The sequence below is a fragment of the Actinopolymorpha sp. B17G11 genome (assembly GCF_040196095.1).
Classification (GTDB): domain Bacteria; phylum Actinomycetota; class Actinomycetes; order Propionibacteriales; family Actinopolymorphaceae; genus Thermasporomyces.
This window is the reverse complement of sequence record NZ_JBEFTW010000025.1, coordinates 1-57,671: the sequence shown is the minus strand read 5'-3', so window position 1 is coordinate 57,671 and position 57,671 is coordinate 1. Positions and strand designations below refer to the sequence as shown.

Annotated in this window: 43 protein-coding genes (1 of these 43 running past the window's edge); 21 read left to right on the top strand and 22 right to left on the bottom strand. The window is 69.6% G+C overall.

The genetic code is table 11. The annotated features are described in order from the left end of the window. The 4 genes from ABN028_RS23225 to ABN028_RS23210 form a co-directional block, all read left to right on the top strand. Positions 1-713: the 3' portion of an Nramp family divalent metal transporter gene (locus ABN028_RS23225; protein WP_349330402.1), read on the top strand. The gene continues 685 nt to the left of window position 1, outside the view; the window shows 713 of its 1,398 coding nt (coding positions 686-1,398); its start codon lies beyond the left edge, outside the window; its stop codon occupies positions 711-713. 413 nt (positions 714-1,126) lie between these two features. Then, positions 1,127-3,529, top strand: a complete 2,403-nt coding sequence (locus tag ABN028_RS23220; RefSeq protein WP_349698087.1) for an anthranilate synthase component I — start codon at positions 1,127-1,129, stop codon at positions 3,527-3,529. Positions 3,530-3,795: 266 nt separating this feature from the next. After that, positions 3,796-6,822: an FAD-binding and (Fe-S)-binding domain-containing protein gene (locus tag ABN028_RS23215; protein ID WP_349698086.1), complete on the top strand. Its 3,027-nt coding sequence runs from the start codon at positions 3,796-3,798 to the stop codon at positions 6,820-6,822. Further along, positions 6,815-7,522 carry a carbon-nitrogen hydrolase family protein gene (locus ABN028_RS23210; RefSeq protein WP_349698085.1) on the top strand — a complete coding sequence of 236 codons (708 nt, stop codon included), beginning with the start codon at positions 6,815-6,817 and terminating at the stop codon, positions 7,520-7,522. The genes ABN028_RS23215 and ABN028_RS23210 overlap by 8 nt, the downstream gene beginning before the upstream one ends. Positions 7,523-7,549: 27 nt before the next feature. Here the strand turns inward: ABN028_RS23210 and ABN028_RS23205 are convergent, their stop codons facing one another. Beyond that, positions 7,550-10,909: a S41 family peptidase gene (locus tag ABN028_RS23205; RefSeq protein ID WP_349698084.1), complete on the bottom strand. Its 3,360-nt coding sequence runs from the start codon at positions 10,907-10,909 to the stop codon at positions 7,550-7,552. 136 nt (positions 10,910-11,045) lie between these two features. Here ABN028_RS23205 and ABN028_RS23200 point away from each other — a divergent pair, with 136 nt between their 5' ends. The 3 genes from ABN028_RS23200 to ABN028_RS23190 are packed head-to-tail and all read left to right on the top strand — an operon-like array spanning position 11,046 to position 14,696. Next, on the top strand, positions 11,046-11,567 hold the full coding sequence (locus tag ABN028_RS23200; protein WP_349698083.1) for a 2Fe-2S iron-sulfur cluster-binding protein: 522 nt from the start codon (positions 11,046-11,048) through the stop codon (positions 11,565-11,567). Beyond that, positions 11,564-12,556 carry an FAD binding domain-containing protein gene (locus ABN028_RS23195; protein WP_349698082.1) on the top strand — a complete coding sequence of 331 codons (993 nt, stop codon included), beginning with the start codon at positions 11,564-11,566 and terminating at the stop codon, positions 12,554-12,556. The genes ABN028_RS23200 and ABN028_RS23195 overlap by 4 nt, the downstream gene beginning before the upstream one ends. 55 nt (positions 12,557-12,611) lie before the next feature. After that, positions 12,612-14,696, top strand: a complete 2,085-nt coding sequence (locus ABN028_RS23190; protein WP_349698081.1) for a molybdopterin cofactor-binding domain-containing protein — start codon at positions 12,612-12,614, stop codon at positions 14,694-14,696. A 22-nt stretch (positions 14,697-14,718) separates the two neighbouring features. Here ABN028_RS23190 and ABN028_RS23185 read toward each other — a convergent pair whose 3' ends face one another. Beyond that, the gene (locus tag ABN028_RS23185; protein ID WP_349698080.1) at positions 14,719-15,525 is read right to left on the bottom strand and encodes a class I SAM-dependent methyltransferase; all 807 of its coding nucleotides are present in this window, start codon (positions 15,523-15,525) and stop codon (positions 14,719-14,721) included. Positions 15,526-15,781: 256 nt separating this feature from the next. On the opposite strand from ABN028_RS23185, the gene add reads away from it, so the two are divergent. Then, positions 15,782-16,759 carry an adenosine deaminase gene (gene add / locus ABN028_RS23180; protein WP_349698079.1) on the top strand — a complete coding sequence of 326 codons (978 nt, stop codon included), beginning with the start codon at positions 15,782-15,784 and terminating at the stop codon, positions 16,757-16,759. Between the two features lie 96 nt (positions 16,760-16,855). On the opposite strand, the gene ABN028_RS23175 is transcribed toward add, so the two are convergent. The 5 genes from ABN028_RS23175 to ABN028_RS23155 form a co-directional block, all read right to left on the bottom strand. Continuing rightward, positions 16,856-17,971 (bottom strand): dienelactone hydrolase family protein, encoded by a 1,116-nt coding sequence (locus ABN028_RS23175; protein ID WP_349698078.1) that lies wholly within the window; start codon positions 17,969-17,971, stop codon positions 16,856-16,858. Positions 17,972-18,019: 48 nt separating this feature from the next. Further along, positions 18,020-18,838, bottom strand: coding sequence for a GntR family transcriptional regulator (locus tag ABN028_RS23170; protein ID WP_349330391.1), 819 nt, complete (start codon positions 18,836-18,838; stop codon positions 18,020-18,022). 53 nt (positions 18,839-18,891) lie between these two features. After that, positions 18,892-19,905, bottom strand: coding sequence for a BadF/BadG/BcrA/BcrD ATPase family protein (locus tag ABN028_RS23165; protein WP_349698077.1), 1,014 nt, complete (start codon positions 19,903-19,905; stop codon positions 18,892-18,894). Between the two features lie 53 nt (positions 19,906-19,958). Beyond that, complete coding sequence (locus ABN028_RS23160; RefSeq protein WP_349698076.1) at positions 19,959-21,260, bottom strand: family 4 glycosyl hydrolase; 1,302 nt, start codon at positions 21,258-21,260, stop codon at positions 19,959-19,961. Between the two features lie 116 nt (positions 21,261-21,376). Continuing rightward, on the bottom strand, positions 21,377-22,195 hold the full coding sequence (locus ABN028_RS23155; protein WP_349698075.1) for a 6-phosphogluconolactonase: 819 nt from the start codon (positions 22,193-22,195) through the stop codon (positions 21,377-21,379). Between the two features lie 148 nt (positions 22,196-22,343). On the opposite strand from ABN028_RS23155, the gene ABN028_RS23150 reads away from it, so the two are divergent. Continuing rightward, complete coding sequence (locus ABN028_RS23150; RefSeq protein WP_349330387.1) at positions 22,344-22,742, top strand: YccF domain-containing protein; 399 nt, start codon at positions 22,344-22,346, stop codon at positions 22,740-22,742. Between the two features lie 443 nt (positions 22,743-23,185). On the opposite strand, the gene ABN028_RS23145 is transcribed toward ABN028_RS23150, so the two are convergent. Next, a complete protein-coding gene (locus ABN028_RS23145; RefSeq protein WP_349698074.1) occupies positions 23,186-24,166 on the bottom strand; it encodes a GNAT family N-acetyltransferase in 981 nt (326 codons plus the stop codon). 73 nt (positions 24,167-24,239) lie between these two features. Here ABN028_RS23145 and ABN028_RS23140 point away from each other — a divergent pair, with 73 nt between their 5' ends. After that, complete coding sequence (locus ABN028_RS23140) at positions 24,240-24,854, top strand: DUF6886 family protein (RefSeq protein ID WP_349330385.1); 615 nt, start codon at positions 24,240-24,242, stop codon at positions 24,852-24,854. Between the two features lie 141 nt (positions 24,855-24,995). After that, a complete protein-coding gene (locus ABN028_RS23135; protein WP_349330384.1) occupies positions 24,996-25,367 on the top strand; it encodes a VOC family protein in 372 nt (123 codons plus the stop codon). 21 nt (positions 25,368-25,388) lie between these two features. On the opposite strand, the gene ABN028_RS23130 is transcribed toward ABN028_RS23135, so the two are convergent. Further along, the gene (locus tag ABN028_RS23130) at positions 25,389-27,986 is read right to left on the bottom strand and encodes a replicative DNA helicase (RefSeq protein WP_502879206.1); all 2,598 of its coding nucleotides are present in this window, start codon (positions 27,984-27,986) and stop codon (positions 25,389-25,391) included. A gap of 568 nt (positions 27,987-28,554) precedes the next feature. Here ABN028_RS23130 and ABN028_RS23125 point away from each other — a divergent pair. Beyond that, a complete protein-coding gene (locus tag ABN028_RS23125) occupies positions 28,555-29,922 on the top strand; it encodes an MATE family efflux transporter (protein WP_349698072.1) in 1,368 nt (455 codons plus the stop codon). Positions 29,923-30,077: 155 nt separating this feature from the next. Here ABN028_RS23125 and ABN028_RS23120 read toward each other — a convergent pair whose 3' ends face one another. The 3 genes from ABN028_RS23120 to ABN028_RS23110 form a co-directional block, all read right to left on the bottom strand. Further along, positions 30,078-31,490 carry a serine hydrolase gene (locus ABN028_RS23120; protein ID WP_349330381.1) on the bottom strand — a complete coding sequence of 471 codons (1,413 nt, stop codon included), beginning with the start codon at positions 31,488-31,490 and terminating at the stop codon, positions 30,078-30,080. Positions 31,491-31,553: 63 nt separating this feature from the next. Further along, positions 31,554-33,137, bottom strand: coding sequence for a M1 family metallopeptidase (locus ABN028_RS23115; protein WP_349698071.1), 1,584 nt, complete (start codon positions 33,135-33,137; stop codon positions 31,554-31,556). Between the two features lie 454 nt (positions 33,138-33,591). Further along, on the bottom strand, positions 33,592-35,076 hold the full coding sequence (locus ABN028_RS23110; RefSeq protein WP_349698070.1) for a serine hydrolase: 1,485 nt from the start codon (positions 35,074-35,076) through the stop codon (positions 33,592-33,594). A gap of 298 nt (positions 35,077-35,374) precedes the next feature. Here ABN028_RS23110 and ABN028_RS23105 point away from each other — a divergent pair, with 298 nt between their 5' ends. Then, positions 35,375-36,217 (top strand): ion transporter, encoded by an 843-nt coding sequence (locus ABN028_RS23105; protein ID WP_349698069.1) that lies wholly within the window; start codon positions 35,375-35,377, stop codon positions 36,215-36,217. A 121-nt stretch (positions 36,218-36,338) separates the two neighbouring features. Further along, positions 36,339-36,938, top strand: a complete 600-nt coding sequence (locus ABN028_RS23100) for a sulfotransferase family protein (protein WP_349698068.1) — start codon at positions 36,339-36,341, stop codon at positions 36,936-36,938. A gap of 27 nt (positions 36,939-36,965) precedes the next feature. On the opposite strand, the gene rplI is transcribed toward ABN028_RS23100, so the two are convergent. From rplI to ABN028_RS23075, 5 genes are all read right to left on the bottom strand, one after another. Continuing rightward, positions 36,966-37,415: a 50S ribosomal protein L9 gene (rplI, locus tag ABN028_RS23095; protein ID WP_349330376.1), complete on the bottom strand. Its 450-nt coding sequence runs from the start codon at positions 37,413-37,415 to the stop codon at positions 36,966-36,968. Between the two features lie 14 nt (positions 37,416-37,429). Continuing rightward, entirely contained in the window at positions 37,430-37,666 is a 237-nt protein-coding gene (gene rpsR / locus ABN028_RS23090) for a 30S ribosomal protein S18 (protein ID WP_349330375.1), read from the bottom strand. Between the two features lie 142 nt (positions 37,667-37,808). After that, a complete protein-coding gene (locus tag ABN028_RS23085) occupies positions 37,809-38,351 on the bottom strand; it encodes a single-stranded DNA-binding protein (RefSeq protein ID WP_349330374.1) in 543 nt (180 codons plus the stop codon). A 12-nt stretch (positions 38,352-38,363) separates the two neighbouring features. Then, positions 38,364-38,654 (bottom strand): 30S ribosomal protein S6, encoded by a 291-nt coding sequence (rpsF, locus tag ABN028_RS23080; RefSeq protein ID WP_349330373.1) that lies wholly within the window; start codon positions 38,652-38,654, stop codon positions 38,364-38,366. 257 nt (positions 38,655-38,911) lie between these two features. Beyond that, positions 38,912-39,907: a hypothetical protein gene (locus ABN028_RS23075; RefSeq protein ID WP_349698067.1), complete on the bottom strand. Its 996-nt coding sequence runs from the start codon at positions 39,905-39,907 to the stop codon at positions 38,912-38,914. Between the two features lie 273 nt (positions 39,908-40,180). Between ABN028_RS23075 and ABN028_RS23070 the strand changes: the two genes are divergently transcribed. The 3 genes from ABN028_RS23070 to ABN028_RS23060 all read left to right on the top strand — a co-directional run bounded on the left by ABN028_RS23070 (position 40,181) and on the right by ABN028_RS23060 (position 43,577). Next, positions 40,181-40,987 (top strand): deoxyribonuclease IV, encoded by an 807-nt coding sequence (locus tag ABN028_RS23070; protein WP_349330371.1) that lies wholly within the window; start codon positions 40,181-40,183, stop codon positions 40,985-40,987. A 294-nt stretch (positions 40,988-41,281) separates the two neighbouring features. Next, positions 41,282-42,412, top strand: a complete 1,131-nt coding sequence (locus tag ABN028_RS23065) for a lipid II:glycine glycyltransferase FemX (protein WP_349698066.1) — start codon at positions 41,282-41,284, stop codon at positions 42,410-42,412. 37 nt (positions 42,413-42,449) lie between these two features. Further along, positions 42,450-43,577: an alanine racemase gene (locus ABN028_RS23060; RefSeq protein ID WP_349698065.1), complete on the top strand. Its 1,128-nt coding sequence runs from the start codon at positions 42,450-42,452 to the stop codon at positions 43,575-43,577. Between the two features lie 46 nt (positions 43,578-43,623). Here the strand turns inward: ABN028_RS23060 and ABN028_RS23055 are convergent, their stop codons facing one another. From ABN028_RS23055 to ABN028_RS23040, 4 genes are all read right to left on the bottom strand, one after another. Further along, complete coding sequence (locus ABN028_RS23055) at positions 43,624-46,107, bottom strand: mannosyltransferase family protein (RefSeq protein WP_349698064.1); 2,484 nt, start codon at positions 46,105-46,107, stop codon at positions 43,624-43,626. Then, positions 46,104-47,519: a glycosyltransferase family 87 protein gene (locus ABN028_RS23050; protein WP_349698063.1), complete on the bottom strand. Its 1,416-nt coding sequence runs from the start codon at positions 47,517-47,519 to the stop codon at positions 46,104-46,106. Before ABN028_RS23050 ends, ABN028_RS23055 begins: the two co-directional genes overlap by 4 nt. A 204-nt stretch (positions 47,520-47,723) precedes the next feature. Continuing rightward, positions 47,724-50,279 (bottom strand): transglycosylase domain-containing protein, encoded by a 2,556-nt coding sequence (locus ABN028_RS23045; RefSeq protein ID WP_349330366.1) that lies wholly within the window; start codon positions 50,277-50,279, stop codon positions 47,724-47,726. Positions 50,280-50,346: 67 nt separating this feature from the next. Then, a complete protein-coding gene (locus ABN028_RS23040) occupies positions 50,347-50,763 on the bottom strand; it encodes a DUF5318 family protein (RefSeq protein ID WP_349330365.1) in 417 nt (138 codons plus the stop codon). A gap of 300 nt (positions 50,764-51,063) precedes the next feature. Here ABN028_RS23040 and ABN028_RS23035 point away from each other — a divergent pair, with 300 nt between their 5' ends. From ABN028_RS23035 to ABN028_RS23025, 3 genes are all read left to right on the top strand, one after another. Continuing rightward, a complete protein-coding gene (locus ABN028_RS23035) occupies positions 51,064-51,624 on the top strand; it encodes a PadR family transcriptional regulator (protein WP_349330364.1) in 561 nt (186 codons plus the stop codon). A gap of 125 nt (positions 51,625-51,749) precedes the next feature. Next, positions 51,750-52,838 (top strand): inositol-3-phosphate synthase, encoded by a 1,089-nt coding sequence (locus ABN028_RS23030; RefSeq protein ID WP_349330363.1) that lies wholly within the window; start codon positions 51,750-51,752, stop codon positions 52,836-52,838. Positions 52,839-52,946: 108 nt separating this feature from the next. Next, on the top strand, positions 52,947-54,272 hold the full coding sequence (locus tag ABN028_RS23025) for an MFS transporter (protein ID WP_349698062.1): 1,326 nt from the start codon (positions 52,947-52,949) through the stop codon (positions 54,270-54,272). 222 nt (positions 54,273-54,494) lie between these two features. Here the strand turns inward: ABN028_RS23025 and ABN028_RS23020 are convergent, their stop codons facing one another. Then, positions 54,495-55,958 (bottom strand): CCA tRNA nucleotidyltransferase, encoded by a 1,464-nt coding sequence (locus ABN028_RS23020; protein ID WP_349698061.1) that lies wholly within the window; start codon positions 55,956-55,958, stop codon positions 54,495-54,497. 106 nt (positions 55,959-56,064) lie between these two features. Between ABN028_RS23020 and ABN028_RS23015 the strand changes: the two genes are divergently transcribed. Continuing rightward, positions 56,065-57,671: DUF6049 family protein (locus ABN028_RS23015; RefSeq protein WP_349698060.1), on the top strand; the 1,607-nt coding region annotated here is incomplete at its 3' end.

Genomic DNA, 57,671 nt, shown 5'->3' with positions numbered 1-57,671 from the left:
TCACCGGCGTCGGCGCGGACGAGATCACCTTCTACACGTACTGGTGTGTGGAGAAGGGGTACGCCCGCTGGGTTGGCCCCAACGACGGCAGCGAGGCGTGGGTACGCCGGGCCAACGGCTGGATCAAGGTGATGTACAAGGATGCCCTTGTCTCGTGGGTGGTCTACACCTTCTCGACGCTGGCGTTCTTCATCATGGGGGCGGCTGTTCTGCATCCGCAGGGGCTCTCACCCGAGGGCAACGACATGTTGACAACCCTCTCCCGGATGTACACCGACACCCTCGGCGAATGGGCCACCATCGCATTCCTCATCGGCGCGATCGCCGTGCTCGGCTCGACCCTGTGGGCGGCCGTGCCGAGTTGGGCCCGGATGTACACCAACGTCCTCGCGACTCTCGGCGCCCTCGACTGGCGCGAGCCGTTCGCGCGGCAGCGGTGGATCCGGCTGTTCATCGTGGTGCTGCCCATCGTGTGGGGTGCCGCGTACCTTCTGATCAGCTCGCCGGTGATCATGGTGCAGATCGGCGGCGTCATGACCGGCGTCTTCCTGCTCGGCGTGGTCGTCGCGGTGTGGTACCTGCGGAAGGTCGATGTGGACCCACGGCTGTACGGCGGCCGGGCGTTCCACGTGGTCCTGGTCGTCAGCAGCGCCGCGATCGGGCTGCTCGGGCTCTACACGCTGGTCAGCGTGTTCGGCTTCACGATCGAGTAGCTCCGCCGATCGGCCCCAGCTCCCCCGGCGCGGGTGGCGACGGGTTCCCCATTGGATGAGGGGCCCCTGATCCAATGGCGGTTCGCATGAGGGTGCCCCTGATCCAATAGGTTCGTGTGAAGGGTCCCCTCACCCAGGCCAGGCCCGTCGCAAGGGTCCCCTCATCCAAGCGGTGCACCCTCGACGGGGTTCCCTCGTACCAACGAGATGTCCCTCGCCCCGTGCTAAGGTGCGGCCCATGCGCAGACGGAACGCACTCCAGCTTCAGTGGTGGCGCCGCCTCTAGGCGGCAGCCCTCGTTCCGTAACGCAACTGACGATCGAACGATGCGACCGCCCTCACCGGCGGTCGCTTTCTTGTGTCCTACCCAGGAACAACCCACCGGTGCGGGCCCACCTGAAAGGGCGACCACCGTGGACGACACGACCTGCTACCGCACCGCCGGCGGGATCGCCGTGACGCGCACCACCAGCCGCGCCGACCGTATGGACCTGGTCGACCGCGCCGACCCCAACCACCCCGTCGACCCCACCGACCGCGCCGGCCGCGTCGACCGGCCCGACCGGACCGACTACGCCGAGCGCGGCATCCGCGACCAGCTCGAGGAGTTCGCCTCCGGTGTCGAGACGCGGCGGGGCGGGATCCTCAGCTCCGGCATCGACTATCCAGGCCGCTACAGCCGCTGGCATCTTGGTTACGTCGACCCGCCGCTGGAGATCGCGGCGCGCGGTCGCAGGGTCACCGCGACGGCGCTCAACGCGCGGGGTGAGGTCCTGCTGTCCGCTGTCGCGGCCGTGATGAGTCGCACCGGCGAGGTCGTGGCGACGGCGGCGGATCACCTCGAGGTCGAGGTCCCGGCTGCGGCCGGTGACGGGTTCGCTGAGGAGGAGCGCGGCCGGCAACCGACCGTGTTCACGACCCTGCGGGCGATCGTGGCGCTCTTCTCCTACGACGGCGACCACCAGCTCGGGCTCTACGGTGCGTACGGCTACGACCTCGCCCACCAGTTCGAGCCGCTGCGCCTGGTGCACGATCGCGGGGCCGCCGCCCATCGCGACCTGGTGCTGCACCTCCCGGACGAGATCCTCGTCGTCGACCGGAAGCGCGAGACTTCCGTGCGATATGCGTACGACTTCATCGTCGACGGCGTGAGCACGGCCGGCCTGCCCCGGCACACCGAACCGACGCCAGTGGTACGCAGCCAGGAGGTGCCGCCCGCTCCCGTTCCCGGCAGGTACGCGCAGATCGTCCGCGACGCGAAGGAGCGGTTCTTCCGGGGCGACCTGTTCGAGGTGACGCCCAGCCATGTCGTCCACGGACCGTGCGCGTCGCCGGCGGCTTTCTACTCGCGGCTGCGGGAACGGAATCCGGCGCCGTACGAGTTCTTCTTCAACCTGGGCGAGGGTGAGTACCTCGTCGGCGCGTCGCCGGAGATGTACGTCCGCGTGACCGGCTCCCGGGTCGAGACCTGTCCGATCGCGGGGACGATCCGCCGTGGTGCCGACCCGCTGGAGGACGCCGAGCAGATTCGTACGCTGCTCAACTCCACCAAGGACGAGGCCGAGCTCACCATGTGTACCGACGTCGACCGCAACGACAAGTCCCGCGTCTGCGTACCCGGCAGCGTCCGGGTCATCGGCCGTCGCCAGATCGAGCTCTACAGCAGACTGATCCACACGGTCGACCACATCGAGGGGACACTGCGGCCCGGGCTCGATGCGTTCGACGCGTTCCTCACCCACATGTGGGCGGTGACGGTGACGGGCGCGCCGAAGCAGTGGGCGATGCAGTTCATCGAGGACCGCGAGGACGCGCCGCGCCGGTGGTACGGCGGAGCGATCGGCGTCGCCGGCTTCGACGGATCGATGAACACCGGGCTCATGCTGCGGACGGCACACATCTCCAGCGGTGTCGCGTCGGTGCGGGTGGGGGCGACGCTGTTGTACGACTCGGATCCGGAGGAGGAGGAGCGCGAGACCCACCTCAAGGCGCAAGCGCTTCTTGACGCCCTCGCGACGCCGGGTGACGTCGACCGTGGCGCGGCGGAAGCGCCGTCTGGTGGCGCAGGATCTGGTGCCGCAGGATCTGGTGGCGCAGGATCGGGTAGCGCTGGTTCCGGGGGTGTCGCCCCCGCGGCGGTCGAATTCCTTCCTGGTAACGGGATGCGGGTCCTGGTCGTCGATCACCAGGACTCGTTCGTCCACACGCTCGGCGACTACTTCCGGCAGCAGGGTGCCGGCGTGACGACGCTGCGGTACGGGTTCGCCGAGGCGACGCTGGACGAACTCGCGCCGGATCTCGTCGTGCTCTCCCCCGGTCCGGGACGCCCGACCGACTTCGACTGTGCGTCGCTGCTGCGGGCACTGGACGCACGCGGCCTGCCGGCGTTCGGGGTGTGCCTGGGGCTGCAGGCGATGGTGGAGTACGACGGCGGTGCGCTCGACCTGCTGCCCTATCCCGCGCACGGCAAGCCGGCCGAGGTCCACGTGCTGGGTGGCAAACTGCTGGCCGGCATGGGCGCGAGCTTCACGGCCGGGCGGTACCACTCGCTGTTCGCCACACCCGACCAGGTTCGCGCCACGACCGTACGAGGCGGCGCTGGCGGTGGGTTCGCGGTGACGGCGACGACCGCGAACCAGACTGGTTCGGGTGAGACAGCGGCCGTCGCGATGGCGATCGAGGATCCGGTCCGCCGTCGCTGGGCGGTGCAGTTCCACCCGGAGTCGATCCTGACGGCGACCGGCCGCGCGGGTCACCAGGTGGTCGGCAACGTGCTCACGATGTGCCGGAGTCGCGCGACGATCACTGTGATCTGAATGGGGTGCCTTCCCATGATCATGTATGGGGGCCTTCCCATGATCATGCGTTAGAAACTGGGCTGATGAGCCGCACAATGGCCCCGTCTATCCACGCATGATCATGGTCCAGGGGGACGCCGGCGACTGGTGTGCGCGGGCTGGCGTCCCCGGTCCTGTCGCCGCGCCCCCGCCGTCCTGTCGCCGCGCCCCCGCCGGACCCCGCCGTACTGTCGCGCCCTGGGGTGGTGGGCGCTGAACAGAGCCGGCGTGGAAGGCTCGATGCTGTGCCGCCTGACCCGCGTACGTCCCACCCTCAAGGCCACCCGACCGGTAGCGACCACCCGTCCGGCAGCGACGTACCGGCCGAAGCCGTCCATGCCGCGCTCGCGAAGGTTGTCCGAGGAGCGGTGCGCTTCGACGCGGGCAGCCGGGCGATGTGGTCCGCCGATGCGTCCAACTACCGGCACGTGCCGATCGGTGTGGTCCAGCCGTACGACTCCGACGACGTCCTCGCCACCCTCGACGTCTGCCACCGCCTCCGCATCCCCGTACTCCCCCGCGGCGCCGGCACCAGCATCGGCGGGCAGGCGGTCAACACGGCCGTGGTGCTGGACTTCAGCCGGCACCTGAACGCCATAGTCGACATCGACCCCGACACCCGAAAGGCACGCGTCCAGCCCGGCGTCGTCCTCGACGACCTGCGGGCCGCCGCGCGGCCGCATGGGCTGACGTTCGGGCCCGACCCGTCGACGCACAGCCGGTGCACGCTCGGCGGCATGATCGGCAACAACGCCTGCGGGGCCCACTCGGTGGCGTGGGGCAAGACCGTCGACAACGTGGCCACGCTGCGGGTCGCCCTGCTCGACGGTACGCAGCTCACCGTCGGCCCGACCTCGGACGCCGACCTCGCCCGCCTCACCTCTGCCGACGGACGGATCGGGCGGCTCTACCGCGATCTCGTCGCCATCCGCGACCGCCATGGCACCCGGATCGACCAGCTGTACGGAGTAAACCCGGCCGGCCGGCCTCCCAGCCCGACGACACCGACACCGACACCGGCGCTCACTCGGAGGGTGTCCGGGTACAACCTCGACCAACTCCTGCCCGCACACGGATTCGACCTCGCCAAGGCGCTGGTCGGCACCGAGGGTACCTGCGCCACCCTGCTCGATGCCGAGGTCGCGCTCGTGGAGGCACCGCCGGCACGCGCCCTTGCGGTGTTGGGTTTTCCGGACCAGTTCGTGGCCGCCGACAACGTCCTACCACTCCTCGATCTCGCTCCCCTCACGATCGAGAGCGTCGACGCGGCGATCGTCGAGATCGTCCGCAGCCGCAACCCCGCCAACCCGGTGCTCGACACCCTGCCCGCCGGCGGCGCCTGGCTGTACGTCGAGACCGGCGGCGAAACACCCGCACACGCCCGCCAGCAAGCAGAGGCCGTCGCCCGCGTGATGGCAGGCGTCGGCGCGACGAACCTCGTCGTGTCCGATCCCGCGCACATGCGGGCGCTGTGGCGAATCCGGGAAGAGGGCGCCGGAAGCACCACCCGGCTCACCGACGGCGGCGAGGCCTGGCCCGGATGGGAGGACGCGGCGGTGCCGCCGCACCGGCTCGGCAGTTACCTGCGCGGATTCGACGCGTTGATGCGTACGCACGGCAGGCGCGGTATCTACTACGGGCACTTCGGCGACGGGTGCATCCACGTCCGGATCGACTTCGACCTGTTGAGCAAACCCGGCGTCGCGGGGTTCCGGAGGTTCATGGAGGAGGCCGCCGACCTCGTCGTGGAGCACGGCGGGTCGTTGTCGGGCGAACACGGTGACGGCCAGGCGCGCGCCGAACTCCTCGACCGGATGTACCCCGACGACATCCGTACGGCATTCGGAGAGTTCAAGGCCGCATGGGATCCCGACGGACTGATGAACCCGCACCGCATCGTCGATCCTGCGAAGCTCGACGACGATCTGCGGGTCTTCGTGGCGCCGCCGACGGTGCGACCCGCCGAGACGACACTCGCCTTCACCCACGACATCGACGGCTTCTTCGGCGCGACGAGACGCTGCATGGGTGTCGGCAAGTGCCTCGCGTCGCAGGGTGGCGTGATGTGCCCGAGCTACCGGGTCACGCAGGAGGAGAAGCATTCGACCCGGGGCCGGGCGCGGCTGCTGTTCGAGATGGCGAACGGAGAGGTCGTCTCCGACGGTTGGCGATCCGCGGAGGTCCACGACGCGCTGGACCTGTGCCTGTCCTGCAAGGGATGCAAGACCGACTGTCCGGTCGGCGTCGACATGGCGAGCTACAAGGCGGAGTTCCTCTCCCAGCACTACGCTCGGCGCTTGCGTCCACTGTCCCATTACTCCATGGGGTTCCTGCCGCTGTGGCTGCGGATGGCCGCCCCGCTCGCGCGGGTCGCGAACGCGGCCGCCCGGGTGCGGGCACTTGCGGCCGTCGCCAAGAAGGTCGGCGGGATCACACCCGAGCGGGAGATACCGCCCCTCGCGGACAAGACGTTCGTCCGTACGTTCCGGAGGCATCGCGCGGCGGCCGGGGCCCTGCCGGTCGACGCGCCGCGGGTGGTGCTGTGGCCGGACACGTTCACCAATGCGTTCGATCCCCAGATCGGCATGGACGCGGTGGCGGTGCTGGAATCGCTCGGCTACCGCGTCGAGGTGCCGACGAAGCGGGTGTGCTGCGGCCTCACCTGGGTGTCGACCGGCCAACTCGGTGTCGCGAAGCGTGTCCTGCAACAGACGTTGGCGACCCTGCAACCCTGGCTTGACGACGGCGTTCCGGTGGTGGGGTTGGAGCCGAGCTGTACGGCGTTGTTCCGGGGTGAGCTGACCGACCTGCTGCCCGATGACGTGCGAGCGACGCAGTTGCGGCGGCAGACGATGACGTTCGCCGAGCTGCTCGCCCGCCACACCGACGATTTCGTCGTCCGCACGCCGGATCTACATGCGCTCGTCCAGGTGCACTGCCACCAGCATGCAGAACTCGGGTTCGCCGCCGACACCGCCGTGCTCGAAGCCCTGCGGGTGAAGGCGGACGTGCTCGACTCGGGATGCTGCGGACTCGCCGGCAACTTCGGGTTCGAGAAGGGCCACTACGACGTGTCGATGGCCTGTGCCGAACGCGTCCTGCTCCCGGCGGTCCGCAAGGCCGACACCGAGGTTGCCGTGCTGGCGGACGGGTTCAGTTGTCGTACGCAGGTACGCCAGGCCGGCGAACGCGAGCCCGTGCACCTGGCCCAGCTCGCCGCCCGCGCGCTCGGGGTGGGCTCCGCGTCCGGAGGTGAAGGTCAGCGTGCGTGAACCGTTGAGGATCGCGGTCGCCCAGCCGCTGCTGGTGTCGTACGACGTGGCGACGAACGCGGCGAGCCACGCCGCGACGATCCGCACGGCAAGCGCCCGGGTGGTGGCCTTTCCCGAACTCTCGCTGACCGGATACCAGCTGGACGCGCCGCCGATCACGGCCGAGGATGCACGCCTCGGCCCCCTCGTCCAAGGCTGCGCCGAGACCGGTTCGCTCGCCCTGGTTGGCGCCCCGGTGGCGGGCGAGGCTGGGCGGTCGTACCTCGCGATGCTGGCCGTCGACGGCACCGGCGCCTCAGTGGCGTACCGCAAGATGTGGCTGGGCCCAGCAGAAGAGCGCCGGTTCACCCCAGGCAGCAAACCCGCCACGCTCGACGTCGACGGATGGCGGCTCGGCCTCGCGATCTGTAAGGACACGGGCATACCGCAGCACGCGACCGACACCGCCGCCCTCGGAATCGATGCGTACGTCGCCGGCGTCCTGGAGTCGGCCGACCGCGCGGGCATCCTGGCCGAGCGGGCCCACCGGATCGCCCGCCAGCACAGGGTCTGGGTGGCGGTGGCGAGCTTCGCGGGTTCGACCGGTGAGGGCTACTCCCACGCCGCCGGGCGGTCAGGAATCTGGAACGCCGACGGCACGGTAGTCGCGCAGGCGGGCCCCGAACCCGGCGCGATCATCCGCGCCACCCTCACCTCGTGAGCCGTCGGCGCAGCCGACCGTTCTCGGTCAGCGCGGGCGGGGGGCTAGCGGCGGGGCGCCAAGACGCGGGCGTTCGTCGGACGTCGGTACGTGCGGCGGGCTGGCCGCCAACTCCTCCAGCGCCACCTCGATCGCCTTGTCCAGTTGCGGATCCTGGCCACGGGCGAAGTCCTGCGGCGTGATGTCGACCTCGATGTCGGGGTCGGTGCCGTAGTTCTCGACCCGCCAGCCCACGTCGTCGAACGAGAACGAGAACTCCGGCTGGGTCGTGATTGTGCCGTCGGCGAGCCGGTGCTGGGGTGAGATGCCGATCACGCCACCCCAGGTACGCCGGCCGATCAGCGGGCCGAGCTTCCGCAGCTTGAACGCATGGCAGAAGATGTCGCCGTCCGAGCCGGCCGCTTCGTTCGTGAGGGTGACCAGCGGCCCGCGCGGCGACTCGGGCGGATACGGCTCCGGCTCGCCCCAGCGCGGGAAGTCGTAGCCGATCCGGCGGCGGGCCAGCTTCTCCAGCAGCAACGGCGAGACGTGGCCGCCGCCATTGAACCGGACGTCGATCACCAACGCGTCCCGGTCGTACTCCCGCAGGAACGCACGGTGGAACTCCGCGAACCCGCGCGGCCCCATGTCGGGAATGTGGAGGTAGCCGACGCGACCGTCGGTGCGTTCACGGACATAGGAACGGTTGGCCTCCACCCAGTCGCGGTAGCGGCCGGCCTGTTCGGACTGGACCGCCCGCACGCTCACGGTCCGCGGGTCCAACGCACCACCCGCACCAGCCGAGTCAGGAGTAGCAGCCGAGTCAGCCGTCGCCGCATCGGCCGTCGCGGCCGAGCCGGCCCCTGACTCCGAAGCCGCACCGAGGACCGTCAGTTGCACCTCTTCGTCGGCCTGGTTGACCAACGGCTCGCCGGGCACGACGTGGCCCCCGTCCGGCGTACGACCGATCGGTTGGCCGTTGATGGCGAGCACAACATCACCCGCCGCGATGGACACACCTGGCCGGTTCAGCGGCGACGTCGCACCGGTGTTCCATTGGTCACCGCCGACGATCCGGTCGACCTGGTAGTGCCCCGTCTCGGGGTCGAACAGCCAGTCGACCCCGAGGAAACCCTGCTGGTAGTGGGGTCCTGGCCGGTACGCACCACCCAGCTCGTACGCATGGGAGGTCCCGAGCTCACCCTGCAGCTCCCAGATCAGGTCGGACAGCTCGGCCCTGGTGGCGACCCGATCGACGAGCGGCAGGTAGCGGGCGTAGACCTGGTCCCACGCCACACCCGACATGTCCTCGACCCAGAACTGGTCGCGCTGCAGGCGCCAGGTCTCCCGGAACATCTGCCGCCACTCGGCGCCCGGGCGCACCGACACCTTGACCCGTTCGAGGTCGATCCAGCCGGTGCTACGCCGGGCCTCGTCGGCGTCCTCGCCCGGTTTCTCGCCGGCCTTCAGCACCCGCAGCCGCTCGCCGGCGCGGTAGAGGAGGGTGCGCGCGCCCCGGTCGAGCCAGAAGTCGCTGATGCCGTCGACCAGGCGTTCCTTCTTCTGGGTCTCGAAGTCGTAGGAGTCCAGCACCGCCCTGGCCGCCGGGGCGAGGTTGTACCACGGCGCCTCCTGGCTGCCCTCGACCGGCAGGCTGGCGAAGAGGGCCTTGCCGTGGATGCCCGCGATCTTGGTGTAGTGCCCCTCCGGAACCGGAAAGGTCACCACCCGGTCGGGCAGGCCGTCGACGTCGATCTCGACCGGCGTCGGCCGGTCGCCCTCGGCCTCCTCGTCCTCCTTGCGTTCCTCCTCGGCCTTCTTCTGCTTGGCGGCGGCCTCGCTCACCAGCGGCTTCGGCTCGGGTACGAACGGCGAGCCGACATCGCGCCGCAGCGCCACCGCGTAGGGCCGGGTCCCGAGCGGGAACCCGAGCTCGAACTGCAGGGCGTCGTAGACCGGGTTGAAGTCGCGCTGCCCCAGGAAGTAGAGGTACTTGCCGTCGGGGTCGAAGCTCGGTGAGCGGTCGCGCAGCACGGGCCGCGTCGCCGGCCAGGTCTCCCCGGTCTCCACGCGGCACAGGGTGATCGCCTGCGTCTGCGGACTCTCCGGCTTGGCGTAGGCGAGCCACCGGCCGTCAGGAGCCCACGCCAGGTCACCGATCCGGCCGGACCGGCTCGCGTCGAGCCGCCGCGCGCTCGGATCGTCAGCCGCGAGGTCGACGACGAGCAGTTCGCAGCGGTGGTTGGCGACCGCCACCAGGTCGGCGTGCGGCGAGACGGTCATTTCGACGACCCGGCCGATGTCGACCGTGTCGAGCCACCGCGGCGGGGCGCTGCCGTCGGCGGTGAGGACGACCAGGCGTTCCTCCTCGCGGTCATCACTTCCCGCCGCGACCAGCCGCTTGTGGTCGCCGAGCCAGGTCAGCAGGCGGTACCGCACGCCGTCGGGCTCCCCGTGCTGGCGGACCGCACCCTCCCAGTGGGCGAACGAGAACGCCTTGCCGCGGGTGGTGACCGCCAGGTCGCTCCCGTCCGGACCGAGGGAGGCTGAGTCGAGATAGGTCCCGGCCGGAACGAACTGCCGGTTGCGCTGTGTGCGGGACGTCGCCAGCCGCACCGGGATCTGCCGCGGCTCGTCGTCGGCCGGGTCGAGCAGGTAGAGGTCACCCGCCCGGTGATAGACCAGCCGCGCGCCATCGCAGCTGAGGTTCCGCGCGTAGTAGTCGTCGTGATCGGAGTGCCGACGCACGTCCTCGCCGGCCGGAGTGCAGGAGTAGACGTTGCCGATGCCTTCGTGGTCGGACAGGAAGTAGATCCGCTCGCCCACCCAGCACGGGCTGGCCAGGTTGCCGTCCAGGGTGACCAGCCGGCGGAACTCCCCGCTGCCGTCGGCGTCGACCCACAACTCGCCGGCCGTGCCGCCGCGGTAGCGCTTCCAGCGGGCCGGGTCGGCGGTGTTGCGCCCGAGCACGACCCCACCGGTCGGGGCGGACGACATGGACTGGGCCCATCCGTACGGCAGTTCCTCCGACGGGCCGCCGTGCCGGCTCACCGCGCGCAGGCGGGCCTCGTTGACCGGGCGGGTCGCGGTGCTCGCGTAGGCGATCGTGTCGTCGTCGAGCCAGTCCGCCACCGCGCATCGCGGCGCGGCCTCGAACGTCAGCCGCCGCGCGGTGCCGCCGGCGGCAGGCATGACGTAGACCTCGCCGGGTCCTTCCTCCTGGCCGATGAACGCGAGCTGCGACCCGTCGGGTGACAGGCTCGGGCGGGACGCCTCCGCGACTCCGGCGGTCAGCCGCCACGCCCGGCCACCCTCGGCCGGCACGCTCCACAGATCATCGTCGCTGACGAACACCACGACGTCGCCGTTGATGCTCGGAAACCGCAGGTAGCCCGCGTCGTCGATCATGCCGTTCGTTCCCTCCCCAGGCGCGTGGACCTCGAGCCTATCCGCGATCACCGGCGCATCCCACACTCCGGAAGTGTCGCCGGTTGAGCCGCTGGGTACGTCGGAATGAGCGTGTGGCGCGTGCCGTGAGAGCCAGGTGAACATCAGCGTGGATGCCCAGATCACCCTCCGAGTCGATGGCGAGTCCCGGTCGCTGACCGTGGACACCAGGACGACGTTGTTGGACGCCCTCCGCGAACGGCTGGCGGTGACGTCGCCGAAGAAGGGCTGTGACCACGGCCAGTGTGGCGCGTGCACGGTCCTGCTGGACGGACGCAGGGCCCTCACCTGTCTCGCGCTGGCGATCGCCCACGACGGCGCGGAGATCACCACCGCGGCGGGCCTCGCGGACGGTGGCGAGCTGCACGAGATGCAGCAGGCGTTCGTCGACCACGACGGGTTCCAGTGCGGGTACTGCACACCGGGCCAGATCTGTTCGGCGATCGGGATGCTGGACGAGGTGAAGGCCGGTCATCCGAGTCACGTCACGAAATACCTCAACGGCGGCCACATGGAGCTGGTCGACGAGGAGATCCGGGAACGGATGAGCGGCAACCTGTGCCGGTGCGGTGCGTACGTCAACATCGTCGCCGCGATCCGAGAGGTGGCCGCGCAGTGAAGCCGTTCGACTACACGCGGGCGCTCGACGCACCCACCGCCGTCGCGATGGTGTCGGAACGACCCGGGGCGGCGTACCTGGGCGCCGGTACGAACCTCGTCGATCATCTGAAACTCGGCGTCGCCACCCCGAACCTGCTCGTCGATGTGAGCGGGCTCCCCTTCGACCGGATCGTGCCGCGGCCGGACGGCGGTGTCCGGGTGGGCGCGGCGGTGTCCAACACTGACCTGGCCGTGGACCCGATCGTCCGGGCCGGCTATCCGATGCTGTCGCGGGCGCTGCTCGCCGGCGCATCTGCGCAGCTGCGCAACGTGGCGACCACCGGCGGGAACCTGTTGCAACGCACCCGGTGTGTCTACTTCCAGGACGTCACCACTGCGTGTAACAAGCGCGAGCCCGGTACGGGCTGTTCGGCGATCGACGGGTTCCACCGCGACCTCGCCATCCTCGGCGCGTCCGAGCACTGCGTGGCGACGCACCCGTCGGACATGGCCGTCGCTCTGGCGGCACTGGACGCGTCCGTGGTCGTCCTCGGTGTGGACGGCGAACGCAGCATCCCGATGAGAGACTTCCACCGGCTGCCGGGTGACGAGCCGGAGCGGGACACGGTGCTCGCGCACGGCGATCTGATCACGGCCATCGACCTGCCGGACCTCCCGATGGCGGTCCGTTCGACCTACCGCAAGGTACGCGACCGGGCGTCGTACGCCTTCGCCCTGGTGTCCGTCGCGGCGGCGCTCGAAGTCACCGACGGCACTGTCTCCGACGCCCGGATCGCGCTGGGAGGGGTGGCGCACCAGCCGTGGCGTGCGACCCGTGCGGAACAGGCGCTGCAGGGCGCACCCGCTACCGAGGACAGTTTCCGGCAGGCGGCCGACGCCGAACTCGCCGCCGCGCGGCCGCTCCCCGGCAACGCCTTCAAGGTCCCGCTGGCGCGGAACACCATGGTCGCGGTGCTGCGGGACCTCGCGCGTGAGGACTGGGCTTGAGCCGCCCCCGCGGCCCGTGGCGGTCGTTGGCCGACGGACCGGCGAAGGAGACACCGTGACCGACCTGCTCCGGCCGCGCGAGATGGGCCAGCCGCACACCCGGGCCGACGGCGTCGCCAAGGTGACGGGCACCGCGGCCTATGCGTACGAACAGAAGGTCGACAACCCGCTCTACCTCTATCCCGTCCAGGCGACGATCGCCCGCGGCCGGCTCACCGGGATCGACACGGCGGCCGCCGAGGCCTGCGACGGGGTGGCATTCGTCCTCACCCACGAGAACGCGGCACGGCTCGCCTCGAACGACGACCTGGAGTACTGGGTGCTCCAGTCGGGGGACGTCGCCTACCGCGGCCAGTTCATCGGCGCGGTCGTGGCGGAGAGTTTCGAGACCGCACGACACGCGGCGACCCTGGTCCGCGTGGACTACGCCGCCGAGCCGCACGACGTCGTCCTCCGCGCGGACCGCGACGACCTCTACGCGCCCGATCATGTGAACCCGTGGTACCCCACCGACAGCGCCCAGGGTGATGTCGAGGAGGCGTTCGCGGACGCGGCCGTCACGGTCGACCAGACCTACACCACGCCCACCGAGCACCACAACCCGATGGAGCCGCACACGACCGTCGCGGTGTGGGACGACGACGGGCTGACGATGTACGACTCGTCCCAGGGTGTGCACTGGGTCAAGGCCACGATGGTGCCGGTGTTCGGCCTCGACGCCGACACCCTGCGGGTCGTCTCGCCGTACGTCGGCGGCGGCTTCGGGTCCAAGGGCATGCCGCACGCCCACAACGTGCTCGCCGGGCTGGCCGCCCGCATGGCCGCCGGCCGACCGGTGAAGTTCACGCTGACCCGGCAGCAGATGTTCGGTCCGGCCGGGCACCGTACGCCGACCATCCAGCACATCCGGCTCGGTGCCGGCGCCGACGGACGCCTCACCGCGATCGCCCACGAGGCGGTCGAGCATACGGCGAGGTTCAAGGAGTTCGCGGAGCAGACGGCCGTCGCGACCCGGCTGATGTACGCGGCGCCGAACCGGCGGACCACGCACCGGCTGGCGCGCCTCGACGTTCCGGTGCCGACCTGGATGCGGGCACCCGGCGAGACGCCCGGCATGTTCGCGCTCGAGGTGGCGATGGACGAGCTCGCGGTCGCCTGCGGCCTCGACCCGATCGAGCTGCGGGTCCGCAACGATCCCGAGCGCGACCCGGAGTCCGGGCTGCCCTGGTCGAGCCGTGGTCTGGTCGCCTGCCTGCGCGAGGGCGCCCGACGCTTCGGGTGGGAGTCGCGCGACCCCACACCGGGCGTACGCCTGCGCGACGGCTGGCTCGTCGGCACCGGCGTCGCCAGCTCCACCTACCCTGCCGGGCGCCTGCCCGGCTCGGCCGCCTCGATCCGTTCCGGCGGCGACGGGCGGTACGAGGTGTCGATCGGGGCCGCGGACATCGGTACCGGGACCTGGACGACCCTGGCGCAGATCGCCGCGGACGCTCTCGACGTACCCCTCTCCGCGATCGAGCTTCGCATCGGTGACACGGCCCTCCCCTCCGCCTCGGTCGCGGGCGGATCCACCGGGATGGCGAGCTGGGGTTCGACGGTCGTCGCGGCGGCACGTGCGTTCCGGGAACGACACGGGGTGGACGCGCCCGCCGGGGCGGAGGTCACCGCCGGCATGCCGGACAATCCGCATGAGGAGAACTTCGCGATGCATGCGTTCGGGGCGCAGTTCGCGGAGGTCCGCGTCAAAGCCGACACCGGCGAAGTCCGGGTGCCACGCATGCTCGGAGTCTTCGCCGCCGGCCGGATCATCAACCCCACCACCGCGAGGTCGCAGTTCATCGGCGGCATGACCATGGGCCTGTCCATGGCCCTGTTCGAAGAAGCCGTCGTAGACCCCCGCTTCGGCCACGTCGTCAACCACGACTTCGCCAGCTACCACATCGCCGCCCACGCCGACATCGCCGACATCGACGCCACCTGGATCGACGAGGACGACCCCTACGTCAATGTCCTGGGCTCCAAGGGCATCGGCGAGATCGGCATCGTCGGAGCGGCCGCCGCCATCGCCAACGCCACCCACCACGCCACCGGAACCCGGATCCGCGACCTGCCGATCACGCTCGACAAGCTGCTCAGGTGACGCGGCGTGCGCCACTCGGCGTTCAGTCCGTACGGATGAACTGGGCCATCTTCTGGCCTCGCCGGTGACTCCAGTCGCCGACGTAGACGAACGTCCAGGGGCCTACGCCGGCTACCCATTCCAAGTCCGCCTGGGTGTAGTGGAACGGGTCACGATGGGAATAGGTCCAGCCCTTCCGGTCCGGCCGGCGCTGCCGCTCGTCGAGCGGTAAGGCGTCAGCGGCCTCGAAGAACGTCGTGAAGTAGCTCGCGCCCGGCTTGGTCACCTTCGCCAGCTGGTGAAGACACAGCCGAAGGTGGTTCAGCGGCAGGTGGCTCCACACCGACACCGACAGCATGAAGTCGAAGGTGACGCCGAAGTCGTCGCAGGCGAACATGTCGGTCTGCCGCAGATTGGTCGCCGGCATCCGGTCGGTCAGTCCCGCCCTGGGGACCTCGTGTTCGATGCCTGCCTTGAGCAAACTCTGGTTGAGGTCGATGCCGTAGTAGTGCCCGGGTTCGAGGTAGCGGATGAAATGGAGACCGCCCCGCAGCGCGCCGCAACCGACGTCCAGCAACCGGTGATCGGGCCGCAACCCCTGGGAGACAAGGAAGTCGAACTGGAGCTTCCCGACCTCCTGCCAGTAGGCGCCGACGCGCTTGCGATGCAGGCCGGCCTCGATCTCGTCGTCGCTCAGCTGCTTCGCGTAGTTGTTGAACGACCTGACCCGGGACGCCGGCGAGCGGAGCTTCGGATACCACCGCCGGGGGTTGTTCTTGCCGGACCTGCTTTCCTTGTCCATCGACGCGCCACCCAGATTGGCCGACTTGTCCCACTTGTTCCAGAGCATGGTTCTCCAACGGAGCCGAGTCCCGTGGCAGGCACGTCGTCACGACGTCGAACACGGCACCGTAGGCTCCGCCCCAGAGAGTGTCAATGTGGCGATGGGCTCCCCTCACTGTCGTTCACTGTCGGCCGCACTGTCGTTCATTGTCGGCCGCACTGTCGGCCCTACTGACGGCCCTCATATCGGAGCGGCGCTCGGCTCGGTCCCGCGCTCCTGAGCGTGATCACGAAAGTTCTGCTCCGGATGCGATCATCGACCGATGCGAGACCTGAGCGCGCTGCCCAAGGCCCACCTGCACCTTCACCTCGACGGCGCCCTGCGGCTGTCGACCTACCGCGAGCTCGCGGCAGCGGCCGGGCTTCCTGCTCCACTGCCGACGTCGTACGGCAGCTTCGCCGATTTCGGCGAGACGATCATGGCCGCGGCCCGGTCGATGCGCACCCGGGACGAGGTGGGTCGGGTCGTCCGGGAGATCGTCGAGGACGCCGCAGCGGCCGGCGCCCGCTGGGTCGAGGTGTCGATGTGGCCGGGGCTGTTCGGCGGCCGGATCGGTACGCACGACGAGGCGATCGCGGTGGTCGTCGAGGCGGGCCGGGCGGCCGCGGCGGCGGCAGGCACCGGATTCGGGCTGGTCGTCGCCGCCAATCGGGACCGGGGGCCCGCGGAAGCGGTCGAGGTGGCCCGGTTGGCGGCCACTCGCGCGGGCGGTGGCGTCGTGGGCTTCGGCCTGGACGGCGACGAGACCGCCGCGCCGCCGGCCGACTTCGTGGACGCGTTCGGCATCGCCCGGGCGGCCGGGCTGCTCGCGGTGCCGCACGCCGGTGAGCTGAGCGGGCCGTCGAGCATCCGCGACGCCCTCGACCTGCTCGGAGCGGACCGACTGATGCACGGCGTGCGCGCCGTGGAGGATCCCGCGCTCGTGTCCCGGCTCGCCGAGGGGCCGACCAGCCTCGACGTGTGCCCGACGAGCAACGTCATGCTCTCCGTCGTACCATCCCTGTCCGACCATCCGCTGCCCCGCCTGCTCGACGCGGGGGTGGCGTGCAGCGTGAACGCCGACGACCCGTTGCTGTTCGACACCGACCTGCTCAGAGAGTACGAACGGTGCCGCGACGAGCTGAAGCTCACCGACGACCAGCTCGCCGCCGTCGCGCGGACCTCCGTCCTCGCCTCCGCCGCGCCCGCGCAGGTCAAGGAACAGGCGTCCGCGGGTATCGACGCCTGGCTCGCCAGCTGACCGGCTCCGTGGAGTTCGCCAGCTGACGGGCCCTGCGGGCCACGTCAGCGGACGCGCGTCTCCGCGCGCTACGCCAGCTGGGCGCGTCCCCGCGGGCTACGCAAGCTGCGCGCGGAGCCAGGCGAAGGCCGACTCCTGCATCGCCACGTCGAACTTGTGCGGCCCGTCGTAGAACTCGCCGACGTACGCCTCGGGCGCGCAAGCCTGCCGGTAGTGCTCCGCGATCGCCGCGTCGGCGGCCTTCATCCCGTCGAGGGTGAAGAGCTGGTCGTCCCGGTCGTACTGAACCAGCAGCGGAGCGGGCGCCCGGCTCGCCGCGAGGTCCGGCCAGTCGCACAGTCGGGCCAGGCCGGGCGGGAAGAACATCCACGTGTGGTTGTCGACCAGCCGGTCCAGCAAGGCGGCGTGCGTACTCATCATGCCGACGACCACGGCGGCACCGATGTCGTCGCAGGTCGCCTGGAGCAGCGCCGACCGGCATCCGCCGCCGGACAGGCCGACACACCCGACGCTCTCCCCGGCGACGTCTGGCCGGGACCGGAGATAGGCGACTGCCACCCGGTCTTCGTACGCCACGACGCCGGCCAGCGTGGTTCCCAGGACGCTGCAGTACTTCGCCACCAGGTCCTCGTGCAGCCGGGCACTGCGTTCGTACGCCTCTTCCGGACCGTCACCCGCCGCGGCCGCCGACTGCGCGCCCAGCAGGCGGATGCGTTCGGGCATCGTCTCCAACGGAAACCGCCGGCTACTCCAACAGAAGGCATCGGGCACGACGACGACGAAACCCTCGCGCGCCAGTGCGTTCGCGTACGCGCGCCCGCCGTAGGCCTGGTCCCGCATCCGCGCGACCGTCTCGGCGACGGACCCGTCGGGACCGTCGGCGATCTTCTCCTTGCCGTACGCCTTGACGCCATCGTGACTGTGCAGCGCGACAACGCCGGGCAGCGGCCCCGTGGCGCCGCCCGGTCTGAGCACCCATGCCTGCGTCCGCGGGCCGTAGCCCACCGACCACGAGACCTCCTCGACGGCAACTCCGTCGCGGGACCAGGTGCGATCGGTGCGTACGTCGGCCGGGACCGCCGGCAGCGCACCGAAGCCGAGGACGTCGCCGATCGCGTTCCGGAGATCCGGGCCAGGCTTGACGGGCGGGCGCTCCCCCTGGTGCCGGGCGGCCGCGTGGACGAGATCGGTGTACGCGCCAAGGTGCTCCACGCGAAGACTCCTTCCGTACGACCGGTCAGGACAGTTCTGAGCGGCCGGTCAGGACAGCGGGCGGTAGAGGTCGGCCTGGAAGCGGTACGCATCGCCGCGGTAGGTCGTCCGGCTGGTCAGCACCGGCACCTCGGCCGCGTCGTAGGTGGTCTCCTGCCCGACGAGCACCGGACTGCCTTCGTCGATGTCGAGCAGGTGGGCGGCCTCGCGATCCGCCGCAGCGGCCTGCACGGCGTAGGAGCTGCGCGCCACGACCACACCGCACAGGTCGGCGAGCGCGTCGTAGAGCGAACGGTCCTCCAGGTCTGCGTCGACCAGCGCTTCGGCGCGGGTGGCGACCAGGACCGTGGTGTCGAGGCAGACGGGTACGGCGTCCATGCCGCGGACCCGCCGCACCTCGAGGACCCGGGACGACGGGGTGATCCGGAGACGTTCCGCCTCCTCGAACGTCGCCGGGCGTACCTCCTGGGCGAGGATGTGCGAGCTTGGCTCGAGTCCCCGGGCGCGCGCCATCTCGCTGAAGCTCTGCAGGATGCTGGGTGGCTCGCCGACGACCCGGCGCGCCACGAACCACCCGCGCTGGGACGCCCGCGTCAGCTGGCCTTCGGCGGCGAGGCGGCCGAGTGCCTGGCGCAATGTCGTACGACTGACACCGAGCCGCGCGGCGAGGTCCCGCTCGCCTGGGAGGCGGGAGCCCTCCGGATAGATGCCGCGGCGGAGGCCGTCGGCCAGTTCGGTGTAGGCGAGCTGCGCGGCTGGCCCCGGCACCTGTGCCATGTCGGAGTCCAGCGGGGCAGGCGGGTCGAGGGCGGGGTCGGGCATCGCGGCGCGCCCCGCGCCGGTCCCGGTCCCCACCTGGGTACTCACAGCGTGGACGGTACCAAGCCGGCGCCCGCTCACGTCCACGTCAGCATCCGTGCTCAGGTCCGGACGAACGCCGGCGGCGGCATGGACGCCCGCAGCCGGGCGATGACCTCCGCGGTCACCTCCACGCCGGCCTCGGCCAGCGCGTCGAGGGCGGCGCCCGCGACGGGCGGCAGGGTCGCGAGCCGTGGTCGGGCACTGGCGAAGCGTTCGGGCAGGGCGGCCAACACGGCGGCCCGCACCGGTGACCCGTCGGCATCGATCACCGAGCCGGCGAGGACGACCGGCACCTCCTCGCTCGCGACGTCGAAACCGACTCTCGCCGCCGTCACCCGTGCATAGTCGGCCAGGTGCTCCCCGTGTTCGCGCAGGATCCGCAGGGCCTCAGCGTCGCCGTCCGCCGCCGCCCCCGCCATCTCCCGGGCGGCGGTGTGCCACGGCCGCGACGGCCGGCCGCCCCGGCGGGTGAACTGGTGCAGCATCTCCTCGGCGTCGGCGTACCCGAAATAGGCCAACAGCCGCTTCGTCAGCGCCGTCTTCGGCCCGAGACCCAGCTCAGCCCGGTAGACCGCCCGCAGCGCGCCGGCCACCAGTCCCGACGCACCGTGGGCGTCCTGGATCCAGAAGCTCATGCTCCACTCGGCACCGCCCCGCCCACGTCCCGCCACCGCCGAGCCGGTGCCGCCGATCACCGCCACGCCGATCCCGCTCGGTTCGCCGCAGCGGATCGCCGCGAACCCGTCGTTCGAGATCGAACACCGGTCGTACGCCCGCAACGCCGCGACGTCCGGCAACTCCGCCGCCAGCGCGTCGACCCAGAACGCATGGTCCTCCGGCCAGTCGACGCCTGCCAACCGGAAGGCCGCGCCACCGATGCCGTCCGGTTGCGCGCCTGTCAAGGCCTCCTTGACGGCGGCGATCACGGCCTCGACCGCGGCGCGCTCGGAGGGCGCGCCGTAGATGTCGCCGTTGCCGGACCGCCCGTTGCCCACGACCTCCCCGGCCGCGGTGCAGAGCAGGGCCACGGTCTTGCTGTTGCCGGCGTCGACGCCGAGGTAGAGCGGGGTCATCAGGCCAGCACCTTAGACGAACGGCGGGGGGTGTCTGGTGGGATCACGGCTCCCTAGGCCTGCAGTCGGGCCGGCAGGTGGGCGGCGTGGGCGGCGGCCATCTCGGCGTACAGCTCCTCGGCGACGGGCAGCGTCGGCACCAACGGATGGGCGGCCAGCGCACGGACCCCGTCTGCCGCGGACCCCTCCCAACCGGCCTTCGCCGCGAGCACCTGGTGCTCGGCCAGCGCCTGCACGAGCCCGCGCACGGCATGCGGCAGCGGCTTCTGCGGCAGCGGCGTGAACCCGCTCGCGTCCACCTTCGTCGACACCTCGACCACCACGTCGTCGTCGAATCCGGGCAGCGCCCCACCGGCGTTCGGCAGGTTGACCGGCAGCACCTCGCCGGTGTCGTTGTAGAAGGCGTTCATCGCGTCGATCGCGAGCTCCAGTTCGTGAATGCCGCCGCGGGACCGCCGCGGGTCGAGCACGGGCGCGTCGGACTTCGCCTGCTCGGTGTAGTGCGCCCAGTAGCCCGGGACCTCGGCCATGATGTCCTCGGCTCGGGTGGTCGCCTTGCCGCGCAGGTGCCGCAGAACCTCGTCACGGAAGTAGTAGTTGAGGAAGTAGTACGACGGAACCGACTCCATCGCCAGCGCGAGCCGGATCAGCTGGTGGGACCCCTCCGACATGCTCGGGTCGTCGCGGCGCCCGTCGTACGCCTCGCGCAGGACGGCGATGAAGTCCTGCCCGTCGTAGGTGTGGGTGGTGCTCCAACAGTTGTGGTTGATGCCGACCATCGTCGCCTGCAGCTTGTCGGGATCGAGACCGGCGGCCTCCGCGACCCCGCGCGGGAAGATGATCGGCCCCTCGCACAGCGAGACGATCGGGATGTCGGTGTAGCTCGTCATTGCCTGCGCCACGATGTTGACCGGGTTGGTGTAGTTGAAGATCCGGGCGTTCGGCGCGACCGCCGCGAGGTCGTCCGCCACCGCCTGCATGACCGCGATCGAACGCAGGGCCATGAAGAACCCGCCCGGACCCTGCGTCTCCTGGCCGATCACGCCGTGCTTGAGCGGGATGCGTTCGTCGAGGGCGCGGGCCTCGAAACCACCGGGCCGGAAGCTGGACAACACGGCGTCGACGTCGCGCAACCCTTCCCTGCGGTTCGTCGTCGCGGTGATTGTGAGGTCGAGGCCGGCATGCTTCGCCATGCGTACGGCCAGTTCCTTGATCAGGGCGAGGCGTTCGGCATCGAGGTCGATGAGCACGACCTCGGATCCGTCGAACTCCGCGCCGTGATGGACGAACGACGCCATCGTGCCGGCCGCACGCGTCGAACCTCCGCCGAGGTAGGCGAGCTTGATCCGGGCCATGACTTCTCCTTCGCCTGCGTACGGAACGATCTTCGAAAGCGGTGGACTGTCTTCGAGAGCGGTGGACTGTCTTCGAGAGCGGTGGACTGGGGGCGGGTTCTGCGGCCAGAGGCTGGTCAGAACCTCGTGGCGTGTGGTGGACCGGACTGGGCGGCCTTGTCGACGTACAGCGCGGGCTTCTGGCACTCGGTGATCACGGTGGCCGGCCAGTCGGGGTCGTACCGATCGGCGGTGGTGAGCCTCGCGGCGGCCTCGGACTTGTCGGTGCCGTGGACGAGCATGACGGCACTCTTCGAATGGCGCCGGATCGTGTCGATGCCCACCGTGACGCCGTGTTCGGGGACCCGGTCGAGCGAGCGGAGGTGCGGGAACGTCACGAGGTTGTCCCGGCGCGTGCTGTCCGCGAGGGTGACGACCCGGCTGACCGAGCCGGCTGGCGTACCCGGCGGGTTGAACGCCACGTGCCCGTCCGTCGCACCGGTGGCGAGGATGAAGAGGTCGATCCCGCCGACGGCCGCGAGCTTCTGGTCGTAGTCCTCCGGGTCGGCGGGATCGGGCATCCACAGCTGGTCGGCGGGGATGGCCCGGCCGGGACCGGCGGCGGTCGAGAGCGGTTCGGCGATGACCTCGCGGCCGAACCGGCGACAGCTGTGCGGCAGGTCGTCCGGGACGTGGGCGAAGCCGGCGCGCTGCGTCGATACGGGCTCGACGTAGTCGTCCATCATCGCGATCACGAGCCCGGACACGTCAAGCTGGCGCTGGCGGACCAGGCCGGCGAGAGCGGTGTAGGTCGTCATCGGGCTCCTCCCGCCGGGGCAGCCGAGGACGTAACGCCGACCGGCCCTCGTCGCCGCCTCGAGCCCGTCGGCGATCCTGACCGCCAGCGCCTCGCCGAGTGCGGACGGGTCGGCGAACACGGTGGGATGTACGCGCACGCGGGTGGGCTCCTTCGTCGTGTTCACCGTCGCCGGCTGGACCACCTGGACCTTGTAGACGTTATCTGGTCTAACTGGTACGCCTCAAGAGGAGTTTTCGACATCCGGACCGCCCACCGAGGCTCGATGCGTGCGCGACAATGAAGGAGTGCGGCTCCTTCTGAACGTGATCTGGTTGATCTTCGGCGGCTTGTGGCTCGCCCTCGGCTACGCCGTGGCCGGGGTGGTCCTGTGCCTGCTGATCATCACGATCCCCTTCGGTGTCGCGTCGTTCCGGATGGCCAACTTCGCGTTCTGGCCGTTCGGGCGGCGCCTGGTCGACCGACGCGACGCGGGCGCGCCGTCCCTGCTGGGCAACGTGATCTGGGTCGTTCTCGCCGGGTGGTGGCTCGCGCTCGCCCACATCGTTACCGGCATCGCACAGTGCCTCACGATCATCGGGATCCCGCTCGGACTGGCCAACTTCAAACTGGTGCCGGTCTCGCTGTTCCCGCTGGGCAAGGAGATCGTCGACGCCGACGACCCGCTCGCCTTCGTCGCCCGCTGAGCTCCCGACTCCGGTGACTTCGAAGCCGACTGCTCTGAAGGTGCGACGCCGCCCGCCAGCTCCTTGCAAATGACCACGCTGAGCATGCCCCAACACCCCGGGCAGGGCATCGACGCCTCGGCGAGGAGCACTTGCCTGGCCGGCCAGGCAAGTAACCTGCACGGCCAGGGTTGTGAGCGGGAGCCTGTTCGACGACCAGGGTGATGAGCCAGATCGACCGGGACCGACCCGGGGCAACCAGGCAGACCGACCCTGGGCAACCTGGCAGACCGACCGGGCCGATCGACTGACCAACCAAACATGCCGCCCAACCAGACAGACCGCCCGAGGAAGCCGAGCGCAAAAGCCCACGCTAGCTAGGCCTGTGGACTTTGCCGAGGCGTCCATGCCTGGTCCAGGTAACACAGGCATGCTCAGCGTGGTCATTCGCGGCCCCGGGCGACCTACCGGATGAGCAAGGTGACGATCTGACGCTGGCCGTAGACCGTGAACCCCAGTCGCCGCAGGATCGGCGCCGACGTACCCACGTTGGCGTGGACGAGCGCCAGGGTCACGCCGCGCGCCACGGCGTCGCGCAGCCGCGCGGCAACCAGCGCGCGATAGGCACCGTTGCCCCGCAACGCCGGTAGGACGCCGGCACCCCACAGCCGGGCCACGGGACCGGCGAGGGTGTAGCCGCCACTTCCGGCAGGCTCATCGGCATGTCGGGCGAGGAAGAGTCCGGGCTCGTCGCCGAGATTGTCGTACTGCTTGTCGATCTCGGCGTCCGTCGGCTCGTCACCACCCCAGACCATCGCCCCCACCCGCATGGCGGCGCCCGTGTCCTCGCGGGTGGCGACCGGCCCCGCGGTCACGCCCTCCGGCACCGGAATGGTCGGCAGGCCGGTGGTGAGGTCGTACGCACAGACGTCCAGCGTCACGGTCACCTCACCGCCCAGTGCCTGAAGGACGTCGAGCAGGTTCGCGGGCCGCGGGTCGGGGCCGACCCCCCACATCACCCGGTCGGCGCCGTGGCGGCGGGCCAGGTCGGCGACCTTCATGATCAGCCGGCGAGTGGCGTCCTCGGTGTCCGGCGTACTGTCGGCGCCGGCACCTTCGGGAGCGAGTTCCGCAGCCGTTCCGGTGCCCGCGCCCTGGCTGGCGGCAGGGTCGGGGTCAGCGGCAGGGTCGGGGTCAGCGGCAGGGTCGGGGTCAGCGGCAGGGTCGGGGTCAGCGGCAGGGTCGGGGTCAGCGGCAGGGTCGGGGTCAGCGGCAGGGTCGGGGTCAGCGGCAGGGTCGGGGTCGGGGTCGGCGCGGATGAGGGTCGCGGCTCCTGCATTGACATACAGGTGGATCTGGTCCGTCTCCACCTCCGTCGCGCCCGGCGGTATCCAGTGCCACTTCGCCGACTCGGCGAGAATCCGGTCCGCATCCCACGTCGTCACCCTCGACACCTCACCTCTCGTGCGCGCGGAATTGGCCTGGCCGGCCAGGGTCGTTCGACGATAGAACATCAGGATGCGACCGAAGTACGGAGAAGTGCTGCACTTTTCCGAGGATCCCGCGATCACGAGGTTCGTCCCCCACGTCGCGCCCACCTCCAGCCAGGAGGAGGCGTACGTATGGGCGGTCGACGCCGGGCGCGCACAGGACTACTGGTTCCCTCGCGACTGCCCGCGGGCGATGGCATGGGTCGGTCCGAACACGACGGCGGCGGACCGTGACCGGATCATCGGGGCGGGATGCGGGGCCCGGGTGCACGCGATCGAGTACGGCTGGCTCGAGCGAATTCAGAGCGTCGCGTTGTACGCCTACCGCCTGCCCGCCGCACCGTTCGCCCCCATTGGCGGGGCGGAGCCACACGCGGTCGTCGCCACGGAGCCGGTCGAGCCGCTGGGCCCGCCGGAGCCGGTGCGGGATCTCCTGTCCCTCCACCAGGCGGCCGGGATCCAGCTCCGGCTGCTCGACAACCTCTGGGAGTTCTGGGACGAGGTGATCGCCAGCACCCTGAGCTTCAGCGGCATCCGGCTGCGCAACGCCAAACCACGGCGCGGATCAGCCGAGACCTCCCCCGCCGCCGAGACCCCTCCTGCCGCCGACGCCTCCGCCACCTCCGAGGCCTTCCCCACGTAGGCGCGACTTGCCGAGCTTTGGGTCGGCTGTGAAGTGCATGGTCCTGTCCCGGCGGTAGCGTGGACAGCGGGATCACTGTGGCGACCACTCGTCCACGTCGTCGCGCGATTGCCGCCGTCACTGCAAAAGGGGGGACGCCAGATGTTCAAGGACGCCAGGGCATTCAGCGGGTTTGCGGTCAACGACATCCCGGCCGCCAAGAAGTTCTACGGCGACACGCTCGGGCTGGACGTGTCCGAGGAGCACGGGATGCTCACATTGCACATCGCGGGTGGAGCCGAGATCTTCGTCTATCCGAAACGCGACCACACGCCGGCGACGTTCACCATCCTCAACTTCCCGGTCGACGACATCGACGTCGCCGTCGACGAACTCAGGCGGCGTGGCGTCGAGTTCGAACGGTACGAGCGAATCAAGACCGACGAGAAGGGCGTCATGCGCGGCCACGGGCCGGATATCGCATGGTTCAAGGACCCGGCCGGCAACGTCCTGTCCGTTCTCCAGGAGAAGTGACGCCGACGCAATCCGCGAGTTTTATCCCTGGGCCATGTCGACAAAACGTTGGTAGTGACCCTGAAATGCGACGGTGAGGTTGGCTGTCGGCCCGTTACGGTGTTTGGCGACGATGAAGTCCGCCTCACCCGGCCGCGACGACTCCCTTTCGTACGCATCCTCGCGATGCAGGAGAATCACCATATCGGCATCCTGCTCGATGCTGTTATGGACGGCAATTCCTTCGGCGACGAAGTTGTGCGTGCCCAACACCGTCGCGTCATAGACATCCTGCTCGCCCAGCGATTCGACGGAGGTCACCGAATCCCAATAGACGTCATTGGTCGCCAATGTCTCCAGGTCAGCACTGTCGAGGACGCTAGCGATCCGGCCCAGCCGGCTTCGACTCGGTGCATGCTTCCAGAGCGTTGATCCGCAGAACTGTGTTCCCATGGCTGCGGCGAACTGCCGGTGAGTCAGTTGCTTCTCGGTGAGAACTGCCCGAACGCGTTCCCATACCTCGCGAGGCACGGTGTCGAGATTGGGATTGCCTGTCACCGCCCGGAGGCCTGGAAGTATCTCCTCCGCCACGAGACCTCGGGCCCCATGCACTCTCACGTCCTCGAGGAACCGGACCTGGTTCTCCGCTCCGACGACGTGCACATGGTACGAGTCCCGATATCCCGACTTCTTCACCGCCTTCACCCGAGTGAACACGTTGAACCGCAGCAGGAGACGGGCAACGTCGTCGGCCAGGCGCCGACTCGTCGAGGCGTAGTAGACACGTACGTTCCCTCGGCGGTCCCGGTGGACGCAGCCGTCGGTGGCCCAGAGGTGCCGGAGGAAGAGCGCGACCTGCGTCTTCGGGAGGGAGAACACGCCGGCAGGGATGAACTTCTCGTGCGACCGCAGCCCGAAGAGCCCCAACTCGTCCAACCAGGCGGCAATCGGATTGCGGCGCCCGTGCGTGAGCCGGTACGGCGCCGGAAGCCGGAGCGTCGTCACCCGCGCGGCCGGGTAGTCGTCCCGGACCGCCGTAATCCCGAAGCGGCGCGCTGCCGCCTCCGTGACGGCCGTGAGGTTGGCCTCGTCGATGCTCGCGTAGCGGATCGGTTGCCGGCGTACGAACGAACCGTCCCCCAGCAGGTGCGCCAGCATCACCACCTCGTCGGGATCCCACGACTCGATGCCCAATGGTGGTGGAACATGGCGGGCGACCCCGATCCGAGTGCCCTCCGAAAGCTCCCCGAGCGGTCGCCATCCGTCGTAGGTGAGGAACGGATGGTTGGCGGTGGCGGTGATCTCCCTTCCGGACGCCAGACGCAGCCGGAACACCTCCTTGACGCCGCTGGGGAAGACGTGCGTCATGGTGCGCGGCACCAACTTGAGGCGGTCGTCGAGGGACCACACCGGCACGTCCCGCGCACCCGAGGCCAGTAGCTCACCGAGTGAGACCTCCGCACCGGTGTCGGCGCGCAACAGCCGTGTGTCGGCGGTCAGGCATCCGGACTCGCGAAGGTCGGAGAGCATGGGGCGCTTGTCGGTGCGCTGCTCTGGACCACGGTTGAGCTGGGCGACGGCGACGACCGGGACCTCGAGCTCCTTCGCGAGCAGCTTGAGATTACGCGAGAACTCCGACACCTCGACCTGACGACTCTCCACCCGCTTGCCCGACGTCATCAGCTGCAGGTAGTCGATGATGACGAGCTTCAGATCATGCCGCTGCCGTAGGCGTCGGCACTTGGCGCGGATCTCCATGAGCGTCATGTTCGGCGAGTCGTCGATGAACAACGGTGCTCCGGACACCTCGCCCATCTTGCGAGCGAGCCGCGCCCAGTCGTCGTCGCTCATCGAACCCTGCCGCATGTGCTGCAGGGGAACCCGCGCCTCGGCCGACAGCAGCCGCATGGTGATCTCGGTGCGGCTCATCTCGAGTGAGAAGATCACCGACGCCAGATCGTTGTGGATCGACGCCGACCGCGCGAGGTTGAGAGCGAGGATACTTTTGCCCACGCCGGGTCTCGCAGCCACCACTATCAGCTGGCCGGGGTGGAGGCCGTTGGTGAGGCTGTCCATGTCGGCGAAGCCGGTCGGCACCCCGATCATCTGCCCGCCACGGGAGCCGATCGCCTCGATCTCGTCGAGGGTCGCCTCCATGATCTCGCTGAGCGGGCGGTAGTCCTCGCTGCCGCGCTTGTCGGTGACGCCGTAGACCTCGGCCTGGGCGCGGTCGACCACGTCGTCGACGTCACCGTCGCCGGCATAGCCGAGCTGGGTGACCTTGGTGCCGGCCTCCACCAGCCTCCGCAGGATCGCCTTCTCCCGCACGATCGCGGCGTAGTAGCCGGCGTTGGCGGCGGAGGGTACGGAGGCGATCAGGGTGTGGAGGTAGGGCGCTCCGCCGATCCGGCCGAGCTCGCCGCTGCGCTGAAGCTCCGCCGACACCGTCACCGCGTCGGCCGGCTCACCCCGGCCGTACAGATCGAGGATCGCTTCGTAGACCGTCTCGTGCGCCGGCTTGTAGAAGTCCGTGCCCCGGACCGCTTCGATCACGTCGGCGATCGCGTCCTTCGACAGGAGCATGCTGCCGAGAACGCACTGCTCCGCGGTGACATCCTGCGGCGGGATGCGGTCCGGCATGCCACCAGGCGCGGCCGATCGCGGTCCATGTAGCTCACTCACGCTCACAGCAGGTGTAGTCCTTCCCCCAGGCTCGGTGTGCACCGACGAACTCCACACGAAGCGGACGTCGCGACCCTGTCACGCCCCCGAGGTGGTGGGCGACCAGCTTCCACCGGCATGCGAGATCTGTCCTATCGCAAGGCACCGACAACTGCCGGCGGAGCTCGAATCGGGGGTGTGAGCAGGGCGAACGCCGCTGTGCGACGTGGAGCACGACAGTACGCGGGAACACCGCGCGTCGCGAAGCTCGTCGTCCACAGCGACTGTGGACGACAGGCGTGGAATGGTGCAGAACCTGGGGATTCGCTGTGCACAGCCTGGGGACTTCCCTGTGGATGAGGGTCGGCTGCGGCGACGATCAGCCGGATCGCCTGCGCATTCGACGTCCCCACGCTGTGGATAGAAACTATGTGGTGGGCAATTTCCGGGCGCCGCCGTCGCCGCTCGGATGCCCGTCCATCGGGGGTCGCTGTGGACGCCCTGGTTCCTGAGAAGTCCCACTCTGCTGTCCGAGGAGTCACCGCCTGTGTCATCACGCCTCCGGCGCGCGCTGCGGAACCCGCACGACCCCGAGATCCTCCGGCTCGCCGTCCCGGCCTTCGGCGCCCTCGTCGCCGAACCCCTCTACCTTCTCGCCGACTCAGCCATCGTCGGCCACCTCGGCACCCCCCAGCTCGCGGCGCTGGGCCTGGCCGGCACCGCCCTCCAGACGTTGGCGACGCTCTTCATCTTCCTTGCGTACGCCACCACCGCGACGGTCGCGCGGCAGCTTGGGGCGGGCGACCGACGGGCGGCGATCGCCGGCGGCATCGACGGCCTCTGGCTCGCGCTCGGACTCGGTGTCGTGCTCGCGCTGGTCGGCGTGCTCGCCGCACCTGCCGCGGTGGGGGCGTTCGACCCGTCGGCGGCGGTCCAGGAGTACGCCGTCACCTACCTGCGGATCGGCGTCCTCGGCATGCCGGCGCTGCTCCTGACCTTCGCCGGCACCGGTGTCCTCCGCGGCCTCCAGGACACCCGGACGCCCCTGTGGATAGCGGGCGCGGCGTACGGCGCCAACGTCGTCCTCAACGTGCTCTTCGTCTACGGCTTCGGCTGGGGGATCGCCGGATCGGCGTGGGGGACCGTGGTCGCGCAGACCGGTGGCGCCGTGGCGCTCGTGGTGGTCGTCGTCCGGGGCGCCCGCCGGCACGGCGTCTCGCTGCGTCCCCACCTGGGCGGAATCCGCGAGTCCGCTCACGGCGGGGTCCCGCTGCTCGTACGCACCCTCACCCTGCGCGCCGCGATTCTCGTGACGACCTACGTCGCCACCGAAGTCGGGGACACCGCGCTCGCCGCCCACCAGGTCGCCTTCACCCTGTGGACAACTCTCGCGCTCGCCCTGGACGCGCTGGCCATCGCCGGCCAGGCCATCGTGGGGCGCTATCTCGGCGGCTCCGACGTCGCCGGTACCCGGGCGGCGACCCGGCGGATGATCGAATGGGGCGTCGCCGCCGGCCTGGTCTTCGGGCTCGTCCTGGTGCTGGCCCGGCCGCTCTACATCCCCCTCTTCACCGCCGACCCGCAGGTGCAGGCCCTGCTGGCCGACGTGATCCTCGTGTTCGCGGTGTTCGAACCACTCGCCGGCATCGTCTTCGTGCTCGACGGTGTGCTGATCGGTGCGGGCGACGGGCGCTATCTGGCGTACGCGGGACTCTGGACGCTCGTCGCGTTCCTGCCACTTGCCGGACTGGTGCTCGGTCTCGACGGCGGGCTGGTCGCGCTCTGGTGGGCGTTCGGCGGGTTCATGGTGGCGCGCCTGGTGACGCTCATGCTCCGCGAGCGCAGCGGCGCCTGGCTCGTCACCGGCGCCGCCGCCGGCGCGGTGAGCACGCGGCACGGTAAGCATGAGGACTGAGCCGAGTCGGCGCACCGTTTCCTGATCACCGGCCGGTCGGCGGGGTCGGAGACCGAGAGCTTCGGCCGGCGAATGACCACGCTGAGCAGGCGGGTGCTGTCCCGCAAGCCATCCACGCCTGGCCCGGGTTCCCCGCACCTGCTCAGCGTGGTCATTTACCCTCGGCGCGCCATGATGAGGTCGATGTCGCGACCGAGCGTGGCGATCTTCTCGGTGTAGGAGACCGGGTGGATGCCCGGCGGGTCGGCCGGCTTGTGAGCGTCGGCGAACCGCAGCCCGAGGTTGGTGTAGACCACGACGATGTACGACCGCTGCCGCGCACCCGCGCCCGGCAGGGAGCGGACGATGCCCGCGTCACCGCCCGCCTGGTTGGTCAGGCCGGTCTTGTGGGCGAACTCCACCTCGGCGGTCTCGTTGCACGGTCGTACGTCCTGGCCGAAGACCCGCCCGGCGACGGTCACCGTGCCGTCGTCCGGATCGATCCAACGGTCCGGCACCCGCTGCGGGATGCCCGCGGCCGGGTAGTCCCGACCGCACCAGTTGGTCGTGGAGAGTGCCTGGTTGAGGCCCTGGTCAGCCAGGTGTCCCGTGAAGAACTCGCGCGAGGACGCGCTCAACAGGTCGGCGGTCACCGGATCGCCGGCAGGCGTACGCCAGAGTTCGCCCGATGCCCCGGAGACGACCAGCAGGAGGCGGGCGGTGTCGAGCGCGGACATGTTCATGCCGAGCCAGGTACCGCCGGTCGCGGGGTTGGAGCCCCGCACCTGCAGGGTCCCGAGCCCCAGGTCGGCGAACGTCGCGTTGAGCGGGTCCACCTCGCCCAGGTCGTGCAGCTTCTTGAGCAACGCACAGGTCGCGCGGTTGTCCGACACCGTGATCATCAGCTCGAACCACTCGGCGATCGTCATCGTGCCCGGCTCGCCACAGCTGGTGTTGGCCGGTGCGTACGCCAGATCGTCGTCGAGCCCGAGCACACCCTCGTCGACCTGCTGGAGGATTCCGAAGCCCACCATCAGCTTCAGCACCGACGCCGGGTAGGGCGACATCATCTCCAGCGGGGCGTGCTCCCGGCCGGGAACGACGTCCTCCGATCCGGCCGAACCGGCGTCCCACTCCTCGGTGTTCCAGCGCCGCCAGCGGACCTGGGTGGTCCCGAGATCCTCGTCGACCGGCACGACCACGCCGTGCGGGTAGTCCTTGCTCAGCAGGACGTTCGCCACCGCGCTCGGCCGACCGGAGCCGTCGAGCTCGATCACCGCCGCGTCGACGTTCGGCGTGCGGGTGTTGGGGACGCTCGCGTCGTTCGGCCGCATCGGCCACGGCCCGCCACCGATGTCCTCGCGGAGCAGATCGGCCGGTGAGGTCGCCGGTGGCAAGAGGTCGACGAGACCGTCGGCGAACCGCTGGTCGTCGACGGCCTTCCTGAGTTCGGCGGAGAGCCGAGCGGACTCAACAGGTCGTCTCGCTTCTGGCGACGCGAGACCCCCCGCCGGGCCACCAGCATCGGCCGGTGTCGGACCGCCGGCCCATGCGGGGACTGCCATCGCCCCTACCAGCAGAGGTGCCATGAGTGTGATCCTGAGATGCCGGGCTCTTCGCTGGTCCCGCATGGTCGACTGCTCCATTCGTTCCTACTTGGTCCCGAGGCGGTCGGTCTGGAGCGTGCTCTTTGCCACCGGCCCGGTCGGGACCGGGTCGACGGGCCAGTCGGGGTGGTTCGGCATCGGCGGCGTCTTCGTGCCGTAGAGCCACTCCTCGAGGAACGGCTTGACCGACGGGTCACCGGACACGTCGGCTGCCATGGCGACGAACTGCGCGGTGCTCACATTGCCATTGCGGTACTTCGCGAGGATCGCGTCCTCGATCTGCGCGAACGGCTCCGGACCCACCTTCTCCCGCAGGGCGTAGAGAACGAGGACACCGCCGGTGTAGCGCTGGTTGTCGAACAGGTTCGCGGCGTTCGGGTCTGCCACCGGACCTGACTCGGCCCGCCAGATGTCGCCCTGGCTGTAGGTGTACTTCATCCGCTGCTCCATCGTCGTGAAGCCGCGCGCGTCCGGCCAGCCGCGTTCGTACCGGTAGAGCAGGCCGTAGTAGTCGGCGTGCCCCTCGTTGATCCACAGGTCCGACCACGACGCCGGTGACACGCTGTTGCCCCACCAGTTGTGCACCATCTCGTGCATCATGTGCGAGCCGATGTTCTTCTCCTCCTGGGTGAGGAACGCCGGCTTGTAGAGCGTGAGGGTCTGCGTCTCCAGACCGGTGAAGTCGAACGCCTCGGGGTCGTCGGTGTCGGCCGGCAGCAGGCCGTACGCCTCCAGCGGGAAGTCGCCGAGGTAGGGCCGAATCCAGTTGAGGTGTCCCGGCGTCAAGGACAGTGCGGGCTCGAGCGTCGACACCTTCTCGGCCGGCACGACGTCTCGCAGGTGGACGCCGGTGTCGGCGCCACGGTCGACGATCTCGTAGCCACCGACGGCGATCTGGAGGAGTTCGGTCGCGATCGGATCGCGGGAGACGTACGCCACGGTCGTCCGGCCGTCCTTGGTCGACTCGGCGACCTTGGTACCGTTCGCCACCGCCGTCGTCCCCTCCGGCACGGTGATCCGGAACGCGAAGTGGGCCTTGTCCGACGGGTGGTCGTTACTCGGCAGCACCGCGTGCGCACCTGCCGGCTGGGGCGCCAAGGCGAAGCCGCGCTCGGTCGGAACCCAGCCCTGGTTGGGAACCGGCGTGCGCGGGTCGGCGCCGTAGCTCACCTTGACGACGAATGTCTTGCCCTTGCCGAGTGCCGAGGCGGGGGTGATGACCAGTTCCTCGCCGTCCTGCGCGAAGGTCGCCGGCCTGCCGTTGACCTCGACGGCGTTGATGGTGAGGCCCACGGCGTCGAGGTTGAACCTCGAAAGCTCCTGGGTCGCCCGGGCCGTGAGGAGGACCTGGGCATCGACGGTCTGGTCCTGCTCGGAGTAGTCGAAGTCCACGAGGTACTTCGAGACGTCGTAACCGCCGTTGCCGAGGTTCGGGTACACCTTGTCGCCGACACCTGGTGCGCCGGGTGCCGGCGCGCCCGCTGCCAGGGCACGAGCGGCCAGCGCCCGAGCGGCCGGCGACGAGGCGTCGGGCTCGACCGCGGCCGCTGGCAGTAGCGGAGCCGCCGTCACGGCTATGGCGGCGGCCGCCGGCAGCAGCAGCCTGCTCGCGCGGGAGTGCACACGCATCGTGAGGAATCTCCTTCACAGGATCCGGATCGAGTTGCTCGAGGCGGAGCGGGGTCCAGCGAAGCCTGTCCGAACGACCTGAATCCGCGCTGTGGCGAACCTTCACCCGACTGGTGGGACTTGAGTGACTGGTGCGACTGGTTCGACGCGCATGTTCAGGCCACTGGACAGACCTCTTACGGCTACGGCTGTCCAAAGGTGACACACGGCTGAAGGAAATTTCCACACCTGGCCGGGCATTCGCAACCCGGATGTGATCTTGGTACGCCGACAGTGCACTCCTGTGTCCGCGCAGTGCGCACCCGCTACCCGTACCGCCGATCAGCGCGGCCGGCGTCCCCACAGCCGGAGAGCGCGGCCGGCGTCCCCACAGCCGGAGAGCGCGGCCGGCGTCCCCACAGCCGGAGAGCGCGGCACTCCCGGACGCCGCCGCGACGTCGGCGTCCTGCGGACGCTAGTGGCTCGCGTGCCGCTCGATCATGATCGTGTCGATGCGGTCGCCCAGTTTGGCGATCTTCTCGGTGTAGGCGACCGGATAGGTGCCCGGCGGATCCGCCGGCTTGTCCGCGTCGGTGAAGCGCTGGCCGAGGTTCGTGAACACGGCCACGATGTAGTGCCGCTCAGGCGCTCCCGGCAGCGACCGCACGATCCCCACGTCGGCAGCCGCCTCCATCGACAGGCCGGTCTTGTGCGCGAAGGTCACCTCCGCCCGCCGGTTGCACGGGCGTACGTCCTGCCGATAGGCACGGCCGTCCACCGTGACGGTGCCGTCCGTACGCCGGATCCACCGCTCAGGCACCCGCTGCGGTATCCCGCTGGCCGGGTACTCCCGTCCGCACCAGTTGCTGGTCGACAGCGCATGGTTCAGGCCCTGCTGCCCGAGCGTCCTGGTGAAGAACGCCCGGGAGGACGGGCTCAGCAGGTCTGCGGTCACGGCCGCGCCCTCGCGCGTACGCCAAAGCGTGCCGGGAGCACCGGAGAGCACCAGCAGGAGGCGGGCGGTGTCGAGGGCGGACATGTTCATGTCCAGCCACCAGCCGCCGGTCTCCGGATCGGTGCCCCTGACCTGAAGGGTCGTGAGGCCGACCCGGCGGAACGTCGCGTTGAGCGGCTCCACCGTCTCCAGGTCGTGCAGCCTTGCCAGCAGGACGCAGGTAGCGGCGTTGTCCGACACCGTGATCATCCGGTCGAACCAGTCGCGGACGTCGCGGGTGAGCTTCTCCCCCCGCGCGGCGCAGTTCTCCGGAGTTCCCGTGTAGGACAGCCGGTCGTCGAGCGAGAGCTGGCCGCGGTCCACCGCGCGCAGCACGCCGAAGCCGACCATCAGTTTCACGACAGACGCGGGATACGGCGACATGAACTCCAGCGGGGCGTCCTCGCGCCCGCGAACGACGTCCTCCGTCCCGGCCCTGCCGGCCTCCCACGCGTTGATGTCCCACCGCCGCCAGCGCACCTTCGTGGTGCCGAGGTTCTCGCCGATCGGCACCACCGCTCCGTGCGGATGGTCCGCGCTCATCACCGCGTTCGCCACCGCGCTCGGCCGACCGGACGCGTCGAGCTCGATGACCGCCACGTCCACATTGGGCATGGCCGTCCGCCGGTCCAGGGTCAGGTCGACGATGCCCTCACCGAAGCGCTGCTCGTCGAGCGCCTGCTGAAGCTGGGCCGCGAGCCTGGTCGTGTCGACGGCGGATCCGGAGTCCGGGACCGGCATACCGCGGTCGCGTCCAGCGCGTCCACCGCGTTCATCGCGACGAGGCGCGTCGGTAGGGGTCGGTGTGGCCGAGACGGTCTTTGTCCGCGGTGCCGCCTTCTCGCGCGCCGACCCACCTGCGTCCCGCTGCGTCCCCGTCGCCTCACAGGCCGTCATGCCAGGGAGGAGAATCACGGCCAGGGCGGCAGCGATGACGCGGCGCGGTCCGGTGCCCTGTCGCCTCACGTCGACGCTCCCTTCAGCGGGTCGGTCGGATCCGCCCGTGAAGGTGGTCGCAGCTTCGCGACGCCTCGGCCCACCGTACGCACGGATCGCGGACGGGCGGAACCCCTGAGAGGGGTGGGCGACCGAGGATGCGGCGCGGCCACGCGGGAAACTACGCGAGCCGGGGTGGCCCACGTCCGGACGTGGACGAGGTGACCACAGCAGACGGTACGCATCGACCTGATGACACTGCGTACATGGTAGCGACCGTTCGTTACCCTCCCACCTGCGCCGGCTACACCGAAGAGGGAGTACGTACGTGGCACGCGAACAGGTCCGTAACCTTGTCGAACACCGCTGGTTCCAGCAGTGCGTGACTGCCGTGATCGTGCTCAACGCCGTGACACTCGGCCTCGAGACCTCACCCGGCCTGCTCCGCGAACTCGGGGACGCACTGCACTGGATCGACCGCGCAGCGTTGATCTTCTTCGTGGTGGAGATCCTGCTGCGGATCTACGCACACGGCCGACGGTTCTTCCGCGACCCGTGGAGCATCTTCGACATCACCGTGGTCGCGATCGCCCTGATCCCGGCGTCGGGGCCGTTCGCCGTCGTCCGGGCTCTGCGGGTCCTGCGCGTGCTCCGGCTGATCTCCCAGGTTAGTTCGATGCGCCGGGTGGTGTCCGGCCTCCTCGCGGCGATGCCGGGCATGGCGTCCACGGGCGCCCTGCTGGCCCTCATCCTCTACGTCGCGGCCGTCATCGCGACCAAGCTGTTCGGCGAGGTGGTCCCTGCGTACTTCGGCGACTTCGGCACCACGCTCTTCACCCTCTTCCAGGTGATGACCGGCGAGGCGTGGCCCGACATCGCCCGCGAGCTGATGGCCGAGGTACCGCTGGCGTGGATCTTCTTCGTCGTCTTCATCCTGATCTCGAGCTTCGCCGTGCTCAATCTCTTCATCGCGGTCGTGGTGAGCGCGATGGAGGCCGAGATCGCCGCCGAACGGGCCGTCGAGGAGGCCGAGCAGGAGGCCGCGGCACAGGAACGCGACCGGGTGCTTCTCGAGGAGGTCCGCGCGCTTCGCTCCGAGATCGCCGAACTCCGGCGTTCCGGTGTGGCGGCACCCAGCCACGATGCGGCGGACCCGGTCAGCACGCCTTGACCCACGAGCACTCGAACCCGTCCTGCCCGTAGTCGGTCTTCGGCACCGAGGGATGCGCCCCTCTGCGCGCGGCACCGTGTTCGCGATCTCGTCCCGGCAAGATCGGCCTATGCTTGCGGTGATGTCACTTCAGCTCATCGGGGCAGGGTGGGGGCGAACCGGGACCGTGTCCCTGCGCTCCGCACTCGCCATCCTCGGCTACACCCCGCATCACATGAGCGAGGTGTTCGCGCACCCGGAGCAGGCCGAACTCTTCGTCCAGGCGGCTGACGATCCCGCCTTCGACTGGCAGCGGATCTACGCCGACTACACCGCGACACTCGACTGGCCGGGCTGCGCCTTCTGGCGCGAGCTCGCCGACGCCTACCCAGAGGCGAAGGTCCTCCTGACCGTGCGGGACCCGGCGCAGTGGTTCGACAGCTACAGCAGCACGATCTACCGCCCGGTCGCGCTCGGGTGGACCGACGATCCCACCGGGTCGTGGAACGACATGGCGCGGCGGGTCATCGTCGAACGCAGCCTCGGCGGCGAACCGCACGACCGCAGGCAGGTGATCGACGCGTTCCGGCACCACAACGCCGCCGTCCGAGCGACCATCGCGCCCGAACGGCTCCTCGTCCACCGCGTCGACCAGGGCTGGGGACCGCTGTGTGAGTTCCTCGGACAGCCGGTTCCCGACCAACCGTTCCCCCACCTGAACACGCGGGGCACCTGGGAGTGACCGCGCGCTGGGCTCCGCTGTCCTATGTCAGGCGGCGGAGACGACCTCCAGCGACAGGGTCGCGCTGAGCTCCGCGTGCAGGCGTACGGACACCTGGTGGCTGCCGAGTGTCTTGATCGGCGTCGTGATCTCGATCCGCCGCTTGTCGATGTTGGGCCCACCAGCGTCCTTGACCGCCGCCACGATGTCGCTGACGGTCACGGAACCGAAGAGCCGGCCACTGCCGCCCGATCGCGCGGTGAGCTTGACGTCGAGACTCTCGATCTGGCCCTTGACCGTCTTGGCCTGGCCGAGATCGCGGATCTCGCGTACCTCGCGTGCCTTGCGGATCGATGCGACCTGCTTCTCGCCGCCCCGGGTCCACCTGAGGGCGAGCCCGCGCGGCATGAGGTAGTTGCGGCCGTAGCCGTCCTTGACCTCGACGATGTCGCCGGGAGCGCCGAGACCCGACACTTCCTGGGTGAGGATGAGCTTCATGTCAGCGGCCTCCCTCAGCGCGCGGTGCTGGTGTAGGGCAGCAGGGCGACCTCGCGGGAGTTCTTGATCGCCACCGCGACGTCACGCTGGTGCTGCGTGCAGTTGCCGGTCACCCGCCGGGCGCGGATCTTGCCGCGGTCGGAGATGAACTTGCGCAGCAGGGTCGTGTCCTTGTAGTCGACGTAGGAGATCTTCTCCTTGCAGAAGACACAGACCTTCTTCTTGGGCTTGCGAATAGGTGGTTTGGCCATCGTGGTGCTCCTCCTCAGAAGCCCCGCTGGTGGTGGGACGGACCGGCGAGCCGAACTCGTCGGGACCGGCACAGCACAGTGCGGGAATGGTCAGTGATGGACACATACGGAGTCTCGGTGGTCGTGGTGCCGGGAGGTCCGGTCAGAACGGCGGTTCGTCGAAGGACCCGCCCTGCTGGCCGCCCTGGGCTGGACCGCCCTGGCCGCCGCCCCACGGGTCGCCGCCTCCCGACTGACCACCGCCGGACTGGCCGCCCCGGCCGCCACCGCCGCCTTGCGGCGTCTGCCACGGGTCGTCGCCACCGAAGCCGCCCTGCGAGCGGGTCGTCTTGGTGACCTTGGCGGTCGCGTTGCGCAGGCTCGGGCCCACCTCGTCGACCTCGATCTCATAGACCGTACGGCGTTCGCCCTCGCGGGTTTCGTACGACCGTTGCTTCAGCCGGCCCTGCACCACCACGCGCATGCCGCGCTGCAGCGACTCGGCGACGTTCTCCGCCGCCTGCCGCCACACGTTGCAGGTGAGGAACAGCGTCTCGCCGTCCTTCCACTCACCGCTCTGCCGGTCATAGGTGCGCGGAGTGGAGGCGAGCCGGAAGTTGGAGACCGCGGCGCCGGACGGGGTGAACCGCAGCTCGGGGTCGTCGACCAGGTTGCCGACGAGGGTGATGATCGTGTCGCCTGCCATGAACGTCTCCTATCAGCGGGCGTCGGGGCGGATGACTTTAGTCCGCAGCACCGACTCGTTCAGGCCAAGCTGACGGTCGAGCTCCTGTACGACCGCAGGCTCACACGACAGGTCGAGGACCGCGTAGATGCCTTCGGACTTCTTGTTGATGGCGTACGCCAGGCGGCGCCGACCCCACACGTCGACCTTCTCGACCGAACCGCCGCCCTGACGGACGAGGGTGAGGTACTGGTCAAGGGACGGTCCGACGGTGCGTTCCTCGAGATCGGCGTCGAGGATCACGATGACTTCGTAGCGACGCATGTGGAACCCCACCTCCTCTGGACTCGGGCGGCCACGGTCTCTCCGTGGCAGGAGGGCTTGCGTCAGGCCGGCGACGGCTGAGGGCGCGCCATGGGAGCGAGCGTCGTACGCCAGACGGAACGGAAAGGCTACCAGCCCCGGCTCGTGCACCCTCGCGCGCCGGGCCCCAGTACTGCTCTCCGGTGATCGTTGATCAACGTCTCGACGCCGGGATCTCCGCGCCGACGGCAACCCACGACCGCCGGAGTCCCCGCGACCTACCGGAAGACGCAGATGGCCTGGGAGACGATCGAGTCCCAACTCCTGTCCGTCGGACCGACGGCACCGGTCATGATCCGGTCGAAGTACCACGGTTCGATCGTTCGGAGCGTGGCGTCCGCTGGTGCGACATCGCTCACCGCCCCGCCCATGCTGATGGTCGGCTTGCGGAACTTGCGTGGGAGTCCTGGTATCGAGTAGTCCCAGTACTCCGGGCACTTCGCGTAAGCGACCTTGTACGACTCGGTCCCCCGCTGCTCCGAAGCGTCGTAAACGACCTGGTACCCCGCGGGCGTGTCGGCGCAGACGGCGTGGGTGAACAGGTTCCAGTCGTACGGATAGCCCTGCGGCGCCTCGTGCGCCTGTGCCCGAGTGCTGTCACCACTGCCGGACGCCCGTGCGACCTGCAGGCCGACCCCGACCTCGAGCCCGTGGTCCAGACCCACGGTCGCACCCGATCCGACGGCACGTTTGCCGCCCGGGCACGGCGCGACGGCCGCCTGCCTCGCCGACGACGACCTCGCCGTCTGCGTGGTCACGATGTGGTAGCCGGGCAGCGGGTCGGCGCAGATCGCGTACACATCGACCTTCCAGTTCTTGGAATTGCCCGCATAGGTCTCCGCCGCCGTCACCACGTAGCCGGACTTGCCGTAGGTCTTCTCGTAGTAGGGCCGTAGGCGGGTGAGGACCATCCGGCCGGGGCCGTTGATCCGGGCGCCGCCACCCAGCACCCGCTTGCCCTGCGGACACTCGGCACGGGCCCGCTTGACCGCCTCCGAGTTCTCCGCCGACTCCTCGAACATCCAGCTCAGTCCCTCCACCTTCGTCGCCGAGGCGGCACTCGCCGGACTCTGCACCGGCCCCGCGACCCCCACGCCCGCCAGCAGGGCCGCGGCGGCGGCCACCACGAGCGCCACCCGGGACGCGACCTGTCTGCCAGCCGATCTCGAGCGGACGAACCCGCCCACGGCCCACGACCCGCGTCTGGTGGTCATCTGATCTCCTCCGATCGAACGTGGGCCCGCGATGGCAATTCACCTTCGTCCGCAGGCCCTCCGGTGCCGGTACGCCGCACGATGGTCGGAGGTTCGCGGCCAGGGATCACAGACGGGGCGTCGGAGCTGCAGGAGGTCTCTCGCCACACGGCTCGGGATATAGGGGCGCGCGCGCCACGCACGTGCGGGCGGCGGCAGCACCCCGCACCAGCAACGCGCGCCAGTACGCACCGCTGCGCACAGGTGTCGGCGGCACCTCGTAGGGTTCGGAACATGACCAGCGTGCCCATCGGCGCCCACGTCGATCAGGAAGACCCGATCGCTGAAGCGCGCGTCCGCTCCGCCGACATCGTGCAGTTCTTCCTCGGCGACCCGCAGAGCTACAAGGCGCCGAAGGTCGCGTACGCAGGAGGTGCCGAAGGGCTGGCCGCGGCAGCCACCGAGGCCGGCGTCGGGCTCTATATCCACGCGCCTTACCTCATCAACGTCGCGACCACCAACAACCGGATCCGGATCCCGTCCCGCAAGCTGCTGCAGCAGTTCGTCGACGCCGCGGCCGGCGTGGGAGCCCAGGCCCTGATCGTGCACGCGGGTCACGTGCTCTCCGACGACGATCCCGAGATCGGGTTCGACAACTGGCGCAAGGCCATCGACCGGCTCGAGATGCGCTGCCAGGTGCTGATCGAGAACACCGCCGGCGGCGACAACGCGATGGCCCGCCGGCTCGACCGGATCGCCCGACTCTGGGAGGCGATCGGGTCCGCCAAGGGCGGCGACACCATCGGGTTCTGTCTCGACACCTGCCATTTCCACGCCGGTGGCGAGGAGCTCGCCACCGTCGTCGAGCGGGTGAAGGCGATCACCGGCCGGGTCGACCTGGTGCACGCCAACGACTCCCAGGACGGGTTCGACTCCGGGCGCGACCGGCACGCCAACCTCGGCACGGGCAAGATCGCCGCCGAGGACCTGCTGGCGGTGATCCGTTCCGCCGGGGCGCCCGTCGTGGTGGAGACACCCGGCGGCGCCGAGGGGCAGGGTGCCGACATTGCCTGGCTGCGCGAGCACCTCGACGCCGGCTGATCCAAGCGTAGGCGCCAGTCCCGCCTGTTCCGGTTGACGGACAGGCCTCCGCCAATGCGTGGCGCGCGCGAGTGGCCACGCTGAGCATGCCTCTAGCAGCAGGCACCGGCGTCGACGCCTATTCGGCGCCCATAGGCATGGGCAGCGTGGTCATTCGCCGAGGTCAGGCATGGGCAGCGTGGTCATTTGCAGCAGCCGGGCACCCGGCCGCCTGCCCCTACCCCAACCGCCTCGGCGCAGGACAGCCTGGCCACTCGGCCGCGAACCTCTCCCATGACCGGTAGCCTCGCGTGCGTGGCATTGCGCGTACGCACCCTGGCGCCGGAGGAACATCTGGCCTTCCTGGCCACCCTGGAGTCGGCCAGCTTCCTGCAGACCCCTGCCTGGGGGGAGGTGAAGCGGGAGTGGCGGGCCGAGTCGGTGGGCTGGGTCGATGACGCCGACGGTGGCGAGAAGGTGATCGGTGCCGGACTTGTCCTCTACCGGCGGCTGCCCAAGATGCGCCGCTCACTGGCGTACCTCCCCGAGGGGCCGATCATCGACTGGTCGGACCCTGACCTCGGTCGGTGGCTGACGCCGCTCACCGAGCACGTCACCACGCAGGGGGCGTTCGGGATCCGGATGGGACCGCCGGTGGTCACCAGACGCTGGACCGCGGCCACGGTGAAGACCGCCCTCGCCGAGGGGGCCACGCAGGCGCTTGGCGATGTCCCCGCCGATCACAGCGACCACGCGGCGACGGCGGTCGCCGACCAGCTCCGCGCGCTCGGCTGGCGCCCACCGGCCGAGAACGCGACCGGGTTCGCGGCGGGCCAGCCGCGCCACGTCTTCTGGGTTCCGCTCGACGGGCGTGACGAGGACGGCCTGCTCAAGGGCATGAACCAGCTCTGGCGCCGCAACATCAAGAAGGCCGCCAAGTCCGGCGTCGTCGTCACCCGTGGCAGCGCGGACGACCTGCCCGCCTTCCACGAGCTGTACGTCGAGACGGCGCGGCGCGACCACTTCAATCCCCGCCCGTTGACGTACTTCTCGACGATGTTCCGCGCCCTCAATGCCGAGGATCCCGACCGGATCCGGCTCTACCTCGCCCACCACGAGGGCGACCTGGTGGCGGCCACGACGTGGGTACGCATGGGCAGCCACGTGTGGTACTCCAACGGTGCCTCGTCCACGCACAAGCGGGACGTCCGCGGCTCCAACGCCATCCAGTGGCAGATGATGCGGGACGCCCTCGACGCCGGCGCGACGGTCTATGACCTGCGCGGGATCACCGACACCCTCGACGAGGACGACCCGCACTTCGGGCTGCTGCAGTTCAAGGTCGGCACCGGAGGCGAGGCGGTGGAATACCTCGGCGAGTGGGATCTCCCGATCTCTCGACTGCTCTACAGCGCGTTCGACCTCTACATGAGCCGACGCGGGTAGACGCGGGTACGAGGCCGCACACGGTAAGGACACTGCCATGGCACTGACGTTGTACGTCGACACCGAACGCTGGCGGGCGCATCATGCCGCCTCGCTGGTGGCGTACCCCCGGATCGTGCCGGTCGCCAAGGGAAACGGCTACGGGTTCGGTCTGGCCCGGCTTGCCCGCGAGGCGGCCCGCCTGGGCGCCGACACGCTCGCGGTGGGCACCTACCACGAGCTGGCCAGCGTGGCGGACGAGTTTCCGGGCGACCTACTCGTGCTGACGCCGGTGCGTGCGTTCCACGGGGTGGGCGACGGACCGCAGGGAGCAGCCCGTACGTCGGGGCCGGGGCCGTCCCGGAGCGCAACCGACACCGACGGCGTGCCGGAGGCACGGATCATCCAGACGGTCTCGCGGCTCGCCGACCTGCAGGTGCTGGTGGACGGCCCCGGCGAGCCGAGGGTCGTCGTCGAGTTGCTCACGTCGATGAAGCGCCACGGCATCCCCGCTGATGATCTTCCGATGGTCGCCAAGCTCCTCGACGGAGTGCGATGTGAAGGTTGGGCGCTGCACCTGCCCCTCCCGGTCGCCGGTGCGCACCGACAGGAGGTCGAGAGCTGGATCGAACGCTTCCGCGAGGCCGACCTGCCGCTCGACCGGCTGTGGGTCTCCCACCTCACTCCGCAGGAGTTGGCGGAGCTCACCGCCGCGCATCCGGCGACGGAGTTCCGCCCCAGGGTCGGTACGAAGCTGTGGCTGGCCGACCGGGACGCCTTCCACGCCAAGGCGCACGTCCTCGACGTCCATCCGGTACGCCGCGGCGAGCGGTTCGGGTACCGCCAGCGGAAGGTGCCCGGCAACGGTCACCTTGTCGTCGTGAGTGGCGGCACGGCCCACGGCATCGCCGTCGAGGCGCCGAGCCATGTGGGCGACCTGCGCACACGGGCCAAGACGCTCGCGCTGAGTGGCCTCGAAGCCGCCGGCCGGGCGCTGTCACCCTTCACGATCGAGGACCACCGGCGATGGTTCGCGGAGCCGCCGCACATGCAGGTGAGCGTGCTGTTCCTCCCGTCGTCCGTACGCCCTCCCGAGGTCGGCGCGGAACTCCACGTCAACGTCGGGATGACCTTCACGACGTTCGACCGCATCGTCATGGACGAGGCCGTGCCCGGCACCCCGTGACCCGAGCGCCTCGTCGGAGGCCACCGACCCCACGTGACGTCGACGTTCAGCCGGCCCACTTGCCGGTGACGTACACACACGTCCACATGCCCAGCAGGGGGACGGCCACCAGGAGGTACGTCAGCCACACCCACTGCTTACGGAGCGAGATCGCCGCGAGCCCCATCCACAGGGGGAACCACAGCAGGGATGCCCGTGGCACGGAGAAGAACCAGTACGACGTCATGAACGCGAGTACCTGGATGCCGACCCAGGTAGCTTCGCCCCATCGGCGGATGGCCAGCAGGACGACGGTCAGGACGACGCCGACCAGTATCGCGACGATCTCGGCCCGGAACATCCACTCGAAGTTGGCCCGGACCGCCTCGCTGACGTCGCCAAACACGTCCTTCCCGCCGGCGGCATCCATGGTGTTCATGAGCGCCTCGTTCGGTGGGGTGAAGCCGCGGTACCACTCGTCGGCCTGGGCGTTGTACCACCGCAGCCAGTCGCCCGTCTCGACCTTGAGATAGGCCATGTAGCCGAGCAACGGGGCGAGCGGCAGGGCCAGCCACAGCCCCTGCACCCATTCCCGCCGTTTGGGGGAGGTCAGGAACTCGACGGCGAGCGCGATGGCGAGGAAGAGTCCGGAGACCCGGACCGTCGACGCACCTGCCGCGAGCACCGCGGCGAGCCACCAGTGGCCCCGCCGCGCTGCCAGCCAGGCCGGAATCGCGAGTCCGAGGAACAACGCCTCCGTGTAGGGCGCGGCGAGGAAGATCGCGGGGGGCGCGACCATCCACATGACGGCGGCTCTCCGGCCGGCACCTTCACCCCATTCGGCCTCGGCGAGCCTCGCCAGCGCCACCGCCGCCACTCCGCCGGCGACGAACGACACCAGCAGGCCGACCATGACCGTAGGCAGTCCGACGGCGTGCCCGAGCCGCAGCACGGTCGGTAGTCCAGGGAAGAACGCCTCCACCGGCACATCCCACCCTGGTGCGAAGTAGCCGTGGATAGCGATCCGGTCGAAGTGCCAGAAGTCCCACTGCTTCCACCGGTCGAGAAAGCCGGGGACCTCGCCTTCGGTGAGGAAGAGCAATGGCCCACTGAGAACGACGATCAGAATGCCGAGCCTGGTCAGCAACCACCACTGCAGGACCTCGAGGTCGATCGGCGTGAGCCGAGTCCAGGCCATGATCCGCGAACGCGTCTCGGCGTACCCGTCGGACTCGGCTCTGGACCCGACCGCAGAGGCACCAGCGGGAGCCGCGCCCACGCGGCGGGAACCTGGCGGCGGATCGCCGCCGTGCCGGCGACGCTCACCGGACCGGTCCTGCGGGGCGTCGGCCCACCGACCGGGTACGGGATCGGTGCGGGTCGGCGCCTCACCACGGAGACCCTTGCCGGGCAACCCCTCACCTCGCAGACCTTCGCCACGAGGTCCCTCAGACCGGTGGCCTTCGGCCCGCAAGCCGTCAGCGCGTCGGTGCGGTGACTGTTCCATCATCTGGCCCGGCGGTGGGTCGATGAGATGGTGGCCCGTGGTTTCCGCGTCCGGGCCGCCCCATCGTCCGTTCCAGCTACGGTCGTCCCCCCACCGATTGCTGTCATCAAGCCCAGGCGCGCGTGCATGCTCGTGCCTGTCGATCGTCCACCCCTCACTCCGCGTACGCCGCGGCTGCTCGTCGACCCACTCAGCATGGCTGGTTGTCGTGGGATCGTCGAGTGCGTCGTGCATACGTGGCCGCGCCGACGGGACTTCCGAGTGGCCCCCACCGGCCAGACCGGACCCGGCGTCGGCGTACCACAAGCCGGGATCGGTGACCGGCTCACTGACCTCCTCGATGCCGGTCCGAGGCTCGGCCCCCCATGACTGGTCGGAGTTCCAGGCGGCAATGTCCGCATGTCGACCAGTGTTGCCGTTCCTCGTGTCGGGCACAGCCGGATTTGTCATTCCCCAGCCCTGCGGTGGGCCGAGCGGATCGGTCCACCGCGGCGGCTCCTCCTCGACTGGCGTGGCGTAGCCGCGCAGAGGAGGTTGCTCCCACCCCGAGGCGAACTGCTGCTCTCCCCGGGACGACTGCTCCCGCGATGGCGGTGCCGGCGTGTGCTGCTCCCACGGAGGTACGCCGAAAGTCGGCGGCAGCTCGGGGGCGGCCGACGGCGGCGCGGACATCGCCCCCAACGGACCGCTCAGCGTCCCGCTCGGCGGACCGTTGACGTTGCCGTTCGGACCGTCCGACAGACCGTTGGGGTTGACACGCAGTGGCCATTCGCCACCTCCTGGCCAGCCACCCGGTGGCGGGTCGGCGGGTGGGGGCCAAACGCCGGGTGCCGGATGCTCGGGCTGCTCGACTCGACGCGAGGCGGCGCGCCGTGGCTGGTAGGTGCCGGGCCCGGCGCCCGCGCCCCAGCCAGGGATATCGCTCCGCCGCCGGGCGTGCTGGCTGGAAGGAGGTGGAGGTGCGCTGGAGCGCCCGTGACCGTCACCGTTTCCGCCGTGCTCGTCCGGCGGTGGCCCGTCGCTCGCCCTCCTTCTCCCGCTCACGGCGTGGCGCCCTCCCCGACCGGGGCGCGTCCTGGCCGCTCGGCACCGAACCAGCGCCGGAGCCTGCCCGCGTCAGCCGCGTGATCGAACGGACCGCCGGCCGGGTCGTCGATGAGCCCGCCCTCACGTACGACGTCGGTCGCGGGGGCGAGGATGTCGCGTATCACCATCACGCACAGGTAGACCGTCGCCGCGATCCGGACACCGACCGCGAGCCAGTAGAACCGGTCCGGAGTCCCGTCGGCGGCCGGAACCAGCGCCCCTGCCAGGTGCAACCAGATCGCCACCCAGTAGATGAGCTCACCGGCCTGCCACACCGACCAGTCCCGCCACCGCGGCCGAGCCAGGGCGACGAGGGGGAGTAACCAGAGGACGTACTGCGGCGAGTAGACCTTGTTGACCAGGACGAACGCCGCGACGGTCAGGAAGACCAGTTGCGCCAGCCGGGGTCGCCGGGGAGCGAACAGTCCCAGCCACGCGATGCCGACACAGGCGAGTGCGAAGAGCCCGAGTGAGGCCGCGTTGACCATCGACACGGGGTGTCCGGCAAGGCCGAGGACATACCAGATCGAGCCGAAGTCGCCGGCCCGGTCGGCGTTGAACGACCAGAAGGCCGCCCAGCTGTCCTGCGCCAACAGCAGCAGCGGCAGGTTGACCACCATCCAGGCGGCGACTGCGGACAGCAGCGTCACGCCCCACAGGCGCAGCTTCCCCGACCGCAGCGCCAGCACCAGTAATGGACCGAGCAGGAACAGCGGATAGAACTTCGCGGCCGCCCCCAGGCCGAGCAGGACCCCCGTCGCGAACGGCCGGGACTTCGACCAGGTGAGCAGCGCACACGTCGTCAGCGCCACCGCCACCAGGTCCCAGTTGATGGTGCCGGCCAACGCGAGTGTCGGCGCGGCGGCGAAGAACATCGCGTCGTACGGACGATGCGGGGTGATCCGGCTCAGCGCCCATGCGGTGAGCAGGGCGAAGCCGAACAGCACGACGACGGTCAGGTCGTTGAACAACACGCTGGCGGCTACGGCGTCAGCGCTCTCGAACGTCTGCGTGACCCACGCCGTGACCTGCATGACCGCCCCGGTGAGGACGGGGTACTCAAGCGGTGGGTAGTCCCCGCGGTCGAGGTAGGCGATCCCGCCCTGGGCGAATCCGCGTTCGCGGTAGAGGTACGGGACGTCGGTGTAGCAGAGGTGGCTGAACGCGTAGTTGTCACGCGGCCAGCCCTGCCCGTGGCACGGGGCCTTCTCGACGATGCCGATGACGAACAGCGCGGTCGTGACCAGGAACGCGACGGCGAGCGGTGTCCACCGGGAGACACCGATCCGCGCATGGCGACCGATCGGACCCCCGAGCCACGTGGTCGCCAAGCGGGCCAGCGGATCTTCCCGCGACGGGCTCCTGCTCACCACGCCTCCGTGAGTCCTACCTCGCACCGGCTGTCTGGGGTGCGGGACCACCAGCTCGAAGGGGCATGAACGAGTCGGTCCCGGTTCCGCCCCATCGTGCCCTATCGAGCCCCGGTTGTCGGTACCTGGAGAGGACTCATTTACCCGTCTGACCCGGAACTATTACCTCTCGGTAGGCGACCGTACGAAGATCACGCAGGCAGATCAGTCGTTTCGACCCCATGGCGGCCAGCCATCGTCCTCGGTCGGTGTGGGCTCCGGTGACTGGGTCGGCTCGGGCTCACCTGGCCCGGTGAAGGTCGGCTTGGGATCCGGGCCCGGATCCTCGCCAGGCCCCGGCGGGAGCGTCGCGGTCGGCTCTGGCTCCGCGGTCGGCGTCGGCGTCCAGGTCGGCTTCGGGTTGACGTCCTTGCCGACCTCGGCCGGCGGCGGGAACGGGGCCCTGGGCTGACCCTTCAACGCCGCCTTCATGAACGACGTCCAGATCCGCGCCGGATAGCCGCCGCCGAAGAACGTGCCCTGGCCGCCTACGTTGTCCAGGGACTCCTTCTTGCCGTCGCCGTCGGCGTCCTTGTAGAACGCGACGGCGGTCGACAGCTGTGGGGTGTAGCCGACGAACCAGGCGGTCTCGTCCTCGTGTGTACCGGTCTTGCCGGCGGCCGGCCGGCCGATCGCCTTGGCCTCGTTCTCACCGGTTCCGTTCTGGATGACGTCCTGTAGTGCGTAGTTGATGTCGCTTACGACGTCACTGTCGAACGCACGGTCCAGTCCGATCGGCGCTTCGTATTCGACCTCGCCGCTGCGTTTGGCGACCTGCTGGACGACGTGCCATTTCGTGTGCTGCCCACCGGCGGCGAACGTGGCATAGGCGTTGGCCATGTCCGTCGGCGACACCGAGGCGAACCCGAGAGCGACCTTGGCGTGCTTGTCCAGACCTTTGGTGTCTTCGGGAACGCCCGCCCGGATGGCCGCGTCGACGACCTTGCCGGCACCACCCGGCTTCAGCCCGTTGACGGTCAGATCGGCAAAGGCGGTGTTGATGGACTCGCGGGTCGCCGTCGTCAGGTCGACGTACTCGCCGTAGTCCTCGTCGAACTCGTTGTTGACCTCGTCGCCGTTCTCGAGCTCGAACGGCGAGTTTCCGGAGAACCTGCTCTCGAGTGAGATGTTGTTCTCGAGCGCTGCGGCCAGGGCGAACGCCTTGAACGTCGAACCAGGCTGCAGCTTCGCCTGCGTCGCGTCGTTGAACTGCCGCTTGAGATAGTCCGGCCCGCCGTACATCGCCACGACCTCGCCCGTGCCGGGGCGCACCGCCGCCGCTCCGGCGTGGACACCCTTGGCGCTCTTCTTCGGGAAGTTCTTCGTGAACGCCTGCTCCATCGCCCGTTGTGCCTTGGGGTCGAACGTGGTCGTGACCTTCAGGCCCCCGGAGTCGATGTCACGTTCGCTGTAGCCGAGCTTGGACAGCTCCTTGCGGACCTGCACGAGGAGGAAGCCGTTGGGCCCGTCATAGGTCTTGCTGTTGCTGGACGGGTTGATCTTGGGTAGCGGCCACGTGTTCGCCTGCTGGGAAGTGACCTTGGAGCCGAGCTGCGCCATCCCGGAGAGGACGTACCGGTAGCGGCCCTCGAGCCGAGGCTTGTTCGTCGGGTCGACCGACGGATCGTAGTTGTTCGGCGCCCGCAACATCGCGGCCAGCACCGCCGCCTCCTGCGGGGTGAGGTCCTGCACGTGCTTGCCGAAGTAGGCGTCGGAGGCGACTTCGATGCCCCAGGCTCCTCGGCCGAAGAAGCTGGTGTTGAGGTAGTTCTGCAGGATCTGCTGCTTCGACTGCGTGCGTTCGATCTTCAGCGTGATGAAGAGCTCTTTGAACTTCCGCTTCCAGGTCTGTTCCTGGGTGAGGTAGTAGTTCTTGACGTACTGCTGGCTGATCGTCGACCCGCCCTGCGTCGACTGGCCGCGGGCCTGGTTCCACACGGCACGGGCGATGCCGGTCGGGGAGATCCCGCTGTCGGTCCAGAAGGTCCGGTTCTCGGCGGCGATGATGGCGTCCTGGACGTGCTGCGGCACCTGGTCGAGCGGAACCGAGATCCGGTCCTGATCCTCCAACTGGAACGACCCCATCACGCTCTTGCCGTCCTTGTAGTACAGCGTGGTGGTATTGGCCGTCGCCAACTCGTTGGGGTTGGGTGGCTCGGTGCGCGCGTAGATGATGACGAACGCCACGACCGCCGCGAGCAGGCCGAGACCGGACGTCAGCAGCAGCCCGATCAGGATCTGGCGACCACGCCGGCGACGCCGCACCCGGCCGTGCGACCGGCCACCACCTGCGCCTCCTCGACGGTGCCCCTGCGGTGCACCAGGTCGGCCACCACCCGCACGACCACCGTTCGCGCGTCCTCCGCGGCGACCGTCGCCCGCACGGCCGGAGTAGCCGTCGTCCAACACGTCGACCAGACCGAGGGATCGCCGCTCGGTCGGGCGGTCGTCGGGCATCCCGCTGAAGCGGTCGGCACGCTGTCCGACGTAGCCGTCCTCGCGCGCGGCGATGGAGGTGTGGCCACGACGACTTCCGTAGCCGTCGGTGTGCCGGCCACCGTTACCGGTGTACACACCGTTTCCGGAGTTCGCACCGCCGCCGGTGTACGCACGGCCGTCGCGCCGAGCGTCGTCATACGAACTGCCGCCGGTACGCCGACCGGCGGCAGGTGTGGCTCCGCGATAGTCGTCACGGCCGCCACGGGAACGGATCCGCGTCACAGTGTCGTCCCTCTAGGGTTGGCCGGCAGCGACTGGCGCTACCGACGGGTACGGCAAAGTGTCCGGTCTACGAGTATTCGTCCTCCACCGTGCGCTGTCGACGGGGGGGTCGCCGCGGCACACCATCGCCGAGGACGTAGGAGGTGGTGAGGTGATTCCACCCGCAGCCCTGGCACACCTCGACGACGTACACGCGAAACTCCCCGTGCTCGCGCGCCATCGCCTCGAGTTCGGCGGTCTGGCGAATTCGGCCGGAGTACTGCCCGAGCTCGTCACCGAACACATAGGTGACGTTCGTGAGCTTCTCCTTGCGGCAGACCGGACAGGTCCGGTCTGTTGGTTCCCCGTGAAACTTCGCCGCCCGTAGGAGATACGGGTCGGCGTCGCAGACGTCCTCCATCACGGTCGCGCGGCCACCGAACAGCGCGAGCAGCGTGGCTTTGCGCTGCAGGCTGTAATCGACGACCGACCGTTGGGACCACATGGCATCGAGGGTACGGCCTCATGCCAGCGGGTTGAAGGTCGCGCCCGATGCGCGGTTCGTACGCCGATGGGGGTGTTGCGCCGGACCGGCTCGCTGACCTATCGTGCACGCCTATCGCGTCGATGTATCGATGCGATATATCGGAGCTGGTATCCGACCACGAGCGACGAGGCTCGTCCGGTGCTGGGCGGCGTCGCCTGTCTGAGGCCGCACCGCGGTCGACGCCGGCATGGCACGGACCCCGCGCGACTCCGGTGTCGCCGGGCCCCCGGAACGAACCCCCGGAACGGATGAGAAGGCGTGGCACGACGAAGCGGCGTACTCGAGATGGCTGTGCTCGGGCTGCTGAACGAAACCCCGATGCACGGGTATGAGATCAGGAAGCGGCTCAACGCCCAGTTCGGGTGGGGCAGGGCGCTCTCCTACGGCTCGCTCTACCCGTGCCTCAAGGCGATGCTCCGGCAGGGCTGGATCTCCGAGGACACGTCGGACACGACCACAACTGGACGGCGCCGCGCGAAGATCGTCTACCAGCTCACCGACAGCGGTGAGGACCGGTTCGCCGAACTCCTGGCAGAGGGTGGCCCTTCGACCTGGGAGGACGACAACTTCGGCGTCCACTTCGCCTTCTTCGCCCGTACGGACATCAGCGTGCGCCTGCGGATCCTCGAAGGGCGGCGGCGCCGCCTGGAGGAACGGCTGGACCGGGTCCGCACCCAGCTCGAACGCACCCAGGAACGGGTCGACTTCTATGCCGTCGAACTCCACCGCCACGACCTGGAGTCCGTCGAACGGGAAGTGAGCTGGCTCAGCAGCATGATCGCGTCGGAGCAGCGGGAACGCGGACAGCCGGCGAACTGAACCGCGTCGACGTTCGCGCGCGAGATGACTTGGGAGACACGCCCTAGCGGTGCACAAATGACAACGGTGCGCTTCACCTTCAGGGGTGCATCGACACTGCGGTGCTTAAGACAAGGGAGATGACCTTGAGGGATTCGCAGTCGATCCGGGTTGCCCTCGTAGGTGTCGGCAACTGCGCGACCTCACTGATCCAAGGCGTCCAGTACTACCGGGACGCCGACCCGGGCCAGCAGGTGCCGGGCCTCATGCACGTGGAGTTCGGCCCGTATCACGTCCGGGATGTCCAGTTCGTCGCCGCTTTCGACGTCGACGCCAAGAAGGTCGGCCAGGACATCGCCGACGCCATAGGTGCGAGCGAGAACAACACGATCAAGATCTGTGACGTCCCCCCGACCGGAGTGACGGTTCAGCGCGGGCCGACATTCGACGGACTCGGGAAGTACTACCGCGAGACCATCACCGAATCGGACCAGGATCCCGTCGATGTCGTGCAGACGTTGAAGGACACCGGGACCGATGTGCTCGTTTCGTACCTTCCGGTGGGTTCTGAGCAGGCCGACCGGTTCTATGCGCAATGTGCGCTTGACGCGGGTGTCGCTTTCGTCAACGCCCTGCCGGTCTTCATCGCGACCGATCCCGCATGGGCGAAGAAGTTCACCGACGCGGGGTTGCCGATCGTGGGCGACGACATCAAGAGTCAGGTCGGCGCCACCATCACGCATCGCGTGCTGTCGAAGCTTTTCGAGGACCGTGGCGTCGTCGTCGACCGGACGTACCAGCTCAACTTCGGCGGCAACATGGACTTCATGAACATGCTCGAACGCGATCGGCTCGAGTCGAAGAAGATCTCGAAGACCCAGTCGGTGACGTCGCAGATCCCGCGCGAGTTGGAAAAGCGCAACGTGCACGTGGGTCCGAGTGATCACGTGCCGTGGCTCGACGACCGCAAATGGGCGTACGTACGACTGGAAGGGCGTGCGTTCGGTGATGTGCCGCTCAGCCTGGAATACAAGCTGGAGGTCTGGGACTCGCCCAACTCCGCCGGCATCATCATCGACGCGATCCGGGCCGCGAAGATCGCGAAGGACCGCGGCATCGGCGGCCCGATCCTCTCGGCGTCGGCGTACTTCATGAAGAGCCCGCCCGTGCAGTATTCCGACGACGAGGCGCGGAATCTGGTGGAGAAGTTCATCCGCGGCGAGGTCGAGCGCTGAACCTTCCACCCTCACCCCACTACAGAAGCGCTGAGCTTCTTCTCCTCCACCCCGGGCAGCCGGTTCGTCTGGCCCCGGGGTGGAGGCTTTGCGAACTAGCCTTGGGAAGTGCAGTTCGTGACCGACCTCAGGGTGCTTCTGGGGTACCGGGATTTCCGCCGGCTCTTCGCGGTCCGTCTTGCCTCGCAGTTCTCCGACGGGATATTTCAGGTCGCACTCGCGTCGTATGTTCTCTTTTCTCCGGAAAGGCAACCGACGGCGACCGCCATCGCGGCCGGGTTCGCGGCGCTGCTGCTGCCCTTCTCCTTACTGGGGCCGTTCTGCGGGGTGCTTCTCGACCGCTGGTCGAGGCGGCAGGTGCTCTTGGCGTCCAACCTCATCCGGGCGGTCCTGGCGGCCGGGATCGCAGTGCTTGTGTCCGGCAACGGTGACGGTCCCGGTTTCTACCTGCTGGTCCTTGCCTGCCTGTCGGTCAACCGGTTCCTGCTGACGGCCCTGTCGGCGGCACTTCCGCATGTCGTACCGCTCGATCGTCTCGTCATGGCCAACGCCGTCTCCCCGACCTGCGGCACCCTTGCCTACCTCGTGGGGATCGGGGTCGGCTCAGGCGTCGCGACGCTCAGCGGGGACATGGTCTCAGCGGGCCCTGAGACGGTGGTGCTCAGCGCCGCCTCGATCGGTTTTCTGGCCGCCGGGCTGCTGGCGCTGCGCATGTCTCGACGGCTGCTCGGGCCGGACCTCGACACGGCGCGGCGGGCGGTACGAGAGGCGGTCGGGCACGTCCTGCAGGGCTTCGTCGACGGCACCCGGCACGTGTGGTCGAGGAGGTCGGCCGTCTACGGGTTGGCGGCGATCGGCGTCCAGCGGTTCGTCTACAGCGTCTCCGCGGTGGCGATGCTGCTGCTCTACCGCAACTACTTCTCGCCCGCGAACGCCTCAGCTGGACTCGCTGGCGTCGCCACCGCCGTTCTCGCCAGCGGGCTGGGTTACGGCACGGCCGCGCTGCTGACGCCGATCGTCGTACGCCGGATAAGGAAGGAGACTTGGATGGTCGCGCTCTTCGGTGCGGCGGCGGTGAGCATCGTCCTGCCGGGCGCGTTCTACACCCGGGTCAGCATGCTGGCGACGGCCTACGTCCTCGGGGTCGCGGCGCAGGGCATCAAGATCTGCGTCGACACGCTCGTACAGGAGACGATCGACGACGTCTACCGGGGGCGCGTCTTCGCGCTCTACGACGTGCTGTTCAACGTGGTCTTCGTCGCGGCGGCGGCGTTCGCGGCGGTCACGCTGCCCCCGACCGGCAAGTCGTACGCGATCCTCATCGGCTCGGCGGCGGTCTACGCGGCGGCCGCGGTGGGTTACGCCCGTGTGACCGGAGTCTGGACCCGCCCACGGGACGACGCGTACGCGGAGACCCGGCGTTCCCTCCCCTGACCCGGCGGGCCGGCGGGGAATGACCACGCTGAGCAGGTCTGTGGACATTTCCGAGGCGTCCATGCCTGTTCCAGGTGCCACAGGCATGCTCAGCGTGGTCATTCGCCGTCCGACCGCCGTCCGACGGCCGCCGGGCCGTCCCGCCTTGCGCCGGTCCTGTGCCGAGCTGTCATTCGCACGCAGCTCAGCCGGTGGTCCGCCGGCAGTCCTGGGTCACCCCATCTAGCCGGAGGACTCGGGTTGGTCCTTCCACCAGCGCAGGAGCTCCGCCCGGACGGCCTCGGGGTCCTGCGGTCCCTGGTCGAGGCGGACCTCCAGCAGGTGCCGCCACGCCCGCCCCACGATCGGCCCCGGCCCGACGCCCAGCAGCTCCATGATCGCGTTCCCGTCGAGGTCCGGCCGGATCCGGTTGATCTCCTCCTCCTCGGCCAGCCGGGAGATGCGGTCCTCCAACTGGTCGTAGGTGCGCTGGAGTGCGGCCGCCTTGCGCTTGTTCCGGGTGGTGCAGTCGGCCCGGGTGAGCACGTGCAGCCGGTCGAGGAGCGGGCCGGCGTCGCGGACGTAGCGTCGTACGGCCGAGTCGGTCCACTCTCCACCGCCGTAACCGTGGAAACGCAGGTGCAACTCCACCAGCCGCGCCACGTCGTGGATCTGCTCGCCGGAGAACCGAAGCGCCCGCATCCGCTTCGCGGTCATCTTCGCCCCGACCACCTCGTGGTGGTGGAATGTCACCCGACCGCCGCCCTCGAACCGCCGCGTCGCCGGTTTGCCGATGTCGTGCATCAGCGCGGCGAAGCGGGTCACGAAGTCCGCGGCGCCGTCCGTGCGCACCCGCTGCTCCTGCGCGATCGCCTGTTCCAGGACGGTGAGGCTGTGCTCGTAGACGTCCTTGTGTCGGTGGTGTTCGTCGACCTCGAGCCGCAGCGCCGGCAGCTCTGGCAGTACCTGATCGGCCAGACCCGTGCTCACCAGCAGCTCCAGGCCCGCCCGCGGATGCGCACCGCAGACCAGCTTGACCAGCTCGTCGCGGACGCGTTCGGCCGACACGATCGAGATCCTCTCGGCCATCGCCCGAATCGCCTCGACCACCTCCGGCGCCACGGCGAAGCCGAGCTGGCTGGCGAAGCGCGCCGCCCGCAGCATCCGCAACGGGTCGTCGGTGAACGACGCCTCCGGCGTACCGGGAGTACGCAGGACACCCGCCACGAGATCGGTCACACCGCCGTACGGATCGACGAAGACCCGCTCCGGCCGGGTGACGGGCAGCGTGACGGCCAGGGCGTTGACCGTGAAGTCGCGCCGGCCGAGGTCACCGTCGAGCGTGTCGCCGTAGGTCACCGTCGGCTTACGGCTCTCCGGGTCGTAGGACTCGGCACGGAACGTCGTGATCTCGATCGTCCACTCGCCCTTGCGCGCGCCGATCGTGCCGAAGTCGCGGCCGATGTCCCATGTGGCGTCGGCCCACCCGGTCAGCAGGCGTTCGATCTCGTCGGGTCGTGCCCGGGTGGTGAAGTCGAGATCGTGGCCGAGCCGCCCGAGCAGGGCGTCACGCACCGACCCGCCGACCAGGGCGAGCGGCACGCCCGCGGACTGGAACCGCGCGCCCAGCTCGTCGATCACGGGTGCGATCCGCAACAGTTCGCGTACGCCTCGGCGCTGGGCCTCGCTCAGCCGGTCGCTCGACACGGGAGGCAAGCGTACGGCGTGGCCCCAGCCCGTCCGGCCGTCACCCGCCCTCCCGCCATCCCCGGGACCGCCGATGCCTCTCAGCGGCGACCATTAGCATCGAGGGGTGTTGCCGTGTCGGAGGTTGCTGTGCGCGCTGCTGACCGTGCTGGCCAGCCTCGTCAGCGTGCTCGCGGCCGCGACCCCGGCCACGGCCGACGGGGAGCCTCGACTCCGCGTAACCGTCGACTCACAGACCCCCTATGCCACGTCCGCCACCAAGGAGATCCGGGTCTCCGGGCGGGTCACCAACACCGGTGACGTCCCGCTGTCGACCGTCAACGCGATGCTGTGGCTCGATGAGACTCCTCTCACCACCCGTGATCAGCTCGCGACGGCGGCGGCCGAACGTCCCGGCGAACGCCTCGGCGTACGCCTGGACGAGCCGTGGGAGCTCGTCGACGAGGTGGCGACGACGCTGCCACCGCGGGCGACGAGAAAGTTCGAGGTCGCCGTCCCCACTGACGAGCTGCAGCTCGACGAGTCCGGCGTTTATGTCGTCGGCGTCGACATCCGGGCGCTCCCACCGGACACCTCCGAGCGGGAGACCTGGCGGGCCCGGTCGTTCCTTCCGTTCATCGAGAAGGGCACCACGATGACGCCGGTGGAGGTGTCGTTCCTGCTGCCGATCAACGGCCGCCCCGGCCTGGTCGCCGGTGAGGAGATCAGCACGCCACCCCGGACGAGTCCTTCACGGAGTACCACCACACCGGACGGCCTGCCGAACCTCAAGGAGTTCGGACCGAACGGCCGGTTGAGCCGCCTTCTCGAGCTCGGTTCGGCCCATGACCTGACCTTCGTCGTCGACCCGGCGCTCCTGGCCGAGGCCGAACGCATGGCCGACGGTTACACGACCTCCAACGGCAGGGAGGTCAAAGCCAGTGAGACCGCCGACATCCGCCGGTGGCTCAACCGCGCCCGTGGAGTGCTGGACGCCGGTCACACTCTGATGCTGCCGTACGCGGATCCCGACCTGCCCGCACTCGAGCGTCACCGGTTCACCGAACGTTCCGGCCAGGCGGTCAACGCGGCCAAGCAGGCGGTCAAGGACTATCGCGCGAGCGGCACCCTCGCCTGGCCGGGCGACGGTTACGCCGATGCCGGCACACTGGAGATGATCGCCGCGAGTGGGGCCAAGACCGTGCTGCTGTCGAAGCACGCGATGCCGGACCTGCCGCGCGACGGATCGAGCCCGGTGGCGTCCCTCGCGACCCCGGAGGGCGCACTCACCGCCCTGGTGGTCGACCCGGCCCTCACAGCCGGTGGTGGTCCGGCGGTCAAGTCCTCGGTGGTCAACGTCCAGCAACGGTTCCTCAGCGAGACCGCGCTCCTTGCCATGCAGGAGGTCGACCCTGACGCCGTAGCCGCGGGGAGTGCCGCCTCCTCGGGACCCGCCGGGCCGCCTGGCACCGGCGCCGCCCCCGCGGCTCCCGGGAGTCCTCAGGACCCGCAGCGCCGCGTCGTCGCGGTGTTCCCCCGCGGGTGGAACCCCGGCGCGGCCGGTTCCCACCTGTTCTCGACCGTCGACTCCACGTCCTGGCTCCGCCCGGTATCGGCGGCGGCGTTGCTGTCCCAGCCGCCGACGGCGTACGGCGGTCCGCTCGCCAGGTCTGGCGCCGACGAACGTGCCGAGCTGAGTCCTTCCGTCCTCAGCCAGCTCCGGGAGCTCGATGC

Bases quoted from the DNA above. Each gene is read 5' to 3' on its own strand.
- ABN028_RS23205 (WP_349698084.1), bottom strand. From the start codon at position 10,909: ATGATCGACGACGCGGGCTACCTGCGGTTTCCGAGCATCAACGGCGAC.
- ABN028_RS23185 (WP_349698080.1), bottom strand. From the start codon at position 15,525: ATGCTCTGGAACAAGTGGGACAAGTCGGCCAATCTGGGTGGCGCGTCG.
- add (WP_349698079.1), top strand. From the start codon at position 15,782: ATGCGAGACCTGAGCGCGCTGCCCAAGGCCCACCTGCACCTTCACCTC.
- ABN028_RS23165 (WP_349698077.1), bottom strand. From the start codon at position 19,905: ATGACCCCGCTCTACCTCGGCGTCGACGCCGGCAACAGCAAGACCGTG.
- ABN028_RS23160 (WP_349698076.1), bottom strand. From the start codon at position 21,260: ATGGCCCGGATCAAGCTCGCCTACCTCGGCGGAGGTTCGACGCGTGCG.
- ABN028_RS23140 (WP_349330385.1), top strand. From the start codon at position 24,240: ATGCGACCGAAGTACGGAGAAGTGCTGCACTTTTCCGAGGATCCCGCG.
- ABN028_RS23135 (WP_349330384.1), top strand. From the start codon at position 24,996: ATGTTCAAGGACGCCAGGGCATTCAGCGGGTTTGCGGTCAACGACATC.
- ABN028_RS23130 (WP_502879206.1), bottom strand. From the start codon at position 27,986: ATGCCGGACCGCATCCCGCCGCAGGATGTCACCGCGGAGCAGTGCGTT.
- ABN028_RS23120 (WP_349330381.1), bottom strand. From the start codon at position 31,490: ATGGCACCTCTGCTGGTAGGGGCGATGGCAGTCCCCGCATGGGCCGGC.
- ABN028_RS23115 (WP_349698071.1), bottom strand. From the start codon at position 33,137: ATGCGTGTGCACTCCCGCGCGAGCAGGCTGCTGCTGCCGGCGGCCGCC.
- ABN028_RS23100 (WP_349698068.1), top strand. From the start codon at position 36,339: ATGTCACTTCAGCTCATCGGGGCAGGGTGGGGGCGAACCGGGACCGTG.
- rplI (WP_349330376.1), bottom strand. From the start codon at position 37,415: ATGAAGCTCATCCTCACCCAGGAAGTGTCGGGTCTCGGCGCTCCCGGC.
- rpsR (WP_349330375.1), bottom strand. From the start codon at position 37,666: ATGGCCAAACCACCTATTCGCAAGCCCAAGAAGAAGGTCTGTGTCTTC.
- ABN028_RS23085 (WP_349330374.1), bottom strand. From the start codon at position 38,351: ATGGCAGGCGACACGATCATCACCCTCGTCGGCAACCTGGTCGACGAC.
- rpsF (WP_349330373.1), bottom strand. From the start codon at position 38,654: ATGCGTCGCTACGAAGTCATCGTGATCCTCGACGCCGATCTCGAGGAA.
- ABN028_RS23075 (WP_349698067.1), bottom strand. From the start codon at position 39,907: ATGACCACCAGACGCGGGTCGTGGGCCGTGGGCGGGTTCGTCCGCTCG.
- ABN028_RS23070 (WP_349330371.1), top strand. From the start codon at position 40,181: ATGACCAGCGTGCCCATCGGCGCCCACGTCGATCAGGAAGACCCGATC.
- ABN028_RS23060 (WP_349698065.1), top strand. From the start codon at position 42,450: ATGGCACTGACGTTGTACGTCGACACCGAACGCTGGCGGGCGCATCAT.
- ABN028_RS23040 (WP_349330365.1), bottom strand. From the start codon at position 50,763: ATGTGGTCCCAACGGTCGGTCGTCGATTACAGCCTGCAGCGCAAAGCC.